Raw genomic sequence first — 55,177 nt, forward strand, 5'->3', positions numbered from 1 at the left:
CCGGCCTCGGCATAAGGCAACGGCCGCAGCTCGTAGAACGAGTTCAGATAGGTGCCCGGCAAGCCGTGCGGCTCGCCCTCGTCCAGGTTTCCGCGGATCCCGATATGCCCGTTGCTCAGCGCGAACACCGACTCGGACTGGGCCAGCAGATCCAGGTCGAGGCGAGTCTCCCGGATGTGCCAAGGGTCGACGGGATAAGCCCGTTCACGGATCACGGTGGTGCCTCTCGTACCTATGAGGAAGGAGAAAAGTCTTTATGGAGTACGTGCACTAACGCGTCAGGAGTTCGGACAGATCCGAAACCACAACGTCGGCCCCGTTGTCCAGAAGGGCCTGAGACTGACCCACACGGTCGACACCGATCACGATGCCGAAGGCTCCCGCGCGACCGGCGGCGACGCCGGCCAGGGCGTCCTCGTAGACGGCGCAGCTCTTCGGGTCGAGCCCGAGCTGCTCAGCCGCGTACAGGAAGGTGTCTGGCGCCGGCTTGCCCGGCAGCCCCTGCTCGCGGGCGGTTACCCCGTCCACGCGCACTTCAATCAGGTCGGCGATGCCCGCCGCCTCCAGGACGTCTTTGCAGTTGGCACTGGCCGACACCACGGCACGGCGCAGGCCGACCCGCTGGGCGGCCTTGAGGTACTCCACGGAGCCCTCGTAGACCTGGACGGCGCCCTCTTTGATCTTCTGGAGCACGAGGATGTTCTTCCGGTTGCCCAGGCCGTTCACGGTCAGCAGGTCGGGACCGTCGTCCGGGGTGCCCTCGGGCAGGGTGATGCCGCGGGACGCCAGGAACGTGCGGACGCCGTCGGCTCGTGGCCGGCCGTCGACGTACTGGTGATAGTCGGCGCCGGAGTCGAACGGCACGAATTCCTGATCGTGCTGCGCCGACCACGCCCTCAGAAAGGTGTCGAACGTCTGCTTCCACGCAGCATTGTGCACAAGAGCGGTCTGCGTGAGCACGCCGTCAAGATCGAAAAGGCATGCGGTTACGTGAGGAGGTAGTCCGAGCACCGGCCTAATGTAGTCGCACCGCGCGGCCCATGAGCCCGGAAGGGCACCTTCACATTCGTCCGGTGGTTTACACCCTGTTCAAAGTTCGATCCGGAGGCCGATCGTGGTACCGATCGGCCCGGTGGCCACCGTCACCTCGTCGCAGAGCTGGTAGGCCAGCCAGATGCCGCGTCCACCCACCTCATAGGTCTCGGGAACCTCGGGAGCGGACAGATATCTCGCCGGTATGCCGGGGCCGGAGTCGGTCACCGAGCACCAGGCCGAGCCGCCGGCCGTCCACAGCAGGAGGCGACCGTAACCGCCGGCGTGCAGCACCACGTTCGTGACGATCTCGTTGACGGCCAGGACGTACCCCTGAAGCCGGTCGCCGGCCAGACCCGCCCCACGCAACCGGGCGGTCACCTCGTGGCGCACGAGAGCGATCTCGTCACGGATGAAACGGCGATCGATCAGGTGAGCGGCGGCACCCGATGGAGGGACGGCTGTGCCCGGCGGCTCCACCCGCGGAGCCGAACGCACTCTCTGGCCTACTCTCTCCTCCACCGTGGTGCAGCCTACGCGGTGTGCCGCCCCAGTGGCACCACGCGCCCGCGAATCAACCCGGTAGGGCCGGCCGGCGTCCATGCGGCCACTAACGCCAGCCGACGTCGATGCGCGCGCCCCGGCCGTCGAAGAAGTGCAGGGCGTCCATCCGGACGGCGATGTTCAGCGGGTGGCCGGGCGAGATCGCCGGGTACGGCGCCAGCCGCACCGCCAGCTCGGCCGTCCGGCGGGAGTGGCGGCCCGGGTCGAGCACATTGTGCGACTCGGCCTCGCGGGTCTGCACCGCGGTGGCGCCGCCGCGCCCGCTGAGCCGGCGCTGGAGGGCCCCGCTGAGCTTCCGGAAGGGTCCGGGCTCCTCCACGTCCTTGGGCGCCGCCGGGCCCAGCTCGTCGATGACGATCGCGGTGGCGCCGATGTCGAGGTAGGCCAGCGACTCGTGGCCGTGGTGCTCCAGATAGCGGATGCGGCCGCGCAGCACGTCGCCCGGCGCGTCGGGCGCGACCGGGGTGAGCGCCTCGGCCCGCAGGCCGACCACGATCCGCTCGCCGTGGTAGTGGGACACGGCCCGGCTGCGGATGTCGTTCCAGGGCAGGTAGAGCGCCTGCTCGCCGAAGTTGAGCTCGATGTAGCGCTCGAGGTGGACGAAGACCGAGGCCTCGAGCAGGTTCATCCGCGGCGAGCCGAGGAACGCGGCGACGTAGAGGGTGGCCGGCCGCCCGTACACCTCGGTGGGTGTGCCGACGTCCTGGAGAACGCCCTTGCGCATGATCGCGACCCGGTCGGCCATCGTGAGCGCCTCGGCCTGGTCGTGCGTCACGTACATGGTGGTGACCCCGAGCTCGCGGGTCAGCCCGGTGATCTCGGCCCGCAGCTCGGCCCGGAGCCCGCTGTCGAGGTTGGACAGCGGCTCGTCCATGAGGAACAGGCCGGGACGGCGCACGATCGCGCGGCCCATGGCCACCCGCTGGCGCTGGCCGCCGGAGAGCTGACTCGGCTTGCGCTTCAGGACGTCGCCGATGCCGAGGGCCGACGCGACGTCGCCCACCCGCTCGCCGCGCGGCAGTTGCTCCACTCCGGACAATTTGAGTGGAAACCCGATATTGTCGCCAACAGTCATGTGCGGATAAAGCGCGAAATCCTGGAAAACCATGGCAATGCTGCGGTCGCGCGGCGCCAATTCGAGGACCGGGTCACCATTGAGAAGGATGTCCCCTTCGGACGGATCCTCCAGGCCGGCGATCATCCGAAGGACTGTGGACTTGCCGCAGCCCGACGGGCCGAGCATGACCAGGAATTCACCGTCGTCGACGTCGAGACTCAGGTTGTCGACGGCTACCGTGCCGTCGGGCCAGACCTTGGTGACGTCTTTGAGCGAGACGGTCGACACCGCCTACCTCCCCTACCGGGCGCAAAAGTGTGATCCCGGTCCCACTACGGTCCGCGACCCGCCCTATTCGACGAGGAGTATCGATGTCACGCCATCGGGTGAACGTGCCATTTGCTCAGGGTAACTACGCGATTACCGGTTTTCGTCCAGAAATACCCGGCGAACGACGCGTTCCGCCGCATGTCCGTCGTCCAGATAGGAGAAACGCGCGCGGAACGCCGCCCGCAGCGCGGCCGACGATTCGTCCGCATACGCCCCCGACCGGAAGAGATCGATAAGCGCCAGATAGTCCGTTGCCACCGCGCCCGGCGGCTCGGCCAGCAGATCGAAATAGGTGCCGCGCAGCTCGCGGTAGACCTGCCAGTCCGGCGCGTAGACGACCACCGGCCGGTCCAGGACGGCGAAGTCGAACATCGCCGACGAGTAGTCGGTGAGCAGCACGTCGGCCGCGAGGTAGAGATCCTCGACCACCGGATGGCCGGAGACGTCCATGATGCGACCGCCGCTCGACGGCGTCTGCCCGCTCATCTCGGCCGGCACGTGGAAGTAGTGCTCCCGCACGAGCAGCACGGTGTCCGGCCCCAGGGCGGCGGCCAGCCGCTCGACCTCGAGCACGTGGCTGCCGGCGGGCAGCCACTCCCGGTGCGTCGGCATGTAGAGCACGACCCGGCGGCCGGGCGCGATGCCGAGCCGCTCACGCATCGCCGCCGACTCGGCCGGGGTCGCCCGGGCCAGCCGGTCGTTGCGCGGATAGCCCACCTCGAGCGTCTCGAAGTCACACGGATAGGCCGAGTCCCAAGCGATCGTGGTGTGCGCGTTGGCGGTGACGCTGAAGTCCCAGCGGTCGGCCCGGCGCATCTGGCCGGCGAAGTCGTGGTCGGTCACCGCGGCCGGATGGTCGAGCTGGTCCATCCCCATCATCTTCAGCGGGGTGCCGTGGTGGGTCATCACGTGCGTGGTGCCGCGCCGCTTCACCATGCGGTGCGGCCAGTTCACGTTGTTGACCAGATAGCGCGCCCGGGCCAGCGCCTTGTAGTACGGCAGCGTGCCGGCCACCACGTGCGGCGTGCCGGGCGGCAGCGCGCCCTCACGGGCCGGGCCGACCACCCAGAGCTGACGCAGGTGCGGGGCGAGCACGGCCGCCTCGGCGGCGATCGCGGCCGGGTTGCAGCTGACCCCGCGGAACCAGTACGCGGCGTACAGCGAAAGCGATTGATCCACCGGCAGCCGCAGTTGCAGCTGGTAGTAGAGGTGCCCGAACGCCTGCCGCGACCGGCGCTTGACATGACCGGCCGAGCGGCGGACCAGGCGCAGGCCGCGGCGTGCCGCCTTCATCGAGGTGTCGACGAGCTTGAAGGTCCCGTACGAGCCGCGGGCGACCAGCTTGTAGCGGACGCCCTCGCCGCCGGACGGCATCGGATAGCCGGCGGGCGGCAGGTACTTGCGGTACATCTCGTTCATCCGGCCGAAGAAGCGCGCCCGTGAACCACCCGGCACCCGGGCGTCATGCCGCAGCACGGCCAGGAAGTGCCAGATCATCCGGCGGAAGAGCAGGCCGCGCACCTCGTCGCCGGGCGACGCGTAGCGGGCGGCCAGCTCCAGCGCGTGCTCCCAGTGGTCGAAGACCTCGAAATGCCGGTCGCCCTTGGTCCGGGTGATCGCCCCGGTGCGCCGCTGCCGGTAGTGCACGCACGTGCGGGGCAGCGTGCTGATCCGCGGGGCGGCCAGCATGACCGGGAAGCTGAACGACACGTCCTCGTACCAGCCGGCCTCGAAGACGAAGCCCAGCCGCAGCAGGAAGTCGCGCCGGACCACCTTGTTCCAGGCCACGTGCAGGATCTCGAGGACCTTGGGCCACTCCTCGACGGAGAAGACCTTGGGCGCGGCCGACAGCTTCTTCTTGGCCGAGCCGGTCTGCACGCGCCCGTCCCAGTAGACCCGGTCCCAGCCGACGAGCAGCACGTCGGCGTCGGTCGAGCGCAGGCGCGCGGCGACCGCGGACAGCGAGCCCATCGACAGCCAGTCGTCGGAGTCGACGAACCAGACGTACTCACCGGTGGCGTGCTCGAGGCCCAGGTTGCGGGCCCGGCCCAGGCCCAGGTTCTGCGGCGCGGTCACCATCCGCACGCGCGGGTCACGGGCCGCGTACTCGGCCAGGATGGCGCCGCTGTTGTCCGGCGAGCAGTCGTCGACCGCGACGATCTCGAAGTCGGTGAACGACTGGCTCAGCATGGAGTCGAGGCATTGCCGCAGGTAACCCTGCACCTTGTAGACCGGTACGACGATGCTCAGCAATGTCACGGGCGGGTGCCACCTGTCCGCCAGTCGGCGATCGCGTTGATCAGGAACGAGCCGCCGACCAGCGCGGCCAGCAGGGCGGCACCGGCGGTGCCGAGGCCGGACAACGCGGCGGCGGTCAGCAGCACGACACGACCGTCCCAGCCGAGCAGGGCGCCGCGAGCCTTGCCGGCGGGCGCGCCCTTCTCCATCCGGGCCACCAGGTCGTAGTGCCGCAGGGTCAGCATGAAGATCAGCAGGTAGGTGACCGGCGTGGGCACGTCACCGGCGATGCCGGCCGCGACCACCATCAGATATTCGGCGGCGCGCAGGCCGGCCGGGATCAGCCAGTCGAGCGGACCGCCGTGCCCTTTCCGGGCCGGCAGACCAGCGCTCAACACCAGCAGCGCGGCCACCACGAGCAGGGTCTTGGACGGATCACCCGCCAGGAAGACGACCACCGTGGCCAGCGCCACGACGGCGGCCAGCGCCGCGAAGATCAAAGGCGCGGGCAGCCCGGCCCGGCTGATCACCTCGCGGACGAGGAAACCGTCATCACGGAACCGGCCCGTGTCCACCTTGTCGAGCACGCCGACGCGCATGGAGAAGGCCCGCAAAGACCTCAAGGCCAGGGTGTACGCCAGGGCGAGCACCCCCCAGGCGAGCATGCCGGCCAGCGCGACCCGCCCGTTGGTGAAGATCGCCAGGACGGCCAGCAGCGCCCAGCGCTCGCCGATCGGGAAGACCACGATCCGCTTCAGCCAGTACGCCACGGAGCCGGTGTCACCCTGCACCTTGGTCGAGGCGGCGGTCAGCCGGGCCCCGACACCGCTCGCGGCCTGCGGCTTCGGATGGGCGGCGGCCTCGTCGTGCAGGGCGCCGTACCAGGCGTCGGTCATGTGCCGGACGGTCTGCAGCACGATCGCGGCGATGGCCAGCGGCCAGGCGTACGGCAACCCGATCCGCTCGGCCCCGGCGGCGAGACCGGCGTAGGCGACGTACTCCTTGGCCCGGTCGGCCATGGTGTCGAGCCAGCCGCCGAACGCGCCGAACTGACGCGTGTACCGGGCGAGCTGACCGTCGACGCAGTCGAGCACGAAACTCAGATAGATCAGAATGCCGCCGGCGATCATCGCGGGCCGGGAGGCCTGCCAGAAGGCGAGCGCGGCGGCGACGGCCAGAAGCACGGAGAGCCCGGTGACGGCGCTCGGGGTGAGCTTGAGCCGCGCCGAGGCCTTGGTGACGATCGGCGACCATGTGCTGACCGCGTACGTGGTGAAGAAGTCGTCCTTCTCCTTGACCGCGAGCCGCAGGCGGGCCTTGTCCTCGTCGACGGCCGCGACGGCCGCCCGCGCCGCGGCGAGCTCGGCTTGGTCGTGCACGAGAGCGCCCCGCAGCAGCCGGACCGGGGTGGCTACCGGCACGAGACCGGCCTCGAGCAGCGCCGGGAGAAGATCGTCCCGATCCGCGACATCGGCGAGGACCGGCAAATCGGCCGGCGTCACACAGATCGCACCGAGATAGCGAACGGTGCCCGGCCCGTCACCGGCCGGCAACAGCTTGCCGCGGTCCTCCCGCAGATCTCCCGCCGGATCGGCGATCACCAGCGCGGTGGTCCGCTTGGCCGGCTCAGTGGCCAGCATCCAGAGCAGACTCGGATGCGCCACAAGATTGTCATCGCAGATCAGCACCGGCTCGTTGGCTTTCTCGGCGCGCCGCACGACCTCTCGGAGTTGCCCGCGCTCGACCTCGGTGGCGCCGGCGGCTCGCAGGGCGGCGGTCAGGTCGTCCGCCAGCCGGGCCGCGTCGGCCGGATCGAGGGCGTTGCCGGTGCTGGTGTGCAGGACAGCCAGCGTCACCGGAGCGTCACCGCTTGCCTCCTCGTCACGGCGTCACGTCCCCGGCGCAGGCCGGGCGCGACACATCGTCAAACCGGCACGCGGCATTGCGCCGAAGGCCGGAAATCGGCACCCAGGTTAACAGCGGGAGGCGCGAGGGTACGGGTCACCCTTACGGGAGCCGGGCCGCCCATCTCCACCTGCGGACCGAGGGCGCACGGTCACGGCGCCCCTACCGTCGAAGTACGGCCGCAGCACAACGCCGAGGCCGTCAGTCAAGGAGGAAGTCATCGTGACTCGCCGACTCGCCCGCCCCCGGAACGACCGCTGGATCGCCGGCGTCTGCTCCGGCCTGGCCCGCCGCTTCGGCCTCTCCGCCGGCGTGGTCCGCCTGATCTTCGTCATCTCCTGCCTGCTGCCCGGCCCGCAGTTCATCATCTACCTGGTCCTGTGGGCCCTGCTCCCCAACGAGTGACCCCGGCCCGCGCGGCCCGGGCCTCACCCGCGGGCCGCGCGGCTCTACTCGCCTGCGGGGCACACACGACAAAAGCGCGTAAATCGCGCGCCGCGCAACGGAAAAGGCCATGCGCGGCGTCTTCTGAGATGACCCCCGGCTCGCGGCAAGCTCAAGCCCTCACGAGGGCTCCCGCGATCCGATGACCGCCGGACGCCGTCGACCCCGCCCCCGGGTCGGCGGCGTCCGGTGTTTCCGGCCCGCCTGAGTCACGGGCTGTTGAAGGTCACCGTGACCGTTGAGTAGCCGAGGCGCGTGAAAAGGCTGCGGAGCATCTGTTCGGTGTTCTGTTTGGCTCGGTCGGACAGCCCGCTCGACTGGGCGGCCTCGGTGATGCGCTGCTGGGCCAGGGCGTACACCTTCTGCTGCTTGCCCGGATCGCTCTTGAAGGCGTCGCCGATGCGGTCGAGCAAGCCGCGCTGCTCGGCCACCACGTAGCTCTTCTGCATGTCGAGGGCGGCCGACCCCTGCTCCGGCGCCGGCAGCGTGATCGTGACCGTCTTCTTGTCGTTGTCGACGACCAGCGCCTCGTCGGCGAGCTTGCTGAAGTCGACGTATTGCTCGACCGTGCCCGAGCCGACGAACAGTGTGCGCCGGTTGACCAGGAAGTCGGGGATGTTCTCCTTGCTTTCCTGCAGGTCGACGATGACCTGGAAGGTGCCGTCGGCCGCGACGTAACGGCTCAGGTCGCGCATCGACTGCAGCAGCACCGGCTGGCTGCGGTCGGTGGTGCGGTCACTGAACGGGTTGTCGAAGCTGGGCAGCACGTTGATCGCGCGCAGCCCGAGGCAGGCCGCCACGAGCAGCGCGAAGACGAACCCGGTGAAGATGAGCAGGCGGGCGAACCCGCTCGGCCGAGAAGGCTGCTCCGGCGACGCAGGCGGAGTCGACTCCTCGGGGACGGGGGGATACTCACGGGTGGGTTCGGTGACACCCGGCGAGACGTCCGATGAGTTGGCCATACCCCTCACGGTACGAGCCGGGTACGACACTTGCAGTCAACGGTCAGGCGAAAGCGTTCAATCCGGTCAATTTCTGGCCGATGACCAGCTGGTGGATCTCGGAAGTGCCCTCGTAGGTGAGGACACTCTCCAAATTGTTCGCATGGCGCATCACCGGATATTCGCCGCTGATGCCGTTGCCGCCGAGGATGGTGCGGCAGGTGCGGGCGATCGCGATCGCCTCCCGCACGTTGTTGAGCTTGCCCACGCTGACCTGCTCGGGCCGCAGCGCGCCGGACGCGTCGCGCAGCCGGCCCAGGTGCAGCGCGAGCAGGTAGCCCTTCTGCAGCTCGAGCGCCATGTCGGCCAGTTTGGCCTGCGTCAGCTGGAAGCCGCCGATGGGCCGGCCGAACTGCTCGCGGGTGGTCGCGTAGTCGAGCGCCACCGTCAGGCAGTCGCGGGCGGCGCCCATCGCGCCCCAGATGATGCCGAAACGGGCTTCGGTCAGGCAGGAGAGCGGCGCTTTCAGGCCGCGCGCCTCGGGGAGGCGGGCGCTGTCCGGCAGCCGTACGCCATCAAGCGTTATCTCGCCCGTGCTGGAGGCACGCAGCGACATCTTGTGCTTGATCTCGCGGGCCGCGAATCCGGGCGTATCGGTCGGCACGGCGAAGCCGACCACGCCCTCCTCGGCACGAGCCCAGATCACCGCCACGTCGGCCACGGGCGCGTTGGTGATCCACATCTTGCCGCCGTCGAGGATCCAGTCGCCGCCGTCGCGCCGGGCCCGTGTCGCCATGGTGGCCGGGTCGGAGCCGTGGTCGGGCTCGGTGAGGCCGAAGCAGCCGATCAGCTCGCCGGCCGCCATGCCCGGCAGCCAGCGCTGTTTCTGATCTTCGGATCCGAAACGCCAGATCGCGTACATGGCCAGCGAACCTTGCACGCTGACCAGGGAGCGCACGCCCGAGTCGGCCGCCTCCAGCTCCATGCAGGCCAGGCCGTACGCCACGGCGGAGGAGCCGGCGCAGCCGTACCCCGTCAGGTGCATGCCGAGCAGCCCGAGCTTGCCGAATTCCTGCGCCAGCTCGCGGACGGGCACGGTGCCGTCCTCGTACCAGCCGGCGACGTGCGGGCGTACCCGGTCGTCGGCGACCCGGCGGCAGAGCGCGCGGATGTCGCGCTCCTCGTCGGAGAGGAGGGTATCGACGTCCAGGAGATCCAGAGGAGCCACCATGACCGTCAACCTAGCGGAAAGTCAGCCCTCGACGACCAGCACGCGAGCGTGGATCTGGTTGCGCTGCTGCAGAGCGGCCCGCAACGCGCGGTGCAGGCCGTCCTCGAGGTAGAGGGCGCCCTTGTATTCCACGACGTGCGGGAAGAGGTCGCCGTAGAACGTCGAGTCCTCGGCCAGCAACTTGTCCAGCGCCAGCTCGCGCTTGGTGGTGATGAGATCGGCCAGCCGGATCGGCCGTGGCGGGATCTCGGCCCACGCCTTGAGGGTCGTGTGGTGATCGGGATAGGGGGCACCGTCCCGGACCGCCTTGAAGATCACCCCGGAGCCCCCTCTCTCACCAACAACCTCAGCCTATCCCTACCGCATCACGCCCATCGGCCATGATGCACCACATCTTCCACCGGGCGGTGCCCGCGCTTGAGTGACGGAGACCTCTTGTCGGTTGCCCGATAGCCGACGGTGAGCGTACCGATCGGGGTGTACTCGTCCGGAACCCCGAACGCCTCCTTGACCGCCGGCACCTTGGGCACCGGCACGCCGAAGAAGCAGGAGCCGAGCTCCTCGTTGACCGCGCTGAGGTGCATGAGCAGGGCGGCGAAGCCGGTGTCGATGTCCCAGTAGGGCACCGGCCAGTGCTCCTCGCTGCGGTCCGTCCAGCCCTTGTCGGCCTGCGCGTACCGGTCGAGGTAGACCGACTTGTTGGAGAAACAGACGATGATCACCGGCGCCGTGCGCATGCGGGTCAGCCAGTCGCCCTTCCACGCCTCGTCGGCCGCGGCGTCGCCGAGGTCACCCTCGGTCGTCGACGACCAGTAGAGGTCGCGGTCCTTCTGCTCGGTGAGGACCAGGAAGCCCCAGCCCTGCGAGAAGCCGGCGCTGGGCGCGCGCAGACCGTGCTTGACGATCTTGTCGACGATCTCGGGCGCGACCGGCCGGTCGGGGTCGTAGCTGCGCACCATCCGCCGCTTGCGGAGGACGTCTTCGAAATCCATCAGGCCCGGATCCCCCACGAGGCGGTCCACCGCTCGCCCGGCGCCAGCACGATCAGGTCGCGGCCGGTGCGGAACGAGTCGGGCGGGCAGGTCATCGGCTCGATCGCCACCGAGCGGCGGAACCGCTCGCCGTGCAGGGTGTCGCCGGTGAAGACCTGCCAGTACTTGAACTTGCCGTCGGCCCAGACCACGACCTTGGCGTCCGAGTTCGGGTCGGCGATGGTCACCTCGGTGATGCCGTCGCCGTCGTGCTCGATGTCGCCGAACGTGGTGTCGAGGATCAGGTCACCGATGCGCCGGGGCTCGTTGAAGTCGTACTCGGTGCCGGCCACCGGGTTGGCGCCGATCGGCAGCAGCCGGCCGTCGGCCACGACGCGGGTCTTGCCCGGCACGTGCAGCAGGATGTCGTCGACGGCGACGCCGGGCAGCTCCAGGTAGGGGTGCACGGAGTATCCCCAGGGCGCGTTCGCGTCGCTGTTGTTGACGACCTCCTGGTCGCAGCGCAGCCCGTCGGCCGAGACCGTCCAGGTCGTGCGCAGCGTCAGCCACCACGGATATCCGATCTGGGCCGGCAGCTCGAACTGGAGCGTGACCGACGCGTCCGTGCGCGAGACCTCGGTCCAGCGGGCCCAGTTGACCAGGCCGTGGATGGCGTTGTGCCGGGCCGGCTCGGTCAGCGGGAGCTGGTAGGACTGCTCCTCGAACGTGTACTTGCCGTCGCGGATCCGGTTGGGCCACGGTGCCAGGATCTGACCGGCCGAGGCCGGGGAGAGCTCGTCCGCCTCGAAGCCGTCCAGCACCTTGACGCCGTTCACGGAGAAGCCGCGCAGCACGCCGCCGACCTCCACCACGACGGCGCTGTGCCCGTCCGCCTCGATGGACCACTGGGTGCCGGATTTCGCGGCTACGACGCTTGTCATGGCTTGGACATTATCGGTTCGCGCTCGTCTCGGTGCCGGCCGGCGGCTTGTAACGAATCAGAGCGGGGAAGACCAGGGCCAATACGACCGTCAGGCCGGCCGCCAGGAAGCCGCCGCCGGCCCATGACGTGGTGGTCGACGTGAGGTCGGCGGTGGCGCCCGCGCGCAGGTCGCCGAGGCGCGGGCCGCCGGCCACGACGACCGTGAAGACGCCCTGCAGCCGCCCGCGGAGCCGGTCGGGCGCGTAGACCTGCAGGATCGACTGCCGGTAGACGGCGCTGACCAGGTCGGCCGCACCGCCCACGGCAAGAAGCAGCAGGATCAGCCACAGGCTGTGGGCGAGGCCGGCGAAGCCGATCGCGAGGCCCCAGGCGACCACGGCGGCGACCAGGGCGACGCCCTGCCGCTTGACCCGCCCGATCCATCCGGAGAACAGGCCGGCCACCACCGAGCCGATGGCGATCGCGCTGAACAGCCAGCCCACCGCCTGGTCGCCGCCGAACCGGTCGGCCGCCACCTCGGGGAACAGGGCCCGCGGCATGGCGAAGACCATGGCGATGATGTCGACCGCGAACGAGAGCAGCAGCACCGGCTGGGTGACCAGGAACTTCAGGCCGACCAGGACGCCGCGCAGGCCGGCGCTGGGCCGCTCCTCGGTCAGGTCGTGCTCGACCGGCGGGATCGACGGCAACCGCCAGGTCGCCCAGAACGAGACCGTGAACAGCACCGCGTCGACCAGGTAGGCGGCGATGATGCCGCTGTCGGTCGAGGCCGCCGCGAAGATCACACCGGCCGCGAGCGGGCCGAGCACGCCGCCGGCGGTGGTGGTCGTGTAGGCCAGCGTGTTGGCCGCCGGCACCAGACCACCGGGCACGATCCGCGGGATGATCGCCTGCCGGGCCGGCGAGCTGATCGCGAAGCCGGCCGATTGCAGCGCGACCAGCGCCAGCAGCAGGTAACCGCTGTTCACGTGCAGCAGAGCCTGCGCCAGCAGGCCGAGCGTGGAGATCCAGGCGAGCGTGGAGCTGGCCAGCAGCAGCTTGCGCCGGTCGACCACGTCGGCCGCGGCGCCGCCCCACAGTCCGAAGATCAGCAACGGCACCAGGCCGGCCAGGCCGAGCAGGCCCACCCAGGCCGAGGAGTGCGTGATGGCGTACATCTCGATCGGCACCGCGACCGAGGTGAACTGGAAACCGAAGAACGAGACCCCGTTTCCGATCCACATCCGCCGATACGCGACGACGCGCAGCGGCCTGAGATCGATGAACCAGGACTTCCGTTCGCGCTCCTCGACGACCTCCGCGGCCGCTTCGACAGCGTCCTGGCTCAAGGTGCCAACCTTTCCAAAACCCAAGGGCCTTCTTCGGTACGCCGGTAGCGCAGTCGATCGTGAAGGCGGCTGCTCCGGCCCTGCCAGAACTCGACCGTCTCCGGCACCACGCGGAAACCGCCCCAGTGCGGCGGCGCCGGCACCGGCCCGTCACCGAATCGCTCCTGGGCTTGCCGGAAAGCCGCGTCGACCGCTTCCCGATCCGGCACGATCGTCGACTGCGGGCTCGCCCAGGCCCCCAACTGGGAACCGCGCGGCCGCGACGAAAAGTACTCCTCGGTCTCGGCCCGGCTCACCCGCTCCACCGCGCCGACCACGATGACCTGCCGCTGCATGGGAAACCAGGGGAAGACCAGGCTGGCGTACGGGTTGGCGGACAGCTCCGAGCCCTTGCGCGACTCGTAGTTGCTGAAGAAGACGAAACCGCGAGCGTCGTACTCCTTCAGCAGGACAGTACGCGCCGACGGGTGACCGGCCGGGGTGGCCGAGGCGACGATCATGGCGTTGGGCTCGGGCAGAGCGAACCCGGAAGCCTCGATGAACCAGGCGCCGAACTGTGTGGTCCAATCGGCGGCCATGCCGGGCTCGAGCAACGCCTCCCGCGCGGTGTAGTCGCGCCGCATGCTCGCAGGCGAGGGGGGTTCAAGGGTCACGCAACGACCGTAAGTCCCCTCGGCCGTCACGTCAGGTCGGTGAGGATGGGTGTCGCACAGAGCACATACAGAGCGCATCATGCGGTGTCGACCTGCCGTTACCCAGCGAGCAAGATGAAGCACCTACAGCGTCCGCCCCAGGGAGAGTCGTGGCCTTCGAGACCGAGATCGCCGAGCCTGATCGCGATGGTGGCGCGCTGCGGTACCGCGGCGTCGACATCGAGGACCTGATCGGCCAGGTCTCCTTCGGCGACGTCTGGGGGCTGCTGGTCGACGGCCGGTTCGGGCCGGGCCTGCCGCCGGCCGAGCCGTTCCCGGTGCCGGTGCACTCGGGCGACATCCGCGTCGACGTGCAGTCCGCGGTGGCCATGCTCGCGCCGTACTGGGGGCTCAGCCAGCTGCTCGACATCGACGACGACCAGGCCCGCCGCGACCTGGCCCGGGTGTCGGTGACCGCGCTCTCGTTCGTCGCCCAGGCCGCCCGCGGGCTCGGCCTGCCCGCCGTGCCGCAGAAAGACATCGACAAGGCCGGCACGATCGTCGAGCGCTTCATGCGGCGCTGGCGCGGTGAGCCCGACCCCAAGCACGTCAAGGCGGTCGACGCGTACTTCATCTCCGCCGCCGAGCACGGCCTGAGCCCCTCCACCTTCACCACCCGGGTGGTCGCCTCGACCGGGGCCGACGTGGCCGCCTGCATCTCCTCGGGCATCGGCGCGCTCTCCGGACCGCTCGACGGCGGGGCGCCGGCCCGCGTGCTGCACATGCTGGAGGAGGTCGAGCGCAGCGGTGACGCCGAGGCGTACGTCAAAGGCGTCCTTGATCGTGGTGAGCGCCTGATGGGCTTCGGCCATCAGGTCTACCGCGCCGAGGACCCCCGCGCCCGGGTGCTCAAGCGCACGGCCCGCGAGCTCGGCGCCCCGCGCTACGAGGTGGCCATCGCGCTCGAGCAGGCCGCCCTGGCCGAGCTCCAGGCCCGCAAGCCGGAGCGGCCGCTGCCGACGAACGTCGAGTTCTGGTCGGCCGTGATCCTCGACTTCGCCGAGGTGCCCGGCCACATGTTCAGCTCGATGTTCACCTGCGCCCGGGTCGCCGGCTGGAGCGCGCACATCCTGGAGCAGAAACGCCTGGGCCGCGTCGTCCACCCGCACGCTCACTATGTGGGACCACCGGTCCGCAAGCCGCAGCAGGTCGAGGGCTGGGACAAGCTCCGCGCATAATGTCTGCCGTGAGTGACATCCGGATTCCAGACGAGATCAAGCCGGTCGACGGGCGCTTCGGCTCCGGTCCGAGCAAGGTGCGCCCCGAGGGCGTCGAGTCGCTGTCCGCGGTGTCCCGCACGTTCCTCGGCACCTCCCACCGGCAGAAGACGGTCAAGGACCAGGTGGCCCGCCTGCGGCGTGGCCTCGGCGACTTCTTCGCGATGCCCGACGGGTACGAGGTGGTCATCGCCAACGGGGGCACGAGCGCGTTCTGGGAGGTCGCGACGTTCGGCCTGATCCGCGACCGGGCCCAGTTCGCCGAGTTCGGCGAGTTCGGGGCGAAATTCGCCAAGGCCGTTGCGGACGCGCCGTTCCTGAGCGAGCCCACGGTCCACCGGGCGCCGGGCGGCCAGGCGGCCTACCTGGCCGCCGAAAAGGGCGTCGACGCGTACGCCACGGTCCAGAACGAGACCTCGACCGGCGTGGCCGTCCCGGTCCGCCGCGTGGCCGGCTCCGACGAGGGCGCCCTGCTGCTCACCGACGCCACCTCGGGCGGCGGCAGCCTCGACGTCGACCTGCGCGAGACCGACGTCTACTACCTGGCCCCGCAGAAGGCCCTCGGCTCCGACGGCGGCCTGTGGATGGCCCTCATGTCGCCGGCCGCGATCGAGCGCGCCTTCGAGATCAAGGCCTCGGGCCGCTACATTCCGCAGTTCCTCGACCTGGTGACCGCCATCGAGCAGTCCCGCCTCGAGCAGACGTACAACACGCCGGCCCTGGCCACGGTCTTCCTGGCCGCCGAGCAGCTCGACTGGATGAACGCGCAGGGCGGCCTGGCCTGGGCGGTCAAGCGCAGCGCCGAGAGCGCCGCGGCCATCTACGGCTGGGCCGACAAGTCCTCGTTCGCGACGCCGTTCGTCACCGACCCGGCCCTGCGCTCGGCCGCGGTCGCCACGATCGACTTCGACGAGAGCATCGACGCCGCCCAGCTGGCCACGATCCTGCGGGCCAACGGCATCGTCGACACCGAGCCCTACCGCAAGCTGGGCCGCAACCAGCTGCGCATCGCGCTCTACCCGACGGTCGAGCCCTCCGACGTGACCGCCCTGACGGCCGCGATCGACTACGTCGCCGAGCGCCTCTCATAGCCGGGCCAGCGCCGCGCGGGCCTCGGGAGCGTGCCGGAACGAGAAGTGCGGGTTGAGGCGCAGCGCGGCGGTCAGGTCGGCGCGGGCGGCGTCGCGCCGGCCGAGGTCGGCCAGGATCAGGCCGCGGTGATAGTGGCTGAGCGCGCTGCGGGTGCCCAGCTTCAGCGCCTGGTCGGCGTAGCGCAGCGCCTCGGCCGGCCGGCCGGCGGCGCGTAACGCCCAGCCCAGCGCGTCGGCCCCGGCGATGCCGGGCTGCCGGGCGTAGAGGCGGCGGGCGGCGTCCAGCGCGACCGATCTCCCCTGGCCGGCTGCTTTCTGGCCGGCTTCTCCCTGGTCGACGGCGAACAGCACGGTGTCCGGGTCCGGTGGGGCGCCGCTGAGGGCCTCGCCCGCCCAGCCCTGACGGGCGCGGTCGTACTCCTTCGCGGCCTCGTCCCCTCGGCCGGCCGCGGTGAGCAGGTCGCCGAGCTCGGCGGCGTAGACGGGCCGGGGCGAAGCGGCCAGGACGGCCCGGAACTCGGCGATCGCGCCCGCGGTGTCGCCGCGCGCGGCGCGGATCCGGGCCAGGCCCAGGCGCAGCGGCGGGTGGCCGGGCAGCAGGCGCAGGCCCTCGGTGAACTCGGTGGCCGCGGTGTCCAGGTCGCCGTTGTCGGCGGCGAGCTGGCCCAGGTGCAGCCGCGCGAACGCGCCGTCGGCCGCGTTCGGGGCGGCGTCCAGGGCGCGGCGCATCGCGTCGGTGGCACGCCCGATGTCGCCGCGCAGCTCCCAGGCGTACGACGCCCGGGCATAGGACGAGGCGTCGGGGCGCAGATCCACCATCCGCTGGATCGCCGGGAAGGCCTCCTCGTAGCGGCCCAGCTCGATCAGGGCGTCGGCGACGACGCCGAGCGCGGCCGCCCGGTAGGGATCGACCGCGAGCGCGGCCCGGCCCTGCCGCAGCGCGGCCGGGAAGTCGTGGAGGGCGGCGGCGAGCGCGCCCTGGCCGGTCAACGCGATCGCGTTGTCCCGCGGGTGGATCTTCTGCGACCGGTCGAGGGCCACCCGGGCCCGTACGTAGTCGGCGGCCTCACCTGTCGTGCGCGCCCGCTCCACGTACGCCGTGCCCAGCTCGGCCCAGGTCTTCCAGTCGTCCGGCACCCGCTCGACCCGCCGTTCGGCGGCCGCGATCGGGCCGGTGTCGCGGGTCAGGGACGCCTGGCTCACCGGCGCCCGGTCCCAGGGTGCGAGCAGCGCTCCGGCCGTGACCACGAGCGCCAGGCCGAGCACCGAGACAGCGATGAGCACCACCACGCGGCGCATCCGGTCCCCCCTCCACAGAGCGATGTGTCGACAGGAGGATTCGCCGCCCGCGGCGATCCGGATGGCTCGATGTAACCAATGCGACTCGATTCATCCGCCCTGTCCGGCGAGGCGAATGACCCGCGACAGCATCGACCTCATCAAGGGGGATGTAATGTTCCGACCTCCACATCGCCGGCGCATGCTCGGCGTGGCCGCGGCGGTGACCGCCACGGCCTGCGTCGCCTCGCTGGCGCCGACGGTCACGCAGGCGTCCAGCCACCGGGAGGCGCCGCTGGTCGCCGGCGAGCCTCAGCTGGACAACACCGACGTGTACGCGTTCGTCAGCCCCGACTCGCCCAACACGGTCACGATGATCGGGAACTGGGTGCCGTTCGAGGAGCCCAACGGCGGGCCGAACTTCTACCCGTTCGCCTCCGACGCCGCGTACGACATCAACATCGACAACGACGGTGACGCCCGGGCCGACCTGATCTACCGCTGGACGTTCACCGACAACTACCGCAGCAAGAACACGTATCTCTACAACACCGGCGTGGTCACCTCGCTCGACGATCCCGATCTCAACTACCTGCAGACCTACAAGCTGGAGGCGATCACCGAGTCCGGCAGCCAGGTCCTGATCAACAACGGCCGGGTGGCGCCGTCCCGGGTCGGACCGGCGTCGATGCCCAACTACCAGCAGCTGGCGGATTCGGCGATCACTCCCCTGCCCGGCGGCGGCAAGACCTACGCCGGCCAGGCCGACGACCCGTTCTTCATCGACCTGCGCTTCTTCGACAACTACTTCGGCGGCAACCTGTCGGAGGTCGGCCAGGACACGGTCCGCGGCTACAACACCAACACGCTCGCCATCCAGGTGCCCAAGAGCGTGCTGGCGCTCAAGGGCGACGCCGCCCGCAACCCGGTCGTCGGCGTCTGGGCCACCACGTCGCGGCAGCGCATCGAGGTGGTCGACACGCTGAACAACCGGAACCGGTACGGCGGCTGGCAGCAGGTCTCCCGGCTCGGCATGCCACTGGTGAACGAGGTCGTCATCCCGGTCGGCCGCAAGGACGAGTTCAACGCGACCGCCCCGCGCAACGACGCCAAGTTCCTGCCGTTCGTGACCAGCCCCGAGGTGCCCCGCCGGATCGAGGCCCTCTACAAGATCCCGGCACCGGCCACGCCGCGCAACGACCTGGTCGAGGTGTTCCTGACCGGCGTCTGCAAGGCCTGCGGGCCGGTCGCGGTGGACCTCAACTCGCAGCGGCTCAACAAGGACGTCGACCCGGCCACGTTCGTGCCCAGCGAGCAGCTGCGGCTGAACATGTCGATCCCGCCGGCGGCGAGCCCCAACCGGCTCGGCGTGCTCGGCGGCGACAACGCCGGATTCCCCAACGGCCGCCGGCTGGCCGACGACGTCACCGACGTGACGGTGCGCGTGGCCGAAGGCGTGCTGCTGCCCAACCACCCGGCGGCGGTCGACGGTCTCGGTGACGCGGTCGACGCCAACGCGCTGCCGTTCCGGGCGACGTTCCCCTACGTCGCCACCTCGAACGTCGTCGCGGTGAACCAGAACTGACCGGAGTCCGGACTACCCGGGGCGCTGCACGGCAGCGCCCCGGGGAAGGAGCGCATCGTGAAGCGAGTTGTGGTCGTCGCGCTGGCGGCGACGGTCCTGCTCGGAGCCGCGGCCGTGGTCGTGCGGCGAGTCTGGCCGCCGGAGCAGCGGCTCGTCCTGCCGGCGGTGGAGCAGTTCACGCCGGGCCCCTGCCGGGACGCGGCCGGGGCGGTCCGCTCGCTGGCCCGGCTCACCCACGGCGACGACGTCACGGAACTGTCGTCCGCCGACCGGGCCGAGCTGCGCCGGGCGCAGGACCAGCTGGTCGCGCTCCGGCCCGCGGCTCGGCCGGAGGTCCGCGAGCCGATGGAAGCCGTGATCCTCTCCGTGGGCTACCTGCGGCTGCGGCTCGACAGCCGGACCGCCGAGCCGGGCTATCTGCGTGACGTGGAGACGGCCCGGGCCGCGCTGGAGAAGACATGCGTGAGCGCGCCGAGATGAGGCCGGCGTGGGGATGAGCGTCTTGCGACAGCAGCGTTCCACCGAGGCCGCCCGCGACGACGCGCGACTGCGGGACGAGCTCGCCTACGGCGACGAGGCGGCCTTCACCGACCTCCACGAGCGGTTCGCGCCGCTGGTCTACACGATCGCGGCCCGCATCACCCGGGACGGCCGGGCCGCCGAGGACGTCACCCAGGAGGTCTTCCTGGCCATCTGGCAGCGTCCCCTCGACTACGAGCCGGAGCGGGGCAGCCTGCGCGGCTGGCTGGCCATGATGGCCCACCGTCGCGCGGTCGACCTGGTGCGCCGGGAGGAGGCGCACCGCCGGCGGGCCCTGGACGGCGCCCTGTACGCCGGCGCGGTCAGCCGCGGCGACCCGGTCGGCGACCAGGTCTCGGACAGCGACGCGGCGGAACGGCTCGGCGCGGCGCTCAAGGCCCTGCCCGCGCACCTGAGCCGCGCGATCACCATGGCCTACCTGGAGGGCCGCACCTATCGGGAGGTCGCGGCCGAGCTGGGGGTGCCCGAGGGCACCGCCAAGTCCCGGATGCGCGAGGGTCTGCGCCGCCTCGGCCTGACCTTGCGGGATCAGAGATGAGCAGCATGGACATTCACTCGCTGATCGCGGCGTGGGCGCTGAACGCCTGCTCGCCCGCGGAAGCCGGCCTCGTCGAGGCGCACCTGCCCACCTGTCCGGACTGCGCGCGGGAGGCCCGCCGACTGGTCGAGGTCGTGGCCCGCCTGTCCGGTGCGGACCTGCGGCCGCCGGCCGGCTCGCTGGCCCGGACACGCTCGGCCGCCCGGCGCCGCCGTCCTCCGGCGACGGCGACCGCGGCGTACGCGGCGTCCTACGCGGCCCAGGTCGCGGCGCTGGACCTGCTGCTGACCGATCTCACGGCCGCCGACTGGCGCCGGATCGCCGCGTACGGCGAACTGAGCGTGCACGACCTGGTCGCGCACCTGGCCGCCACCGACGGGCTGATCGCCGGGGTGCTCGGGCTGCCCGTCGAGCCGCTGGGCGACGACCCGGCGACACGCACCGCGGCCGTGCTGGACCGGGAACGCCGGCGGAACCCGGAGCAGACCCGGCGGTCGTGGCGTGCGCAGGCCGACGCGATGTGCCGCTCGGCCCCGGCGAACCCGCCGCTGGGCGTGGCCACGACCGCTCTGGGGCCGCCGCTCTGCCTGCCGGACGCGCTGACCGCCCGGGCCTACGAGACCTGGATCCACCGGGAGGACATCACGGTCGCGACCGGGCGCCGGCCGCTGCCGCCACCACTTCCCGGGCACGTGCGCCTGATGGCCGAGCTGGCCGTCCGGTTCCTGCCCCAGGTCGTGTCCCGGACGGCCGGCCACGTGCGGCTGGAGCTCACCGGCGAGGGCGGCGGCACGTGGAGCGTGCCGCTCGGCCCCTCGCTCGCGGGCGTGTCCCGGCCGGCCGCGGTGGTGACGCTCGACGTGGTCGAGTTCTGCCGGCTGGCCGGTGACCGGCGTGATCCGGACGGCGTCGCCGCCGAGGTGGGCGGGGACACCGGTCTGGCCCGCGAGTTCCTGGCCGCGGTGCCCGCGCTGGCAGTCGTCCCGTGACCCGAAAAACGCAGTGGCGCGAAAGACGCGCTGCGGCCTCGAGTTGCAGCGGGGCCGCGCCGTGAGGCACGGTGGTGCGACAGTGCTGTTGGTCACTGGACGACGCGTACATCCATAGGTTTTTCATGATCATCGCAGCTCAGCGAAGTTGCCCGGCGTGGCTTACCCCCATCGGGTGACCGGGGAGCGTACCGTGTTCCGAAACGCGCCCGGGTGGCTGAGTCTCGGGAGCACGGGCCAAAGCCATTGCGACGGGACGGAGGCAACGCATGCGGCCGGTACGCTTCGTCGCCCTCTCCGAGGACGGTCAGGCCATGGTGCTCGCCGACGAGGTCGGCCGGCTCCTGGCTCTCCCCATCGACGACCGGGTCCACGGTGCGCTCACCCACGAGGGCCACGCCGCCCCCGCGGGCACGGCCGTGGCCGTCATGACGCCCGAGGCGCAGCAGGCCTCACTCTCGCCGCGTGACATCCAGGCGCGCATCCGTCAGGGCGAGTCCGCCGAGGATGTCGCGCGCATCGCCGGCGTCCCGGTCGACCGCGTCCTGCGCTATGCGGGCCCGGTGCTGCAGGAGCGCGCCATGCTGGCGCAGCACGCGCGCCGCACCCGTCTGAAGACGTCGGATTCCGGTGCCCCGCTGGCCGAGGTGGTCGACAGCCGCCTGGCCCAGCACGGCATCGACACCGAGAAGATCTCGTGGGACGCGTTCCGCCGCGAGGACGGCACGTGGCGCATCGTCGCCACCTGGCCGTCCGGCAAGGCCACGGCGCAGGCCATCTGGGACCTCGACAAGGGCCGCCAGGTCGTCTCGCCGCACGACGACATGGCGCAATACCTGTGCGCCGAGCGCCCCACCCAGATCCTGGGCCAGGAGCCCGCGCCCGAGCGCGCCTTCACCGAGCGGGGCGGCCACGGCCTGCCCGGCCCGGCCCGCTCCACCGAGCCCGCCCGCGGCGGCCACGGCCTGCCCGCGGCCGAGACGCCCGCGCAGCGCCCGGCCCGCGACCCGATCCGCGCCGGCCGCGACGCCCTGCTCGCCTCGCTCGACCGCCCGCTGGGCCAGACGCCCGGCCGCAGCCTCGACAGTGGCCCGGCCGAGCAGCGCCGCCCGGTCGCCGGTGGCGCCGCCGCCCTGCTCGGCGGCGGTTCCGGCTCGGCCTTCGACGAGGATTCCGACCTCCCCAAGGAGGTTCCGGCCGTCCCGTCGCTCGCCGTGCTGCGCCCGCGGCGCACGGTCGGCCAGCAGACCGGCGGCCAGCAGGCCTCCTCCGAGGCCGACGAGGCCAAGCCGCGCAAGCGCCTCCCGAGCTGGGACGACGTGCTCTTCGGCGGTGGGCCCGCGGCCCGCGAGTCGTCCTGAACCGTCTTTTCGTGGCGGTCTTCCCTCCGCCCGGCGAGATTCACGCCCTCCAGCGCGCCCTGCCGAGCGGCGGCCGCGTCTCGCCGACCGGGAAATGGCACGTCACCCTGGCCTTCCTGGGCGACGTGCCGTCACCGGAGCCGGTGGCCGCGGTCCTGGCCGCGGTGCGCTCCCCCGGCCCGTTCACGCTGCGCCTGGCCGGCGGCGGCCGCTTCGGCAAGGCCGAGTGGCTGGGCGTCGAGGGCGACCGGGAGCAGCTCACCGCGCTGCACACGCACATCCGCGACGACCTGGCCGCGGCCGGCTACCCACTCGAGGACCGTCCGTTCCACCCGCACCTGACCGTCTCGTACCACGCCGACGGCCGTCTGCGGAAAGCCCTGAGCAACTACGTGGGCTCGCCCTGGCCGGTGACCGAGTTTTCCCTGGTCCTGAGCCACAACGGCCAGTACGAGAAGATCAGCTCCTGGCCGCTGTAGCCCGGATGCCGTCGAGCAACAGCCGCAGGCCGTAGTCGAACTGCTCGGCCGAGCCGACCACCGGCGTCTCCCCTCGCAGCGCCTCGTTGACCTGATGCCAGCGGTCGTCCGGCGCCCCGGCCTCGACCGCCATCCGGAGACCGGCGGCCGAATAGGCGATCAGCGCCTGCGATGCCTTGACCACGTCGGCGGGGCCGAGACCGGCCTCGGCCAGGGCCGCCATGATGGCCGCGGCGAGCCTGCGCCCGGCCGGCCCGAGCGGCGGCCGCGAGGCGATGTGCTCGGCAACGCCCGGATGCCGCAGCGCGGCCTCGCGAACGCCGGTCAGCACGGCCCGGATGCGCTGGTCCCACGGTTCGCTCTCCGCGGGCACGGCGACCTCTTCGACGGCCGAGTCGGCGACCGCGTCGAGCAGAGCCCGCCGATTGGGATAGTGGCGATAGATCGCCATCGGATCGCAGGCCAGGGTGGCCGCGATGCGGCGCATGGACATCGCGCTCGCACCCTCGCGATCACCCAGGGCCAGGGTCGCCTGGGCTATCACCGCGGGAGTCAACGCCATGATCAGGAGTCTACGGTGTAGACAGCAGGGTCTACGCTGTAGACATGCGTCTCCTCAATGCGGGCCGCCTCGTCGCGGCCGTTCTCAGCCTCACGACGTTCGTCTACCTCTTCGTGCACGACTCCTGGAGGGCGGACAACCTCTTCCTCGTGCCCGATCTCATCCTGGTCGCCGCCCTGGCGGTGGCGGCGGCCCTGCCCGCCCGGCACGCCGCCGTCGCCCTTCCGGTGGCTTTCGCCTACGCCGGGGGCGTTCTGGCCACCTCGGTGGCGTCCTACGCCGTGCGGTCCGAACTGGGACTGCCGAGCCTGGCCGGCGCGGTCACGGCACTAGCGCTGGCCCGGACGAGAAGAACCGCCTAGCGGAGCTCCAGGCCGGCCGCTTCCAGCTCGCCCTCGACACGGACCCGCTCCAACTCGCGGTCGAATCCCTCCAAGGGGCGCAGATTTTCCCGTACGCCGAGGCACTCGCAGGCCATGCAGAGGCGCTCGTCGTACGCCGTCAACACCGCCGCCGTCCACTTCCGTGAACCCAGCGACAGGCCACCGCGCTGCTCGCGGTGCAGGCGGCGCAGGTCGAAGGCGAGCTGCTCGATCGGGGCCGGACCACGCCGGGCCAGCGCCGCGACGGGGTCGTTGCGCTGCAGGTGCCGGTCGAGAAGGTGCAGCTCACGGCCGTCGGGGGAGTTTCGGGCCGTGTCTGCCCGCCGGCGGGCCTCGTCGCGCCGGATCGCTGCCGCCACCGCGTACGGGACGGAGATCAGAACGACAAGGGCCGCCGTGAGCACAGCAATGTGCGCGAGGGCCACCAGAAGACGCTAAGTCGCAGGCGCCCCGAACTGGAATACCCGTTCGGCGGACTTCTCCTGCCAAATACCCGTCAGGCGGCTTTCGCGAGCTCCGGCTCCGAGCCCTCGGCCGACGGCACCAGGGCAAGACGCGGGCGGGGCCGCAGGGTCATCTCGAGCCGCTCCCCGCTGCTGCGCAGCTGCCAGACCAGGGCGACGGCCGAGGCCACGAAGCAGACGATGCCCGCCACCCAGATGCTCGACGCCACCCCGTACCGCTCGCCCCACCAGCCGGCCAGGGAGGCCCCGATCGGCGTGGTGCCGAGGAAGACCAGCACGTAGAGCGCCATGACCCGGCCCCGGAACTTGGGGTCGACGCCCATCTGGACGCGGTGGTTGGCCGCCTGGGCCAGGAAGATCGAGAAGAAGCCGGTCGGGAAGAGCACGATCATCGCGACCACGAAGTTGGGCGTGAAGCCCACCGCGAACTCGAGCACGCTGAAGATCAGCGCGGCGCCGATGACCAGGTAGACGCTGGGCCGCTTGCGGCGCGCGCTGCCGGCCAAGGCCCCGCAGAGCGATCCGGCCGCGAGCGCCGTGGTGAGCAGGCCGAACGACGACGCCCCGGCGTTGAAGTTGATTTTCGCCAGGGCGGCGAGGGTGACCGGGAAGTTGAAGCCGATCATGCCGATGACGGCCATCAGGCAGATCGGCACCATGAGGTCGGGGCGCCGGTAGGCGTACTTCAGCCCGTCCAGGATGCGGGTGTCCTTCTTGCCGGGCGGGGCCGATCGCAGCAGCTCGTGCGCGCGCATCGCGGTGTAGCTGAACACCGGCGCGATCGACAGCGCGGTCGCGATCAGGAAGACCGGACCGGTGCCGAAGAGGGCCAGGGCCACACCGGCCAGGGCCGGGCCGCCCACGCGGGCGGTGTTGAAGGTGGCCGCCGACAGCGCCAGCGCGTTCGGCAGCAGGGGCATCTCGACCAGCTCGGAGACGAACGACTGGCGGACCGGCGTCTCGATGGAGTTCGCGATGCCGAAAAGCCCGGCGAACAGGAACACGTGCCAGAGCACGACGTGCCCCGAGGCGACCAGGATCGCGAAGACGATCGCGGTGACCGCGAAGACGGCGTTCGCGGCGACCAGCAGCTTGCGCTTGTCGTAGCGGTCGGCGAGCTTGCCGCCCCACAGGGTGAGCAGGAGGACGGGCAGGAATTGGAGGGCGGTCACGGCCCCGAGGGCGCCCGGCGAGTTGTTCGACAGGTCGAGGACCAGCCAGTCCTGCGCGGTGAACATCATCCACACGCCGACGAGCTTGACGAGCTGGCCGACGGTGAACAGCCGGTAGTTGCGAACCTTCAGGGACCGGAAGGTGGTGTTGAGCACTGACCGCACTGGGTGGTGCCTCCTGTTCGGTCGTACGCGTCATCGTCACGTGACGAAGCAGCGCGCCGAACCGGACCGGTCAGGCTTGCGCGAGCCGTTGCAGGATCCGCGTGGCCTGCGCCAGCGTCTCCTGTTCCTCCTCGGTGAGCTCGGCCAGCTGCGACGCCAGCCACTCGTTCCGAGCCTTTTCGAACTGGGCGAAGACCGCCCGGCCCTGCTCCGTGGGGGCCAGGATCACCTGGCGCCCGTCGGTCGGGTGCGGGGAACGCACAACCAGACCCCGGTCCTCCAGCTTGCCGACGATCTTGGTCATCGTCGGCGGCTGGACCCGCTCGACATCGGCGAGCTCACGAGGAGTCAGCGCCCCGGCCAGCTGCAAGCTGGTCAGCGCGGACAACTGACTGGTCGTCAGGTCGCCGATCGGGCGGGCCTGCCGGACGCGCCGGCTCAGCCGCTGGATCGCCTCACGCAGCGTCTTGGCCAGCTCCTGCGCTGTGCCTTGATCAGCCGCCACCGGCCACTCCATCACGATTCTTAGCCTAGCTAATGAGCTTGGCTAACGACATTGATTTCGCGTGTAACCGCCGTTACAGGATCCAGCTCTCCAGCGGACCCCTCAAGAAGTACAGGACGAACAGGACCGCGACGCCATACAGGATCGGGTGGATCTCGCGGGCCCGGCCCGTCGCGATCTTGAGGACGGCGTACGTGATGACGCCCGCCCCGATGCCGTTCGAGATCGAGTACGTGAACGGCATGAAGGTGATCGTGAGGAAGGCCGGGATCGCGATCGTGTAGTCGGTCCAGTCGATCTGCCGGATCGACAGGATCATCAGGAAGCCGACCACCACCAGTGCGGTCGACGCCGCCTCGAACGGCACCACCGAGACCAGCGGCGACAGGAACATCGCGAGCAGGAAGAGCACGCCGGTGACCAGGTTGGCGGCGCCGGTGCGGGCGCCCTCGCCGACGCCGGCCGCGCTCTCGATGTATGAGGTGTTGCTGGACACGCTGGCCGCGCCACCGGCGGCCGCCGCCACCGAGTCGACGAGCAGGATCTCCCGCGTCCGCGGCGGGTTGCCGTCGGCGTCGAGCAGCTCACCCTCCTGGCCGACCGCGACCATGGTGCCCATCGTGTCGAAGAAGTCGGTGATCAGCAGGCTGAAGATGAACATGATCACGACCAGCCAGCCGGCCCGCGACCACGAGTCGAGCACGTTGAAGTGGCCGATCAGCGAGAAGTCGGGCGAGCTGACGATCTTCTCGGGCAGCTTCGGCACGTTCAGCGACCACGTCTTCGGGTGGGCGATCGCCTCCACGATGATCGCCAGGACGGTGCTGCCGAGGATGCCGATCAGGATGGCCCCGCGCACCTTGCGCACGAAGAGGATCAAGGTGAAGAGCAGGCCGACCACGAAGACGAAGGTGGGCCAGCCGGCCGGTTTGCCGCCGATGCCCAGCTCCACCGGCACCGTCGAGTTCGCCGCGTCCGGCACCCGGCGCACGAAGCCCGCGTCGACCAGGCCGACGATCATCAGGAACAGGCCGATGCCCACACCGATCGCCGTCTTGAGCTGCGTCGGCACCGCCCGGAAGACCAGCGTCCGCAGGCCGGTGAGCACCAGGATCGCGATCAGCACACCCTCGATGACGACCAGGCCCATCGCGTCGGCCCAGGTCATCTCGGGAGCGATCTCGTACGCCACCAGGGCGTTGACGCCGAGGCCGGCGGCCAGCGCCAGCGGGAACCGGGCGACCACACCCATCAGGATCGTCATCACGCCGGCGACCAGCGCCGTACCCGCGGCCAGGGCCGCGATCGGCAGCGTCTTGTTGTCGCCGTCGATGCCTCCGCCGAGGATCAGCGGGTTGAGCACCACGATGTAGGCCATCGTGAAGAAGGTGGCCAGGCCACCGCGGATCTCGCGCCCCAGCGTCGAACCCCGGGCCGAGATCTCGAAGAAGCGGTCGAACGCGGTGAGCATGCGCAACCTTCCCGATCATCAAATTGAGAATCATTCGCGACGGTGGAGACCATGCGACCGACCTACGGCTTGGCGGGGCTCGAGGTCGGTCGCGAATGATCCTCAATGTCGGAGGTCATGCTCTCAGCAACAATGACCAGCGCAAAAACGAAACGATGTCGGCCCGGTCACAAGACCCCACCGGTGATCTCCGCACACCTATCCTGGCGAAGTGACTGAACGCAAGCCCCCGGTCGAGCCGCTGGACCCACCCATGGTCCCCTTCGCGCTCGCCGGCCTGGCCGGTTTCGCCATCGCCGCCCTGATCGTGTGGCTGGCCGACGGACCGGACCGCTGGCTGGAGATCTGTATCGCGGGCTTCCTGGTCGGCATCCCCGGCCTGATCACGATGATCGTGCACGACCGGCACCGGAAGCGGCGCCGGTCGATCACCCACGCGGAGTTCACCGTGAACTAACTGTGGCCGAGCTCCTCGGCCGGCTCGCTGTCCTCGACCGAGCCGTGGCCGCGGCTCACCGCGACCGACTCGACCTCGCTGTCGTCGTAGACCGTCGGCAGCTCCTCGACCGGCTGCTCCGCCGTGCCGAGCAGGGCCTCCGAGTGGGCGCCGCAGCCGTGGTCGGAGCTGACCGCGCGGCCGTCGTCGGGCGCGTAGAGGTTGCCGCAGACGCCGAACATGGAGCGCAGGGACCCGGCCAGCGGCAGGTAGAAGCCGCAGGTGCCGCAGCGGGCGTTGCGCGGCGCGGCGACCGATATCGGCGCCTCCGGGCCGGACTCACCGTCGTACCACCGCTGTGCCGTCTCGATCCGCCCCTCGCGCGACATCACGCGGGACCGGCCGAGGCCGAGCTCCCAGCTGACCTCCTCGACCGCGGGGTCGTCGCTGAGCACATAGCCCTGAGCGAGCCGGTCGTCGTCGGGCGCGGTCGGCATGAGGTCGCCGACGCCGAGGTCGCCCGGCTGCACCCGCTCGTTCCACGGCACCCAGCCGGGGGCGAGCAGCGCGTCGGGGCCGGGCAGCAGCACGGTCTCGCAAACCGTGACATGCCGGCTGCGCGGCACGCGGGTCACCGTGACGGCCCAGCGCCAGCCGCGGTAGCCGGCCAGGTGGCTCTCGAAGAAATGGGTCACCACGCGGTCGCCCTCGGCGATCGCTTCCAGGTGCTCCCCGACATCCTCGGGATCCACCTCGGTGATTGCTCCGCGCGCCACACCGACCGCATCGGCGCAAACTTGGTCGAGTCGGGCGGCGCGTGTGGTGGTCCGAGTCGTCACGTATCCATTGTCCCCTACCGGTGCGGTTGATCCGCAACGACTCCCCCGGATTGCGCGCGCACGGAACGGGACAGCGCTGGCCCCGATCAGTCAGGATGGAGCCCATGGCTGTGCTTCCCTCTCTCGGGCGCGCCGTCGGCTCCGGCATCAAGGCCGCCCGCCTGATGGTGCGCGGCTCCGTGCGCGGCGGGGCATGGGCGACCAGGAGGGTCGGCACGGCCCGGGCCAAGGGCGCGGCCAACGAAGTCGGCATGATCCGCCTCTTCGACCTGCACGCGATCTCCTGCGCCGGCGACACCCTGATCGCGATCGGCCTGGCCGGCACGATCTTCTTCAACGTCCCGCTCGGCGAGGCCCGCAGCAACGTCGCCCTCTACCTGCTGATCACGATGGTCCCGTTCGCCCTGCTCGCGCCCGTGGTCGGCCCGCTGCTCGACCATTTCCGGCACGGCCGCCGCTACGCGCTCGCGGTCACCATGCTGGGCCGCGCCTTCCTGGCCTACGTGATCTCCGATCACCTTTTCGGCTGGGGCCTCTATCCTGCCGTCTTCGGGGTGCTCGCGCTTTCCCGGGCGTACGGCGTGGCCCGCTCGGCCGCCGTCCCCAGGCTCCTGCCCGAGGGCGTGGGACTGTCACAGGTCGGCGCCCGGGCCAGCGTCTACGGCACCTTCGCCGGGGCCGTGGTCGCCCCGCTCGGCCTGCTCGCCTTCAAGATCGGCCCGCAGTGGCCCCTGCGCGTGGCGGCCATCCTCTTCGTCGTCGGCATGGTCATCTCCCTGCGCCTGCCACCCCGCGCCGACTCCGACCCGCCCGAGGCCGTCCCCCGCCCCTGGCGGGCCATGCTGCGCCTGGGCCGCGGCGAGGACAGGCCGCTGGCCGGCCGGCTGGTGATCTCCACCCTGGTCGGCAGCGCCAGCCTGCGCCTGCTGTACGGCTTCACGCTGCTCTACCTGGCCTTCGTCATCATGGCGAACGACCTCGACACGACGGTCCTGGGCAACGACGTCGGCAACAAGGGCGCGGTCGGCGTGATCGGCGGCGCCCTGGCCATCGGCACGTTCCTGTCCACGGCCGTCGGCACCCGCCTGCGCATCCGCCGCCCCCTGGCCCTCCAGTCGGCCGGCCTGATGATCACCGCCGGCGCCGGCGTGCTGGCCACCCTCTTCTACAGCCTGGCCACGGTGACGCTGCTGGCCTTGACGGTCGCCATCTTCAGCGGCATCGCCAAGCTGGCCGTCGACGCCACCATCCAGGAGCGGGTCCCGGAGCGCCTGCGCGCGAGCGCCTTCTCCCACTCCGAAACCGTCCTGATGATCGCCTGGGTCATCGGCGGCGGCATAGGCCTGATCCCCCTGCCCGGCCGCGTCGGAGTGGCCTTGGCCACTCTCCTGGCCGTGGCCGCGGCCACCCGAGCCGCCTTCGTAGCGGCCCGCCTCCACAACGAACGCCTGAGCGGCCGAGCCGGCGACCCCTCCCCCGAGCCGGTCCCCGCGGCAGCCACGGGCCCCAGCGCTCCCCCATCCGCAGCCCCCGGCTCAGCCGCAACCGGCTCCGCAGCCCGAAACTCAGCCAGCGCCGGCTCCGCCGGCCGGGGCTCAGCCGGCGCGGCGGGCCCCAGCGCGGCCACTGCGGGCTTCGGGCCCTCCTCCGAGCCCACCGACCCGTGGCCGGACGCTCCCACCATCCCCGAGCACACCCGGCCGAACTCGCCGGCGGCCCCACGAGGCCACCAGGCCGACCCACCCACCCGCGTCGACCCCCTCACCAGGGTCGACCCGGACGCCGGCAAGAAGCGCTGGTTCGGCCGCGGCAAGGCCAAACCCACCCCGCCTCCGCCGCCCCCTACGCCCGCGCCCAGCCCCGAGCCGCCGGCGCCGCAGCCCGCGACCGCCCCACCCGGCTTCCACGTCTACCGCCCTTCTTCCGCCGACCACCCGACCAACGGCTCGGCCACAGCTGACGACGACTTCGACAACCGCTGACACAGGCCGAGCGCAAGGTTGTCCACAGTCGCCGGCTTGTCCACAGGCCGCCGCACGATCTTGGGCAAGCGCGGGAGAATGGCTGTGCGCCTGAGGTCGGCGAGAGGGAGACGGGTGTTCGAGGACTCACGCCGCTGGGTGGTCGCCGCTTAATGCGGCTGCGCCAGCCGCGGGCGTCGGCTGGTCCGCGCTGGCCGGCACACCCGCCGAGGGCGGCCACCGTGATCGGGTGCGTGACCACGACAATCACCGCATGAGTTATCCGCTGCTCGTGGTCACCGCGGTGGCCGCCGAGGCCGAGGCCGTTCGCGCTGGAGCCGACCCCGCCCACGTCGTGGTCGAGGCGGTCGGGGTGGGTCCCGCCGCGGCCGCCGCCGGCACGGCCCGGCTGCTGGCGACCGGCGACTACCGCGCCGTCATCTCGGCCGGGATCGCCGGCGGCTTCGCCGGGCGGGCCCCCGTCGGCGCGACTGTCATCGGTGTTCGGAGCATCTGCGCCGATCTGGGCGCCGAGTCGCCTGGCGGCTTCCTGCCCATCGAGGAGCTCGGCTTCGGCACCAGCCTCGTCTCCGCCGACCCCGGGCTGATCGAGGCGATGACCACAGCCCTGCCCCACGCGGTCACCGGCGACGTCCTCACGCTCAGCACGGTCACCGGCACCGCTGCCACCGCCGTTCGCCTCGCCGAAGCCTTCCCCGGCGCGGTGGCCGAGGCCATGGAGGGTTTCGGGGTTGCCATGGCGGCGGGCCGCACGCCTTTCGCCGAGCTGCGCACCATCTCCAACCCGGTCGGCCCCCGGGACCGGGCCGCCTGGCGGCTCAAGGAGGCCATCGCCGCGTTATCCACAGCTTCTGCCGCCTTGTGGACAACCTGTGGATAACGCTGTGGGCAACGATCTGTGACGCTTGCCGCTCGGGCCGCGAAGCGCGAGCGTGAGGGACATGTGGCGCTGAGTGTGGGATTGGGAACAGGCGTCGTACACCGCCGTCCACCGGTCCCGCGTTTAGCGTGGACGTCGTGGCGCTTTCACTCGCGGTTTCGCCGTGTCCCAATGACACGTTCGTCTTTCACGCCCTCGTGCACGGGCTCATCCCGGGCGCACCGGAGGTCGATCTGACCTTCGCCGACGTCGATGTGACAAACACGGCGGCCGAGCGGGGCGAGTTCGATCTGGTCAAGGTGAGCTACGCGGCCCTGCCGTGGCTGCTCGACGACTACGACCTGCTGCTCACCGGCGGCGCCCTCGGCCGCGGCTGCGGCCCGCTTGTGCTCAGCAAGAACGGCGAAGACGACCTCACCGGCAAGACCGTCGCCGTTCCCGGTGACCGCACCACCGCCTACCTGCTCTTCCGCCTGTGGGCGGCCGACCGGCAGCCGGGGAAGATCGAGGTGGTTCCGTTCCACCAGATCATGCCCGGGGTGGCCGACGGCACGTACGACGCCGGCCTGGTCATTCACGAGGCCCGCTTCACCTACCAGCGCTACGGCCTGACCTCGATCGTCGACCTCGGCGAGTGGTGGGAGCAGGACACCGGCCTGCCGATTCCGCTGGGCGCGATCCTCGCCAAGAAGGGCGCCGTCGACCCGGCCGAGGCCACCGAGTGGATCCGCAACTCGGTGAGCATGGCCTGGGCCAACCCCGACGCTAGCCGCGACTTCATCCTGCAGAACGCGCAGGAGATGGAGCCCGACGTCGTACAGCAGCACATCAATCTCTATGTGAACGAGTTCACGCTGGAGCTGGGCAAAGACGGACTCGCCGCCGCCGACGCCCTGTTGCAGCGTGCGGCGGCGGCGGGTTTGACGCCGGCCGTGAAGCCCTTTATCTAGGAATCAGACTTCGAACTCTTTGGCGACCGCGTGGACCAGCTGCGCGATCTTCTGCGCGGTGCGCTTGTCCGGGTACCGCCCGCGGCTCAGCCCGGGCTGTACCTGTGACTCCAGCACCTTGATCATGTCTTCGACCATGCTGTGCAGCTCCTCCGCCGGGCGGCGGCGGAGCTCGGACAGCGACGGCGGCGCGTCGATCAGTTTGACGCCCATCGCCTGCGGGCCGCGACGGCTGTCCACCAGGCCGAAGTCGACCCGCTGTCCCGTTTTCAACTCGGCCACACCGGCCGGCAGCGCGCCCTTGGGCAGGAACACGTCGCCGCCCTCATCGCTGGTGACGAAGCCGAATCCCTTCGCCGCGTCGTACCACTTCACTCGACCCGTGGGCACCGCTGACCTCAACTTCACTCAATGGAAACAACCGCTCGACGCAAGGCTACTTAAGCGGTGGGCCCGGACCCAACTGCAATCTCACGCAGGAGGGCCGGGAACCCATTGAGGTCCGGCAGAACGTACGCGGCGCCGGCCGCTTCCAACTCGGCGGGGGCACACGGTCCGCTGGCCACGCCGATGCCGGGCACGCCGGCGGTCCGGGCCGCGATCATGTCGCCGGTGTGATCGCCCACATACCAGCGCACGCCGTGCTCGGTCAGCGCGGCCGCCTTGCCCTCGGCGAACAGGTCACCGGCGAGTTCGTCGGCAGTCAGGCCGAGGTGAGCCAGGTGCAGCTCCGCCAGCTTCCCCAACTTCGAGGTCACCACGACAACCCGAAGACCGATTTCCCGTACGGCGTTCAGCGCCGCGACCGCGCCCGGCATGGGCACCGTCGGCGTGATCGCGTAGTCCGGGTAGAGCCCGCGATAGGTGGTGACCGCCTCCTCGACCTGGTCGGCCGGGAACCAGTTGGCGATCTCGGTGCGCAGCGGCGGGCCGAGCCGGGTGACGACCAGATCGGCGTCGACGTACACGCCGGTCAGCTCGGTCAGCGCCCGGTAGGCGGCACGGATCCCCGGCCGGGAGTCGATCAGGGTCATGTCCAGATCGAAACCGACCGCGGGCCTCACGCGGGGGTCGACGGGATGTACTTGAGGCGGCTCACCGGCAGCGGGAAGGTCTGGTCGTCACCGAACGGCGACGGCGCGGCGGCCCGGTCGGACAGGATCTCGGAGACGTCCATGTGGCCCTGGGGAGCGGCCGACTTGGTCTGGCGCGGACCGGCGCCACCCTCGACGGCGGTACCCGGCAACTTGTTCTGAGCGGCCACTGGATCTTCCCCTTACACGAAACAACGAGAGGTAGTGAGCCAGCCCGCCCGGGCTGGTCCCTTCAATATCGTCCCACGACGGCTAGCGTTGAACACGATGGCCACCACATTCGCCGATCAACTCCGGTCGCTCACCGACGAGGCGCTGAGCGCGCTCATTCAGCTGCGCCCCGACCTCGTCGTGCCCGTTCCCGCCGACGTCTCCGCCCTCGCCGTCCGCGCGCAGTCCCGCGGCTCGGTCGCCCGCTGCCTGGACGGCCTGGACGAGTTCACCCTCCAGATCCTCGACGCCGCCCGCCTGACCCGCTCGGCCGAGACCGCCCTGACCTCGGCCGGCGCCATCATCGAGCTGGCCGCCGGGGTGGCCGCCGACGACGTCCGCGTCGCGATCGACCGCCTCCGGGTCCGCTTCCTGCTGCACGGCCCCGAGGACGCGCTCGAGGTCACCGGCGCCGTGGACGAGGTCACCTCGCCCTACCCGGCCGGCCTGGGCCGCCCGGCCGACTTCCTCGACCCGAGGACGGCCGCGCTCTGCGCGGACAAGGCCAAATTGCGGCGTACGGTGCTGGCCGCCCCGCCCGCGGCGCGGGCCGTGCTCGACCGGCTGGCCGAGGGCCCCCCGATCGGCGCGCTGGGCCGCACGACGAAAGCCGAGCCGGTGCGATGGCTGGTCGATCAGCACATTCTGGTGCCGATCAGCGAGGCCGGTCGTTCCCCGCGCCCGGACGGCGAGCTGGTGGAGCTGCCCCGCGAGGTCGGCCTGCTGCTGCGCCGCGAGAGCGGGCCGCTCGGGCCGATGCGCCCGTTCCCACCGCTGCCCGAGGGCACGGCCCGCGATCCGAAGTCGGTCGACTCGGCCGGCGCGGGCCAGGTGATGGAGGCCGTTCGCAGCACCGAGGCGCTGCTGGAGGCGCTCGCGGCCGAGCCGGCTCCCGTTCTGCGGGCGGGCGGTCTCGGGGTGCGCGATCTGAAGCGTCTCGCGCGCGGGGCCGGCCTGGACGAGCCCGGCGCGGCGCTGCTGCTCGAGATCGCGTACGCGGCCGGGCTGCTCGGCGAGAGCGACGTCGCCGGTTCGGGCCGCTCGGTCACGGTCAGCCGCGCCGCCGGCCAGATCGACGAGATCTTCCTGCCCACCGGGGCGTACGACCTGTGGCGGGCGCTCAGCATCGCCCAGCGCTGGACCGCCCTGGCCCGCGCCTGGCTGATGATGACCCGCCAGCCGGGCCTGGTCGGGCAGCGCGACGAGCGGGACCGGCCGATCAACGCGCTGGCCCCGGACGCCGAGCGGGCCGGCGCCCCGCAGGCGCGCCGGGAGGCCCTGCTCGTGCTGACCGACCTCAAGCCGGGCACGGTGCCGGCCGTCGACGAGGTGCTCGGCCTGCTGGCCTGGCAGAGCCCGCGCCGGGCCCGGGGCCGTGAGGCGACCCACCGCGACGCGCTGAGCGGCGCCGCCCTGCTGGGGGTGACCGCGCTCGGCGCCATCACCTCGTACGGCCGCCTCCTGCTGGAAGATCCGGACATCGACGACAGTGATCCGCTCGGGGTGCGGCCGGCCAGCTCGGCCGAGGCGCCGGGTGACGGGGTTCGCGCGCTGGACGAGCTGCTGCCGGCCCCGGTCGACCATGTGCTGGTGCAGGCCGACCTGTCGGTGGTCGTGCCGGGTCCGCCCGAGCCCGAGCTGGCGGCCGAGCTCGACGTGGTCGCCGAGCCGGAGTCGGCCGGCGGCGCGAGCGTCTTCCGGGTGACCACGGCCAGCGTGCGGCGCGCCCTCGACGTCGGCTACACCGCCACCGACCTGCACACGCTGTTCCGGCGGCGGTCGCGGACGCCGGTGCCGCAGACGCTGACGTACATGATCGACGACGCCGCCCGCAAGCACGGCGGGCTGCGCGCCGGCTCCGCCGGGTCGTACCTGCGCAGCGACGACGAGGCGCTGATCGCCGAGGTGCTGACCGACAAGCGGCTGGCCTCGCTGGGCCTGCGCCAGATCGCGCCGACCGTGCTGGTCAGCCCGTTGCAGGTGGCGCGGCTGCTGGGCGGGCTGCGCGACGCCGGGTTCGCACCGGTGGCCGAGGACGCGGGCGGGGCGGCCGTGCTGTCGCGGCCGAAGGTCCGCCGGGCACCGACCCGCACCTCGGTGGCCGCGCGAGCGGCCGAGCACGCCGGGCCGCCGAGCCTGGCCGGGCCGCGCCTGGCCGGGGTGGTGGAACAGATCCGCCGGGGCGACATCGCGACGCGGGCCGCGCGGCGGGCGCCGGCCGGGGTGCGCGCGGCCAACGGCCAGGGCGCGCCGGGTCTGACTCCCGTCCAGCAGCACGGGCAGGCCATGGCGGTGCTGCAACAGGCCGTACGGGAAAAAGCACGGGTTTGGGTGGGTTATGTCGACTCGCATGGGGCGACGCTGTCGCGCTTGGTCAAGCCCGTGTCGCTGAGTGCCGGATATCTGCGGGCCGAGGACGAGCGGACCGAGACGCTGCACACCTTCGCGCTGCACCGGATAACCGCGGCCGTGCCCGAACAGGAGTAGCCGGAAGCGTGTCAGACTGGAGGGTCGTTGTTTGCTCTTCGGAGGGTGTGCACGTGAGCGGCGGACCGCTGATCGTTCAATCCGACAAGACACTTCTCCTCGAGGTCGACCACCCGGACGCGCAGGCGTGCCGGATGGCGATCGCCCCGTTCGCCGAGCTGGAGCGCTCGCCCGAGCACGTACACACGTACCGGCTGACGCCGCTCGGCCTGTGGAACGCCCGCGCCGCCGGTCACGACGCCGAGAGCGTGGTCGACTCGCTGATCAAGTTCTCGCGCTACCCGGTGCCGAACGCGCTGCTGGTCGACGTGGCCGAGACGATGGACCGCTACGGGCGCCTCCAGCTGGTCAACGACCCCAACAACGGGCTCGTCCTGCGCGGCCTCGACAAGATCGTGCTGATCGAGGTGGCCAAGTCGAAGAAGCTGGCCGGCATGCTCGGCGCGAAGATCGACGACGAGACCATCGTGGTCCACCCGTCCGAGCGCGGCCGGCTCAAGCAGGCGCTGCTCAAGCTCGGCTGGCCCGCGGAAGACCTGGCCGGCTATGTCGACGGCGAGGCCCACGAGATCAACCTGGCCGAGGACGGCTGGACGCTGCGGTCCTACCAGCAGGACGCGGTCGACGGCTTCTGGGCCGGCGGCTCCGGCGTCGTGGTGCTGCCCTGCGGGGCGGGCAAGACGCTGGTCGGCGCGGCCGCGATGGCCACGGCCAAGGCGACCACGCTGATCCTGGTCACCAACACGGTGGCCGGCCGGCAGTGGAAGCGTGAGCTGATCGCGCGGACGTCGCTGACCGAGGAGGAGATCGGCGAGTACAGCGGCGAGCGCAAGGAGATCCGCGCGGTCACCATCGCCACCTACCAGGTGCTGACCTCGCGCCGCGGCGGCGCCTTCACCCACCTCGACCTGTTCGGTGCCCGCGACTGGGGCCTGGTCATCTACGACGAGGTCCACCTGCTCCCGGCGCCCATCTTCCGCTTCACGGCCGACCTCCAGGCCCGCCGCCGTCTCGGTCTCACGGCCACGCTGGTCCGCGAGGACGGTCGCGAGGGCGACGTCTTCTCGCTGATCGGCCCCAAGCGCTACGACGCGCCCTGGAAGGACATCGAGTCGCAGGGCTGGATCGCGCCCGCCGAGTGCGTCGAGGTCCGGGTCACTCTCACCGAGGCCGAGAGGATGTCGTACGCGGTCACGGAGGCCGAGGAGCGCTACCGCGTGGCCGCCACGGCGCGCACCAAACTGCCGGTGGTGCGGGCTCTGGTCGACAAGCACGCCGACGAGCAGGTGCTGGTCATCGGCGCCTACATCGACCAGCTGCACGAGCTGGGCGAATACCTGGACGCGCCGATCGTGCAGGGCTCGACCACCAACAAGGAGCGCGAGCGTCTCTTCGACGCGTTCCGCGCCGGTGAGCTGCGCGCCCTGGTCCTCTCCAAGGTCGGCAACTTCTCCATCGACCTGCCCGAGGCGGCGGTGGCCATCCAGGTCTCGGGCACCTTCGGCTCCCGGCAGGAGGAGGCCCAGCGCCTGGGCCGGGTGCTGCGCCCCAAGGCCGACGGCCGCCAGGCCCACTTCTACTCGGTCGTCTCCCGCGACACCATCGACACCGAGTACGCGGCCCACCGCCAGCGCTTCCTGGCCGAGCAGGGCTACGCCTACACGATCGTCGACGCCGACGACGTCCTCGGCCCGCCGCTCCCCCAGATCGACTGATGGTGTTCTTGGGCTGAGCGGTCCTAGCGTGACCTCATGTGGGACGTCATCGTCGCCGAGCGCCTCGCCCTGGCCGACCTGCTCGACTCGCTCTCGCCCGAGGAGTGGGGCCGGCCGTCGCTGTGCCGGAGCTGGACGGTGCACGACGTCGCCGCACACATGACGATGCAGCAGCTGGGCCTCGCCGGCCTGGTCGGCGTGGCCATGCGGTGGCGGGGCAGCATGGCCCGCACCACCCGGGAGGCGGCCCGTCGCCGGGCCGCCGACCGGGCGCCGGCGCAGATCGTCGCCGAGATCAGGGAGACCGCGCCCCGTCACCGCCACACGGTCGGCGTCAGCCGGCTCGAGACGCTGACCGACCTGCTCGTGCACACTCAGGACATCGCGGTGCCGCTCGGGCGCCGGCACGACATGCCACCGAAAGCCGCGGCGGTGGCGGCGACCCGGATGTTGACGATGCGCTGGCCGCCCCCGTTGCCGTCGGCCCGCGCGGCGGCGGGTTTCCGGCTCACGGCCACCGACACCGACTGGACCTGGGGCTCCGGGCTCGGCGTCCAGGGCCCGATGTCGGCCCTCCTGCTGACCTGCTGCGGCCGCGACGTGGCCAGATCCGAGCTGTCCGGCCCCGGCGCCCCCGACCTGATCGCCCGCCTCAGCCGCTGACCGCGCCAGCCGGCCCTCCGACCTGTTCGCGCCCAGCCGGCCCTCCGACCTGTTCGCGCCCCAGCCGCTGACCGCGCCCAGCCGGCGCGCCCGATCTGGTCGCGCGAATCAGCCGGTGACCGTCGGCGTCGGCGGGTCCACCAGGTCGGCGGTGGCCGTCGGCGCCGGCGGGTAGACGTCCACGGCCGGCTCGGGCGCGCTTTCGCCGCCCCGGGCCAGCGCGAAAAAGCCGCACAGCACGAAGAGCACGACGATCGCGCCTCCGGCCACTAAACCGATCAGCGCCCAGTTGGTCGACCGCGGCCGGGCCGGCGGCACAGGCGGCGGATAGACGCCGGCCGACTGGGCCGTCGGCGGATAGAAGCCGGCCGGCTCGGACGGCGGCGCATAGGGGCCGCCCGGCTGGGACGGCGGTGCATAGAAGGCCTCTGGCCGGCGCGGCTGGGTGCCGGCCTCCTCGTGCGCGGCGGCGGCGATCGCCTCTGGGGTGCCGAGCCGCTCGAGCACCTCGATGACCTCGCCCTCGGAGGCCAGGTTGCGCTCGTCGCGCTCGGTGGCGATGTGCGCGGCCAGGTCGGCGAGCAGCTCGCGGCGCTGAAGCACCGGCAGCCCGGCCAGTCGCTGGTCGACCTCGCGCAGATATTCGGCGACGACGTCGGTCTGATTGGTCTTCATGCGGCCTCACCGGTTCCCACGAGTCGGTCCACGGTCTGTCGGAAGGAAACCCATTCGCTGCGGAAGTGCTCGAGCGCGGACCGGCCGGCCATGGTCAGCCCGTAGTAGCGCCGGGGCGGCCCGGACGGCGACTCGACCCACTTGCTCTCCAGCCAACCCGACCGGCGCAAGCGCGACAGCAACGGATAGATCGTCCCTTCGCCGGCGGCCAGGTTGGGCTCCTCACCGAGCCGCCGAACGATCTCGTTGCCGTACCGGTCCTCGAACTCCACCATCGCCAGGACACAGAACTCGAGCGTCCCCCGCCGCAGCCCGGTCGCCAACTGCGAGACATCTCCCATGCGCCACACAGTACCTGGCGACGCAAGGTAGAGCTATCCGACGGGTCTCGGGATCACCGCCGTGCCGTTGGAGCACCTGCCTGATCAGCGCGACACCGGCGTCGAGGTCGTCGAGGACACCGACGCTGAATCGGACGGCGGCCCCTCCACGTCCGGGCAACAGGGTGGCTCCGCTCGACTCGGCCCAGCCCAGGTCCGCCAGTGCGCCTGATCGTTCTGGGCAGCGGCATGCGCGGCAGCCTAGGGCAGGACGGGTCCCTTGCGCAGGAGGCCTTCGAGCAGGTCGCCGTGCTGCTCGACGCGTTCGAGCACCTCGTCCGCGCGGAACTGCCGCGGCTCCTCGTCGCCGGTGGCTATGGCCTCGACCTCCTCCCACAGCAGCGGGGTGGAGGCGGTCGGCTGCTCCTGGGCGCGCAGCGAATACGGGGTCACTGTGGTCTTCGCCGCGGCGTTCTGACTCCAGTCGATGAAGACCTTGCCGGGACGGATGGCTTTCGCCATCTTGGCGGTGATCGAGCCGGGGACCATCGCCGCCAGCTCTTCGGCGATTTTCTTGGTGTACGCCGACACGACCTCCGAGTCCTGCGTCCCCGAGATCGGGCAGCAGAGCTGCATGCCCTTCTTGCCCGACGTCTTGGGCCACGCCTCGACACCGTCCTCGGCGAGCCGGTCGCGCATCAGCACCGCCACCGCGCAGCACTCCCGCAGCGCGGCCGGCGCACCCGGGTCGAGGTCGACCACGAGCAGGTCCGGGTTCTCGCCGATCCGCCACTGCGGGGTGTGCAGTTCGAGCGCGGCCAGGTTGGCCAGCCAGACCAGTGTCGCCAGCTCGTCGACCACCACGAAGTCGATGGTCTCGCGGCTCTTCGTCGACCCGGGAACGGGCAGCGTTTCCAGGCGCACCCAATCGGGCGTACCCCCGGGCTTGTTCTTCTCGAAGAAGTGGACGCCGTCGACGCCGTTCGGGAAGCGGATCCGGGTGACCGCCCGCCCGGCCAGATGCGGGAGCATCACCGGCGCGATCCGCGAGTAGTAGTCGATGACCTCGCCCTTGGTGAACCCGGCGGCCGGGTACATCACCTTGTCCAGGTTGGAGAGTTCCAGGTCACGGCCGTCGATCGAGACCGGGAGCCGGTCACCGGCCATCCTCGTCCTCCTCCGCGCACTCCTGCGGCGTCTTGTCGTCACGCAACCGCAGGAACCGGGGGAAGCGCAAGCGCCCGTCCGGCGTCCGGTTGCCGTAGCGGATCTCCACCACCATCTCGGGTCGTACCCAGTGCGCCCCTCGCGAATCCTCGCGCGGCACCGCGCCGGCCACGAACGGCGAGCTTCCGGCGCTGAGCGGCTCCAGCCGGGACAGCAGCTCCTTCTCGGCGACCGCCCCGATGCCGCCGCCGACCCGGCCCCGAAAGGCGAGCCCGTCCGGTGTCGGCACGCCCACCAGCAGTCCCCCGAGCTTGCGGGCGCCCGCTCGCCACCCACCGATCACGTAGTCGCCCGTACGGTCAAATTTGACCTTGACCCAGTCCGGAGACCGCGTGCCGGGGAGATAGACCGAGTCGGCGCGCTTGGCGACCACGCCCTCGAGGCTGTTCTCCCGGGCGGCGGCCTCGGTCGCCGGTCCGTCGCCGAACGACGGCGGCACCATCCAGCGCGGCCCGGCCAGGCCGAGCTCTTCGAGCTTCTCGCGGCGGGCCAGATAGGGCAGGCCGGTGTAGTCCAGGCCGTCGTGATAGAGCAGATCGAAGATCATGTACGTGACGGGGGCAGTCACCGACAGCCGGGCCGCCTTGGAGCTGTCGCGGACGTGCATGCGCTCGGCCAGCGCGGTGAACGACGGCCGGCCCTTGGCGTCGAGCACCACCATCTCGCCGTCGAGCAGCGTGCCCTCGGGCAGGCTCAGGCCGGCGATCTCCGGATAGGCGGCGGTGACCACGGCGCCGGAGCGCGCGAACAGGGCGGGTGGACCCCCGGCGAAGAGCGCGAGAACGCGGACACCGTCCCACTTGAACTCGTAGCTCCACTCCGGCCCGGCCGGCAGCGCACCGGCGGTGGCGAGCATGGGAGACAGCGGCGCACCGGGCACCCGATCACCATAGGCAGAGCCGAACACCTTACGCAGGCGTCTCAGTGATGCCATTCTGATCAGGGGGTTCTCATGAGAGCGATCTGGAAGGGCGCCGTCTCCTTCGGCCTGGTGTCCATCGCCGTGAAGCTTTATTCGGCGACCGAGGAGAAGGACATCCGGTTCCACCAGGTGCATCGCACCGACGGGGGCCGGATCAAATATCAGCGCACCTGCTCGATCGACGGCGAGGTGGTCAGCTACGACGACATCGCCAAGGGCTACGACATCGGCGGCGGCGAGATGGTCATCCTGACCGACGAGGACTTCGCCGACCTGCCGCTGACCACGTCCCGGGCGATCGACGTGCTGGAGTTCGTTCCGGCCGAGCAGATCGACCCGATCCTGTTCGCCAAGACCTACTACCTCGAACCCGAGGGCCAGGCGGCGAAGCCGTACGTCCTGTTGCGTGACGCCCTGCAGGACGCCGACCGGGTCGCGGTCGTCAAGATCGCGCTGCGTCAGCGGGAACAGCTGGCCACCCTGCGCGTGCACGAGGGTGTGCTGGTGCTGAACACCATGCTCTGGCCCGACGAGGTGCGCACCCCCGACTTCGGCTTCCTCGACGAAGACATCGAGACCCGCCCGGCCGAGCTGGCCATGGCGTCGTCGCTGATCGACTCGATGGCCGGCAGCTTCAAGGCCGAGGAGTTCACCGACAACTACCGGGCCGCCCTCCAGGAGGTCATCGACGCCAAGGTCGAGGGCCGCGAGGTGGTCCAGCCGGAGGAGACCGAGGAGGCGCCGGCGGCCGCGGTCGATCTGATGGCCGCGCTGAAGGCCTCGGTCGAGCGGGCCAAGGCCGCGCGCGGTGAAAAGGAAGCCCCGGCTAAGAAAGCTGCGCCCGCACGGAAGAAGGCGACACCGGCGAAGAAGGCCACACCCGCGAAGAAGGCGGCCAAGAAGTCGGCATGATTAAAGTTGCCCCGTGGCACTGACGTGGGACGAGTCTTATCTGGGCAAGGTACGCGCGAGTGTCGGCGACACCGACACGATCCTGTTCGTGGGCGCGCGCGGCGTGATCATCGACGATCAGAACAGGCTGCTGCTCATCCAGCGGTCCGACAACCACCGCTGGGCCATTCCGGCCGGCGCGATGGAGCTCGGCGAGAGCATGCAGGAGTGCGCGATCCGCGAGGTGTGGGAGGAGACCGGCCTGCGGGCGACCTCGCTGACGCCCTTCGCGTTCTACACGGCGTACACGTACACGAACGACTACGGGCACACCTACCAGCAGATCCTCATGTCGTTCAAGATCGACACCTGGGAGGGTGAGCTGCTGCGCGAGACCGAGGAGTCGGTCGACGCCGGCTTCTTCGCGCTCGACGCGCTGCCCGGGCCCAAGTCCTTCGTGATCGACGAGACCCTGGCCGACCTGGCGTCGTTCCAGGCCACCGGCCGCCTCGTACTGAAATGAGTCGCGTCTAAGCCTTCCGGTCGGGCACGATCCGCAGGTGCTCGACCTCACGCCGCTGCGCACGTCCCGCGACTACCGCCTGGTCTTCGCGGGTGGAACCGTCTCCGGTTTCGGCTCTTTCATCACGTACGTCACCATCCCGTTCCAGGTCGCGCACCTCACGAACGACCCCCTGATGGTCGGCCTGCTGGGCGTGTGCGAGCTGGTCCCCTGCTGGTCATGGCGTTCGTGGGCGGGGCGCTGGCCGACTATCTGGACCGCCGCCTGCTGGTCCGGGGCGGCGAGTTCGCCCTGGCCGCGCTCACCGCCGTACTGCTGATCAACGCCCTTTCCTCATCGCCACATCTGTGGCTGCTCTATGTGGTGGCGGCGCTGACGGCCACGGTCGACGGCTTGCAGCGCCCGGCCTTGGAGGCGATGGTTCCCCGCCTGGTGCGCCCGGAGGAGCTGCCCGCCACCATGGCGCTCCAGTCGCTCGGCATGCAGATCGCCCAACTCGGCGGCCCGGCCCTGGCCGGCCTCCTGATCGCCACGATAGATCTTGCTTGGGTGTACGCCTTCGACCTGCTCACCTTCGCGGTCTCGCTCACCTGCCTGACGCTGGTGCGGGCCGTGCCGCCACCACCGGACGCCGACCGCCCGTCCCTGCGGGCGGTGGTCACGGGCCTGCGGTACGCCCGTTCCCGCCCCGAGTTGCTGGGCACCTACCTGGTCGACATCAACGCCATGTTCTTCGGCATGCCACAGGCCCTCTACCCGTTCCTGGCCACCCAGCTGGGCGGCCCGCGCGTGCTGGGCCTGCTCTACGCGGCTCCGGCGGTCGGCTCGCTGCTGGCCACGTTGGGCAGCCGCTGGACGGCACGGGTCCACCGCCACGGCCTGATGGTGGTGATAGCCGCCGCCCTGTGGGGCGTGGGCATCATCGGCGTGGGCCTCTCGAACACCCTCTGGCTCACCTTGTTCTGCCTGGCCTTCGCCGGCGCCGCCGACATGATCTCCGGCATCTTCCGCGCCATCATCTGGAGCCAGACCATCCCCGACCATTTGCGAGGCCGCCTGGCCGGCATAGAGATGCTGAGCTACACCACGGGCCCGTTGCTGGGCCAGTTGCGTTCCGGCGCGATGGCCCGAACCCGCCTGGGCGTGACCGGCTCCATCTGGCTGGGCGGCCTCCTGTGCGTGGCCGGAACAGCCGCCTTGGCCGTTGCCCTGCCCCGCTTCCTCCGCTACGACGGGAAAGACGGCATGGCCCTGAAGAAGGCCGCCGACGAGGCTTGGGCCGCCGCCGCAGCCGCCCGCGCCACCTCCTGACGGCGGCCGCGTGGGCCGACGGTCGATTTCCAGCTGACGCAGTTCCCGGCGAAGCGGGCGGAGCCCGCGAGCCCGGGAAGCCACGCAGGACAGCCCGGCAGCCGGGTGAGGAGGGCGAGTCGCACGGACCCGGCCCTAGCTCCCCGGCCACTCCTCGTGGATTCGTAGTTAATGGTCGTTTTTGTCGTCGGCCGAGCCCGGCAGAGGCTTGACCGCGCCGGCCAGCGTGATCGACACAATGAGTAGGACGGCCACCGCTACCAAGGCGTTCTTCACCGTGACGTGGTCGCCGAGGAAGCCGATCAAGGGCGGGCCGCCCAGGAACGCGCAGTAACCGATCGAGGCGACCACGCTGACGCGGGCGGCGGCGTGAGCCGGGTCGTCGGCGGCGGCGCTCATGCCGACCGGGAAACCGAGGGACGCGCCCAAGCCCCAGAACAGGGCGCCGACGAAGGCGACCGGCGTGTTCGGGCCCAGGATGTAGAGGGCCAGCCCGAGCAGGGAAATCACGGCTAGGACCCGGACCACCGGCACGCGGCCGTATCGGTCGAGCAGCGGCGGGCCGAACCAGCGGCCGGCGGTCATCGCGGCCAGGAACAACGCGAAGGCCAGCGTTCCGACCGCCGCCGAGGCGCCGTGGCTGTCGATCATCGAGACGCTGATCCAGTCGATGCCGGCACCCTCGGTGAAGGCGAACGCGAGGACGAAGACCCCGACCAGGATCGTCCGGGGCTCACGCCAGGTAGCCAGGGCGCGAGAGAGACGACTCTCCGTGGTGACAGTGACCGGCGCCGTCGATCCCACCATCGTCGGGTCGGAGGGAGTGACGGCCGGCGCCGGGCCGTCGTCGTCGGGGCCGAAGGCGCGGACCGACAGGACGACGACCACCGCGATGACGATCGCCGTGACCGCCAGATGCAGGGTGACCGAAATGTCCAGGGCGACGGCGGCCACACCGACCAGCGCGCCCGCCACCGTGCCGACGCTGAAGCCGGCGTGGAAGCGCGGCATGATCGCCTTGCCGAGGCGGCGTTCGACGATCGCGCCCTGCACGTTCATGCCCACGTCCCAGGCGCCGTTCGCGAAGCCGAAGACGAACAGCGAGGCGACCACCGCCCACACGCCGTGCAGATAGCCGAAGGAGACGCCGAACATCGCGACGCCGAGCACCGCACCCATCGCGCCGACCGTACGCCGGGAGCCGAAGTGCGACACGATCTGGCCCGCGAGCAGCAGCGACACGATCGAGCCGGCGGCCAGCGCGAGCAGTACGAGGCCCAGGCGGGACGGGCTGAGGCCCAGCTCGTCGCGGACCTGCGGGATCCGGGAGGCCCAGCTCGCGGCGGCCACGCCGGCGAAGATGAAGGCCAGGTAGACGGCGCGGGTCGCCGCCCGTACCTCCGTGGTGGCCGGCGTGGTGGTGGTCATTCAGCGACTCCGAGGAACCGGCGGACGATCGCGCGGGTCTCCGCCCGGTCGAAGGGTGCGGTGGACAGCGTGCGGTGCATGACGAGGCCCTCGATGAGCGCGTCGACACCGCGGGCCGTCACCGGGTCGATGAAACGCTCGAGCACGGCCCGTGACCGGCGCATCCACGACTCGGTCACGCTGCGCAGCGCCGGATCGCGCAGCGCGGCCAGATAGAGCTCGTACGAGACCACCCAGTCCCGCTCCGTGCCGCCGGCGTCGCCGTTGATCAGGTCGGCCACCGCGTCGGCGAAGCCCTCCAGGTCGCGCACGCCGGCGAAATGCGCCTCGTAGCGCGGCGACATCTGGTCGGACAGCCGGCGGAAGGCCTGCGCGAGCAGGTCGTCGATGCTGTCGAAGTGATAGGTGATCGAGCCCAGCGGCACGTCGGCGGCGGCCGCGATGCGGCGGCTGGTGGTGCCGGCGACGCCGTGGTCGGCCACCACCTCGAGCGTCGCGTCGATGATCCGGCTCTTGCGCTCGGGGTCGTAGCGGCGCGGCGAGCGCGCCGCGGGCACCGTGGTCACGGCTCCACCTCCCGGATGACGCGGGCCGGGTTGCCCACGGCGACCACGTTCGGTGGCAGGTCCTTGGTGACGATCGCTCCCGAGCCGACCACGGTGTTCTCGCCGATGGTGACGCCGGGCAGGACGATCACGCCGCCGCCGAGCCAGACGTTGTCGCCGATCACGATCGGTGTGGCCGCCTCCCACTTGTCGCGTCGCGGCCCGGCCGCGACGGGATGCCAGGCGGTCAGGAGCTGGACGTTCGGCCCCATCTGCACGTCGTCGCCGATCGTGATCGGGGCGACGTCGAGGCAGATCAGCCCGAAGTTGGCGAACGTGCGGGCCCCGACGAAGGTCTGGTAGCCGTAGTCGCAGCGGAACGGCGGGCGGATCTCGCTGTCCTCGCCGAACGATCCGAGCAGCTCGGTGAGCAGCTCACGGCGCAGCTCGCCGTCGGCCGGGTCGGCCTGGTTGAGGCGGTGGGTGAGGGAGGCCGCGCGGAGCATCTCGCGGGCCAGGTCGGGATCGTCGGCCTGGTAGAGCTCGCCGGCGAGCATCCGGTCGCGCATGGAAGCCATGCGTACGATCGTACATAGAACCCTGGATAGAATGCGGCCGTGATCGCGAAGCCGGCTTGGGATGTCGTGGTGGTCGGCGGCGGCCCGGCCGGTTTGTCGGCGGCGCACGCGGCCGCGACGGCCGGCGCGCGCACGATCGTGCTGGAGCGAGCCGAGCACCCCCGGTACAAGACCTGCGGCGGCGGCCTCCTCGGCAGCTCACTCGCCCTCGCGGCCCCGCTCGTCGACGTGCCGGGCCGGGACAGCATCGAGTCGATCACCTTCACCCGGGACGGCCGGCGTTCCTTCACCCGGCACGCGAGCGGCCGGCCGCTGCTCACCATGGTCCGCCGCGACGAATTCGACCTGGCCTGGTCCAAGGCGGCCGCCGCGGCGGGCGCGACCGTGCGGCAGAACAGCCAGGTCCGCGCGATCGACCAGGACGGCGACGCGGCCACCGTCACGCTGGCCGGCGGCGAGCAGGTCACCGGCCGGGTGGTGATCGGCGCCGACGGCTCGGCCGGCATCACCTCCCGCTACGTCGGCATCACCCTCGACCAGCAGGATCTCGGCCTCGAGGTGGAGCTCGCGGCGACCGAGGACGACCGGCGGCGGTGGCGTGGCCGGGTGCTTCTCGACTGGGGGCCGTTCCCCGGCTCCTACGGCTGGGTCTTCCCGAAGGACGACGAGCTCACGGTCGGCGTGATCATGGCGAAGGGCAACGGCACCGAGACCAAGCGCTACCTGGGCACCTTCGTCCAGCGGCTGGGCCTGAGCAGCCGCGAGGTCGTTCGCGACTCGGGCCACCTCACCCGCTGCCGCAAGCCCGACTCCCCGCTGCGCCGCGGCCGGGTCATGGTCGCCGGCGACGCGGCCGGCCTGCTGGAGCCGTGGACCCGCGAGGGCATCAGCTACGCGCTGCGCTCCGGCGCCTGGGCGGGCGCGGCCGCGGCCGGCGGCGATCTCGGCGCCTACGAGCGGCGGGTCGCGAGCGAGCTCGAGCCGGAGATGGCCGCGGGCCGACGCCTGCTCGGCGCTTTCTCCCGGCACCCCGCGGTGGCCCACCTGGCGATGGGCACGCCGCTGGGCTGGCGGGCGTTCGAGACGTTCTGCCGTGGCGATCTCTCGATGGCGCGGGTGCTCGAGCGGCGAGGCGTCCGAGCGATCCTCAGTCTCTTCCGCTCTTAATCAGAACCGCCGCGCGTGGGCCAGGGCGCCCACAACACCGGCGCGGCGAAGCCACCGCGGCGCGCGTCACGGGCGTCCCGGCGGGTCAGCGGCCCCTCGCGACGGCCGTTGACGCCGACGCCGATCAGCCTCGTCTCGAACCAGGAGCCACCCACACCGCGGCGCACCCGCTCCCACAGACCACCCTCGACCAGGGCGAACGCCTGTTTACGGAGCACGTCGACGAGCTGGGCCGGGTCTTCCGCGCAGACCTCGCACCCACAGGCGGGCAGCGCCTCGGCCCACCACCGGCCCAGGCGAACGGTGAGGCCCGGAAAATCGGTGAAGGCTATGGCGAGGGGAGCTGCGGCGGGCGTACGCGGCATGAGCCGCTCCATCCGCACCAGGGCCTCGGCCGGCCCCAGCTGCTCCTTGGTCTCCCTGCGGTCGACCACATAACGCTGGTCCAGCTCGTCGAGCAGCGCCTCAGCCGCGTCGTGCAGGACAGCGAAGCGGTTGGCGCCGGTAATGTGCGGGTCGGCCCTCACTCGCGCAGTATGCCGCTCTCGGCCAGCGGCAGACCAGCGGTTCGGCCGGATCCCGCCTCATTCGAAGGAGAACTCGTCCTGCTTGACACCCTCCACGAACGCCCTCCACTCCGAGGGGTCGAAACAGAGGACAGCTCCCCCGGGGTTTTTCGAGTCGCGGACGAGAATGTTGCCGTCCGCCTGGGCGACTTCGACGCATGTGCCGCCGGAGCATCGTCTCGCGCGGCGCCATCGTAGTTCGTCGGTCCGGTAGTTCATTTGCACACCTCCGTGCCGGTTCCCGAAGTCCACGTTAAGGGACCGTTTCGGGGTGCGGCAGGAGTGAATGCCGACGTACGGGGAATTTATGCGCTTATATGTGGCTCAGGCCGTTTTACGGTGCACGGTCGAGTCGGCTAGCCGACAGTTCTAAGTACCGCCCTGCGTAAGAGCGTACGCAGGGCGGCGGGTGGTGCAGGCCGATCAGAACGCGAAGTCGCCGGCCTTCACGCCAGCCGCGAACGCGAGCCACTCGTCCTCGGTGAACGAGTGCGGGGGCAGCTGCGGGTTCTTGCTGTCACGGATCAGGTACTGCCCATCCACCTTGGCAACTTCGACGCAGTTACCCGCAGCGCACCGGCTGCTCCGGCGCCACTCCAACTCGCGCATCTCTCTACTCCTGTGGTTTTCAAGGAACATTATATAAATTTCAACTTTTAACGTCGTGAGGGTTGGCCTCAAGCTCGTCTATACGCTTCTGCACGTAGGCGGTCGTGTCGCCCTCGTTGTCCGCGGCTTTCCAAAGTTGATCAAAACGCTTGCGGTGCCGCGCGGTGTCGGCACGAGTCTCGACGATCTCGTCGGTCACGCCGTTTTCGCGGTACATGACCTGATTGTTCTCCCGCGCGCCGCCCACCGTGGCCAATTCGAAACTGCCGTTGTTGGCGATCGCGATCTCCAGGCTGAACGGCAGCATGCGCAGCTTGTACAGCCCGCTCTTGGAGAGCTCGATGAGCAGACGGAGCTGCTCGACGAAGGCGGTCCGGCCCCCGAACGACCTCAGCAGCACCGACTGATCAAGCAGGACAAGGTATTCCAGCGCGTCGCCGCGGTTGATCAGCGCTTCCCGCCTGTGAGCGCGCGCCTCGACCAGAGCGTCGACTTTGTCCTGAGAGAAGTCGGCCTCGTCCATCCACGTGCCGGTCAACGCCGTCCCGTACTCGGGGGTCTGCAGCGGACCGGGGATGTAGAAGATGTTGAACGAGCGCAACTGCGAGGCCTCGGCCTCGTACTCCACGAACTTGCGGAAGCTCTCCGACATCTGGTCGCGGAAGCGACCCTCCTGCCACCACACCGACTCGGGCTTCTGCCTCGTCCGGGCGATCCGCGCGTCGGCCAGCAGGGAGTTGATCTTAGTTTTGTCGCGGACCCCGAGCAGCCCGAGCAGGCCGCGCAGGTCGTTGATCGAGACGGTGACGTCGCCCTTCTCGATGCGGATCACCTTGCTGTTCGACCACTCCATCTCCTCAGCCACCTGCAACTGAGTCAGACCGGCCGCCTCGCGAGCCTCGCGTAGCGCAACGCGAACGCGCAGGCGTGCAATCGTCGGCGAATCGCCCTCGGCCATGAGTCCTTCATCGTTGAAGCAGCGGCGTGGATGGGTCGGTGCAGGATGCTACCTCGCTGATTGCCTACTGGCCATCAGCGAGGCAGCTTATTCTTACGTCCTACCAGAACGACGCGGGCGCCGTGCGGTTTTGATTGAAACGTCCCCGTCACTCCGCCGGGTTTGTCACGCGGCGGCGAACCGAAGATCCCCCGCAGGTGGCCGAGCATCCTCCATTGCTCTTCGCAGAGCACGCTTGACCTGGTTGAACTGCCTTTCGTCAGCACACGAGTAGAGGACCACCTCGACACCGCGGTAGCCCGCGTGCAATTCCCACGCGCGGCCACCCTTACGGCGGAACATGGACGGCAGAGCACAAGCCACGGGAACCGTCACGGCAACCAGGCCGATGGCATACGCGTGCGGTGGCTCGAGCACCGTCCAGCCCGCGCCGATCGCCCCGACCGTCAGGGCGGCGGCCACAGAGACCCGTACGGGTGACGCCGGCTCGGCTACCGCTCGCAGCTGGCCGACATTGCGGAGATCGCGGACCACGTAGCTCCTGACGGGCGTGGTCCTCCAGACGAAGTAATCGTCGGTTACCACGGCGTCCGGCCCACGGTAGTAGGTACGTTTGCTCATGGCGCACTCCTCTCAACTGCAGCTTGCGAGGAGAGGAAATTGGGGCCACGATGGCTGAAGCGATAGACAGACCCTCGCGCCGATGATCCTTTCCACGCTGTTGATTGGACGCAGCAAGGCGCAGAGGCAGGAACGGCACCCGGTTGCCGCCGGGTGCCGTTTGTTGCAACTCCTTCTCTTCCGTCTCCGCCCTTGTTGCTCTACTAGCAGTAGAGCACGCCACACGGCTGTCCGCTACACATCAATCTGCCATGTTGCAGATTGCGTACAAGCCGACTGCCATGGAGAGGCCCGTCACTCCGGCCGGCCGACAGCGTTTCATTGACGAACAGGCCGGGTAGGCCACCGAGGGATGCCACTGTCGATCCTGTAAAAGCGCAGGTGGAAGGGCGATGAACCCGCATGGAGAGCCGACTCAAGATCGCGGGCCAGGCGGTGCAACCCATCCTGGTGATGTTTCCCCTCGGCCTGTTCGCGATGGCCCTCATCTTCGATACGGCGAATCAACTGGGCGGCCCTAGCATTCTGGGAACCCTGGCCTACTGGAACATCGTGGCCGGCCTGGTCGCCGGAGTTCTCGCCGCCACCGCCGGCGCCATTGATCTCGCTTTCGTCCGCCGCGCCGACACGAAGCGGCTCGGCGTGCTCCGCACCTTGATGAACATGGGTGTCCTGTTCCTGTTCGCCGTCATTCTCATGGTCCGCGTCGGCAGTCCCGATCGTGCCGCCGGTACCGGCCTTTATCTTCTCGAGATCATCGCGCTCGCCATCTGCGGATTCGGCGCCTGGTTCACCGGACAGGTGGCCAACGGCCGTACGCCGGCGTTTGCCCGGGCTGCTCTGGGGAATCGCGGTTACTGATCTCTTTGTCAACGAAAGGGGCAACCGATGACCACCACGATTCAGGGCAAGCGCGTTGCCTTCCTGGCGACCGACGGCGTCGAGGAAGTCGAGTACACGGAGCCGCGCAAGGCCGTGGAATCGGCCGGCGGCACCGCTGAGCTGGTCTCCATCAAGGACGGCGAGATCCAGGCCGTCAACCACATGGACAAGGCGGGCACGTACCGGGTGGAGAAGTCGGTGAAGGACGCCGACGTCTCCGACTACGACGCGCTAGTCCTCCCCGGCGGCGTCGCGAACCCCGACTTCCTGCGCGCCGACAATGACGCCGTTCGATTCGTTCGCGATTTCATGGCCTCCGGCAAGCCGGTCGCCGCCATCTGCCACGGCCCGTGGACCCTGGTCGAGGCGGGCGCGGTCAGCGGCCGCACCATGACCAGCTGGCCCAGCCTGCGCACCGACCTCGCCAACGCCGGCGCCACGTGGGTCGACGAGGAGGTCTTCGTCGACGACCGCCTCATCACGAGCCGCAAGCCCGACGACCTGCCGGCTTTCTGCGGCGAGCTGCTCTCGTCGATCGCCAAGGCCTCATAGGTCACCATGAGCAAAATCAAAGGCCCAGGTCTGATGACCTGGGCCTTTCGGAAACCACATCGCGGCTTGTCGTTCGCCCCATCGAGTGATGGCCAGCGGTTCTTGTCATACGGTGCCCTTAGCGTCACGCCATGAGCTATAACCCTCACCGCCAAGCCGCTCTGGCAGTAGCGGACCGATGGATGGCCGATCCAGAACTTCGAGAGCACATCGCCTACGCATACCAACTCACACGCGATCAAGACCCAGATTGCGCACCGGTGATCGACATCTTTGGGCAGCCGCATCGCGGATGGGACGTAGGGCAACTATTCGCTCTTGCCTGCCTCGATCACCTACTTGTCTCCGGCAGACTCTACGTCGCGGAACACCCGCTCGGGACTGCTCCGAAACGCGACAAGCATCGCGAGGCGAATCAGGCGGCTCTAGCGACATACCTCGATCCCGACTCACGCGCCGCTGTAGACCTCATGCAACGGGGCGCAGAGTGCGACGGGCTGTTGACGTGGAAGACGCCGATACCGGCTTCCGGAGCGTCAGGAGTCATCGAGATCCCTCCCGGGTCTGCTCCGCTGGAGATCGGCGCAACCGATGCAACCACCACGTGCCTACACCTTTGCCGTCGCGGAGCCGTTGCACGCTGGCCGTATGGACACAAAACGCTCTGGACAATCGGACTCCGCGACCGGGGAGAGATCCAATCTGTGAGGACGGGCATCGCAGACACGGACGACGACTTCATAGGCGGTCTAGCAGAGTTCATGAACAACGTCTGGTGGGGATGGCACAACAGGGGGCCGGCAACTCTGATGCGCGGCCTACCGGTGGGCGCCCCGTCAACGTGATCCTTGGCGGCTCCACCATCATGGCCTCAGTGGCGCAGCGCGACGATGGGCATCGGCCGGTTCACCAGCCAGGACGACGACCAGCTCCGCGACAAGGAGACCGGAGATCCGGTGCGGCTTGTCCGCCTGCTCGACCTCGACCTGGACGCGGGCGGGCTCGACCAGGTCGCTCGGCAGCGTGCGGACTATTTGCGGACCAGGACCACCCCACACACCGTCGTGGAGCTGTTCAAAAGAAGAAGCCCAGGCCGATGACCTGGGCTTTCACTCTGAGCCGCCTGACGGAATCGAACCGTCGACCTACGCATTACGAGTGCGTCGCTCTAGCCGACTGAGCTAAGGCGGCAACGATGACCAATGGTACGCCATCGGCCCGGGGGCGGTGCGGCGGGTCCGGTGTAAACGCGGGAGCGAATCTGTCGTACGACGGGACTACTGTGCCTGACGTGACCGTCGATCACCCGCAGCCGGCCCCGCAGGGGCAGGTCGTGCCGCGCCGGCCGACCAGCATGGATCCTCGCGAGCTGGGCTTCGAGCCGAAACGCCCGGTCGGCTGGCTTGCGCCGTTGCTGCTGCTCAGCACCGGTCTGCGGGCCCTGCTGGCGATCCTGTTCGGTGCCTACCTGGACAAGCGCGAGCTGCAGAACTCGCTCGACGGCGGCTGGTTCGACCACTCCAAGACGGCCGACGGCGAGCTCTGGCTCGACTACGTGGCCGACCTCGGCGACGGCTTCCACGCCACCTATTCGGTGGCCTGGCTTCTCGCCCAGCCCACCCTCCAGGTGGGTGACACGACGCTGCCGCGCGGGCGGCTGCTGCTCATGGGCGGCGACCAGGTCTACCCGCTGGCCAGTGGCGACGGCTACGAGAGCCGGATGAAAGGCCCCTACCGGGCGGCGCTGCCCGAGGCGCCCGCCGAGGGGCACCGGCCGACGCTGTTCGCCCTGCCCGGCAACCACGACTGGTACGACGGTCTGACCGCCTTCCTGCGGCTGTTCGCGCGGCGCAAGGACGGGCACATCGGCGGGTGGCGCACCGAGCAGCGGCGGTCGTATTTCGCGGTCAAGCTGCCGTCGGACTGGTGGCTGTTCGCCATCGACGAGCAGTTCGGGGCGTACATCGACGATCCGCAGTTGCTCTACTTCGAAAAGGCGGCGCGTGACCTCGGCCCGGAGGACAGGGTCATCCTCATGACGCCGTCGCCGAAGTGGGTCAAGGCGGCCGACGACCCCAAGGACTACGACGCGATCGACTATTTCGTACGGACGATCATCGCGCCGCGCAAGGCGACGGTCCGGGTGATGGTCTCCGGCGACCTGCACCACTACGCGCGCTACGGCGACGACGACCGGCAGCTGATCACCTGCGGCGGCGGGGGCGCCTACCTGCTCGGCACGGCCCAGCTGCCCGGCGAGATCGTGGTGCCGCCCGAGGGCACGCTGACCCGCAACCGCAGCGTGAGCCACACCTACCCGTTCCAGAAGTCCTTTCCCGACGCGGCCTCGTCCCGGCGGATGGGCTGGGGCGTCTTCCACCGGGTGCCGACCCGCAACCCGGGCTTCGCCACCATGCTCGGCATCATCAACACGCTGACCATGCTGGCCATGGCGGGCGCGGTCGCGCAGGCCGACATCTTCAAGCGGCTGTTCAGCATCCCGCTGGTCTTCATGCTCGCGGTGATCCTGGCCGGCACGGTGCTGTTCGCCCAGCCGCCCGGCGCCGACAAGCCGAAACACGCACGGCACTGGATCCTGGGCCTGCTGCACGGCTTCGCCCAGATCGCGCTGGCCGCCGGCGGCACGTGGCTGTGGCTACGGTTGCCGTT

The 55,177-nt window shown here is 70.5% G+C and carries 62 protein-coding genes and 1 tRNA gene (1 of these 63 cut by a window edge); 27 read left to right on the forward strand and 36 right to left on the reverse strand.

All coding sequences use genetic code 11. From position 1 onward, the window contains the following. The 6 genes from CRP55_RS45930 to CRP55_RS45955 form a co-directional block, all read right to left on the reverse strand. On the reverse strand, positions 1-215 hold a 215-nt coding region (locus CRP55_RS45930), incomplete at its 3' end, for a hypothetical protein (RefSeq protein WP_143234491.1). Between the two features lie 55 nt (positions 216-270). Further along, positions 271-1,011: a beta-phosphoglucomutase family hydrolase gene (locus CRP55_RS45935; RefSeq protein WP_097328410.1), complete on the reverse strand. Its 741-nt coding sequence runs from the start codon at positions 1,009-1,011 to the stop codon at positions 271-273. 78 nt (positions 1,012-1,089) lie between these two features. After that, entirely contained in the window at positions 1,090-1,425 is a 336-nt protein-coding gene (locus tag CRP55_RS45940) for an ATP-binding protein (protein ID WP_245923779.1), read from the reverse strand. Positions 1,426-1,642: 217 nt separating this feature from the next. Beyond that, a complete protein-coding gene (locus CRP55_RS45945) occupies positions 1,643-2,941 on the reverse strand; it encodes an ABC transporter ATP-binding protein (RefSeq protein ID WP_097328412.1) in 1,299 nt (432 codons plus the stop codon). Between the two features lie 132 nt (positions 2,942-3,073). Next, positions 3,074-5,242 (reverse strand): bifunctional glycosyltransferase/CDP-glycerol:glycerophosphate glycerophosphotransferase, encoded by a 2,169-nt coding sequence (locus CRP55_RS45950; RefSeq protein ID WP_097328413.1) that lies wholly within the window; start codon positions 5,240-5,242, stop codon positions 3,074-3,076. Further along, positions 5,239-7,077: a DUF5941 domain-containing protein gene (locus tag CRP55_RS45955; RefSeq protein ID WP_097328414.1), complete on the reverse strand. Its 1,839-nt coding sequence runs from the start codon at positions 7,075-7,077 to the stop codon at positions 5,239-5,241. Before CRP55_RS45955 ends, CRP55_RS45950 begins: the two co-directional genes overlap by 4 nt. A 271-nt stretch (positions 7,078-7,348) precedes the next feature. Between CRP55_RS45955 and CRP55_RS45960 the strand changes: the two genes are divergently transcribed. After that, positions 7,349-7,531, forward strand: coding sequence for a PspC domain-containing protein (locus CRP55_RS45960; RefSeq protein ID WP_218855038.1), 183 nt, complete (start codon positions 7,349-7,351; stop codon positions 7,529-7,531). A 248-nt stretch (positions 7,532-7,779) separates the two neighbouring features. Here the strand turns inward: CRP55_RS45960 and CRP55_RS45965 are convergent, their stop codons facing one another. The 7 genes from CRP55_RS45965 to pdxH are packed head-to-tail and all read right to left on the reverse strand — an operon-like array spanning position 7,780 to position 13,637. Then, positions 7,780-8,532: a DUF4230 domain-containing protein gene (locus CRP55_RS45965; RefSeq protein WP_097328416.1), complete on the reverse strand. Its 753-nt coding sequence runs from the start codon at positions 8,530-8,532 to the stop codon at positions 7,780-7,782. A 43-nt stretch (positions 8,533-8,575) separates the two neighbouring features. Continuing rightward, a complete protein-coding gene (locus tag CRP55_RS45970) occupies positions 8,576-9,739 on the reverse strand; it encodes an acyl-CoA dehydrogenase family protein (RefSeq protein ID WP_097328490.1) in 1,164 nt (387 codons plus the stop codon). A gap of 24 nt (positions 9,740-9,763) precedes the next feature. Continuing rightward, positions 9,764-10,060, reverse strand: a complete 297-nt coding sequence (locus CRP55_RS45975; protein ID WP_089296050.1) for a type II toxin-antitoxin system VapB family antitoxin — start codon at positions 10,058-10,060, stop codon at positions 9,764-9,766. A gap of 47 nt (positions 10,061-10,107) precedes the next feature. Further along, positions 10,108-10,734 carry a nitroreductase family protein gene (locus CRP55_RS45980; RefSeq protein ID WP_097328491.1) on the reverse strand — a complete coding sequence of 209 codons (627 nt, stop codon included), beginning with the start codon at positions 10,732-10,734 and terminating at the stop codon, positions 10,108-10,110. Beyond that, entirely contained in the window at positions 10,734-11,654 is a 921-nt protein-coding gene (locus CRP55_RS45985; RefSeq protein WP_097328417.1) for an aldose 1-epimerase family protein, read from the reverse strand. The genes CRP55_RS45980 and CRP55_RS45985 overlap by 1 nt, the downstream gene beginning before the upstream one ends. 10 nt (positions 11,655-11,664) lie before the next feature. Then, on the reverse strand, positions 11,665-12,984 hold the full coding sequence (locus CRP55_RS45990; protein ID WP_097328418.1) for an MFS transporter: 1,320 nt from the start codon (positions 12,982-12,984) through the stop codon (positions 11,665-11,667). After that, on the reverse strand, positions 12,981-13,637 hold the full coding sequence (gene pdxH, locus CRP55_RS45995) for a pyridoxamine 5'-phosphate oxidase (RefSeq protein ID WP_097328492.1): 657 nt from the start codon (positions 13,635-13,637) through the stop codon (positions 12,981-12,983). The genes CRP55_RS45990 and pdxH overlap by 4 nt, the downstream gene beginning before the upstream one ends. A gap of 92 nt (positions 13,638-13,729) precedes the next feature. Here pdxH and CRP55_RS46000 point away from each other — a divergent pair, with 92 nt between their 5' ends. Both CRP55_RS46000 and serC read left to right on the forward strand, forming a co-directional pair. Next, on the forward strand, positions 13,730-14,854 hold the full coding sequence (locus tag CRP55_RS46000) for a citrate synthase 2 (protein ID WP_097328493.1): 1,125 nt from the start codon (positions 13,730-13,732) through the stop codon (positions 14,852-14,854). Continuing rightward, entirely contained in the window at positions 14,854-15,984 is a 1,131-nt protein-coding gene (serC, locus tag CRP55_RS46005; RefSeq protein WP_097328419.1) for a phosphoserine transaminase, read from the forward strand. The genes CRP55_RS46000 and serC overlap by 1 nt, the downstream gene beginning before the upstream one ends. Here serC and CRP55_RS46010 read toward each other — a convergent pair. Beyond that, positions 15,979-17,283 (reverse strand): tetratricopeptide repeat protein, encoded by a 1,305-nt coding sequence (locus tag CRP55_RS46010; protein ID WP_097328420.1) that lies wholly within the window; start codon positions 17,281-17,283, stop codon positions 15,979-15,981. The two genes, serC and CRP55_RS46010, sit on opposite strands and share 6 nt — an antisense overlap. Before the next feature lie 154 nt (positions 17,284-17,437). Here CRP55_RS46010 and CRP55_RS46015 point away from each other — a divergent pair, with 154 nt between their 5' ends. The 6 genes from CRP55_RS46015 (at position 17,438) to thpR (ending at position 22,754) form a co-directional block, all read left to right on the forward strand. Continuing rightward, positions 17,438-18,847, forward strand: coding sequence for a DUF4331 domain-containing protein (locus CRP55_RS46015; RefSeq protein WP_218855040.1), 1,410 nt, complete (start codon positions 17,438-17,440; stop codon positions 18,845-18,847). Positions 18,848-18,904: 57 nt separating this feature from the next. Next, entirely contained in the window at positions 18,905-19,327 is a 423-nt protein-coding gene (locus CRP55_RS46020; RefSeq protein ID WP_143235416.1) for a hypothetical protein, read from the forward strand. A 13-nt stretch (positions 19,328-19,340) separates the two neighbouring features. Next, a complete protein-coding gene (locus CRP55_RS46025) occupies positions 19,341-19,925 on the forward strand; it encodes a sigma-70 family RNA polymerase sigma factor (RefSeq protein ID WP_097328423.1) in 585 nt (194 codons plus the stop codon). Positions 19,926-19,930: 5 nt separating this feature from the next. Next, a complete protein-coding gene (locus tag CRP55_RS46030) occupies positions 19,931-20,914 on the forward strand; it encodes a maleylpyruvate isomerase family mycothiol-dependent enzyme (RefSeq protein WP_179855641.1) in 984 nt (327 codons plus the stop codon). Between the two features lie 269 nt (positions 20,915-21,183). Beyond that, complete coding sequence (gene sepH / locus CRP55_RS46035; RefSeq protein ID WP_097328424.1) at positions 21,184-22,275, forward strand: septation protein SepH; 1,092 nt, start codon at positions 21,184-21,186, stop codon at positions 22,273-22,275. 11 nt (positions 22,276-22,286) lie between these two features. Continuing rightward, a complete protein-coding gene (gene thpR, locus CRP55_RS46040; protein WP_179855642.1) occupies positions 22,287-22,754 on the forward strand; it encodes an RNA 2',3'-cyclic phosphodiesterase in 468 nt (155 codons plus the stop codon). Here thpR and CRP55_RS46045 read toward each other — a convergent pair. Continuing rightward, positions 22,735-23,316, reverse strand: coding sequence for a TetR/AcrR family transcriptional regulator (locus CRP55_RS46045; protein WP_097328425.1), 582 nt, complete (start codon positions 23,314-23,316; stop codon positions 22,735-22,737). The genes thpR and CRP55_RS46045 overlap by 20 nt on opposite strands. Before the next feature lie 44 nt (positions 23,317-23,360). On the opposite strand from CRP55_RS46045, the gene CRP55_RS46050 reads away from it, so the two are divergent. Next, on the forward strand, positions 23,361-23,678 hold the full coding sequence (locus tag CRP55_RS46050; RefSeq protein ID WP_097328426.1) for a hypothetical protein: 318 nt from the start codon (positions 23,361-23,363) through the stop codon (positions 23,676-23,678). On the opposite strand, the gene CRP55_RS46055 is transcribed toward CRP55_RS46050, so the two are convergent. The 4 genes from CRP55_RS46055 to CRP55_RS46070 form a co-directional block, all read right to left on the reverse strand. Next, complete coding sequence (locus tag CRP55_RS46055) at positions 23,675-24,124, reverse strand: hypothetical protein (RefSeq protein ID WP_097328427.1); 450 nt, start codon at positions 24,122-24,124, stop codon at positions 23,675-23,677. The two genes, CRP55_RS46050 and CRP55_RS46055, sit on opposite strands and share 4 nt — an antisense overlap. A 71-nt stretch (positions 24,125-24,195) precedes the next feature. Further along, complete coding sequence (locus tag CRP55_RS46060) at positions 24,196-25,500, reverse strand: MFS transporter (RefSeq protein ID WP_097328428.1); 1,305 nt, start codon at positions 25,498-25,500, stop codon at positions 24,196-24,198. 70 nt (positions 25,501-25,570) lie between these two features. Further along, positions 25,571-26,017 carry a MarR family winged helix-turn-helix transcriptional regulator gene (locus CRP55_RS46065; protein ID WP_097328429.1) on the reverse strand — a complete coding sequence of 149 codons (447 nt, stop codon included), beginning with the start codon at positions 26,015-26,017 and terminating at the stop codon, positions 25,571-25,573. A 61-nt stretch (positions 26,018-26,078) separates the two neighbouring features. After that, positions 26,079-27,476: an NCS2 family permease gene (locus CRP55_RS46070; RefSeq protein WP_097328430.1), complete on the reverse strand. Its 1,398-nt coding sequence runs from the start codon at positions 27,474-27,476 to the stop codon at positions 26,079-26,081. A 211-nt stretch (positions 27,477-27,687) separates the two neighbouring features. On the opposite strand from CRP55_RS46070, the gene CRP55_RS46075 reads away from it, so the two are divergent. Next, positions 27,688-27,933: a DUF2530 domain-containing protein gene (locus tag CRP55_RS46075; protein WP_097328431.1), complete on the forward strand. Its 246-nt coding sequence runs from the start codon at positions 27,688-27,690 to the stop codon at positions 27,931-27,933. On the opposite strand, the gene CRP55_RS46080 is transcribed toward CRP55_RS46075, so the two are convergent. After that, on the reverse strand, positions 27,930-28,751 hold the full coding sequence (locus CRP55_RS46080) for a DUF3027 domain-containing protein (RefSeq protein WP_179855643.1): 822 nt from the start codon (positions 28,749-28,751) through the stop codon (positions 27,930-27,932). The genes CRP55_RS46075 and CRP55_RS46080 overlap by 4 nt on opposite strands. A gap of 104 nt (positions 28,752-28,855) precedes the next feature. Between CRP55_RS46080 and CRP55_RS46085 the strand changes: the two genes are divergently transcribed. From CRP55_RS46085 to CRP55_RS46095, 3 genes are all read left to right on the forward strand, one after another. Beyond that, positions 28,856-30,733 carry an MFS transporter gene (locus tag CRP55_RS46085; protein ID WP_097328433.1) on the forward strand — a complete coding sequence of 626 codons (1,878 nt, stop codon included), beginning with the start codon at positions 28,856-28,858 and terminating at the stop codon, positions 30,731-30,733. A 253-nt stretch (positions 30,734-30,986) separates the two neighbouring features. Then, positions 30,987-31,613: a futalosine hydrolase gene (locus CRP55_RS46090; RefSeq protein ID WP_097328434.1), complete on the forward strand. Its 627-nt coding sequence runs from the start codon at positions 30,987-30,989 to the stop codon at positions 31,611-31,613. 137 nt (positions 31,614-31,750) lie between these two features. Further along, entirely contained in the window at positions 31,751-32,563 is an 813-nt protein-coding gene (locus CRP55_RS46095; RefSeq protein ID WP_097328496.1) for a 1,4-dihydroxy-6-naphtoate synthase, read from the forward strand. A gap of 3 nt (positions 32,564-32,566) precedes the next feature. Here CRP55_RS46095 and CRP55_RS46100 read toward each other — a convergent pair whose 3' ends face one another. The 3 genes from CRP55_RS46100 to CRP55_RS46110 are packed head-to-tail and all read right to left on the reverse strand — an operon-like array spanning position 32,567 to position 33,827. Next, positions 32,567-32,953 (reverse strand): cold-shock protein, encoded by a 387-nt coding sequence (locus CRP55_RS46100; RefSeq protein WP_097328435.1) that lies wholly within the window; start codon positions 32,951-32,953, stop codon positions 32,567-32,569. A 50-nt stretch (positions 32,954-33,003) separates the two neighbouring features. Continuing rightward, a complete protein-coding gene (locus CRP55_RS46105; protein WP_281260860.1) occupies positions 33,004-33,627 on the reverse strand; it encodes an HAD family hydrolase in 624 nt (207 codons plus the stop codon). After that, positions 33,624-33,827: a hypothetical protein gene (locus CRP55_RS46110; RefSeq protein ID WP_097328436.1), complete on the reverse strand. Its 204-nt coding sequence runs from the start codon at positions 33,825-33,827 to the stop codon at positions 33,624-33,626. Before CRP55_RS46110 ends, CRP55_RS46105 begins: the two co-directional genes overlap by 4 nt. A 97-nt stretch (positions 33,828-33,924) precedes the next feature. Between CRP55_RS46110 and CRP55_RS46115 the strand changes: the two genes are divergently transcribed. The 3 genes from CRP55_RS46115 to CRP55_RS46125 are packed head-to-tail and all read left to right on the forward strand — an operon-like array spanning position 33,925 to position 38,732. Then, a complete protein-coding gene (locus tag CRP55_RS46115) occupies positions 33,925-36,354 on the forward strand; it encodes a helicase-associated domain-containing protein (RefSeq protein WP_097328498.1) in 2,430 nt (809 codons plus the stop codon). Positions 36,355-36,407: 53 nt separating this feature from the next. After that, positions 36,408-38,069, forward strand: coding sequence for a DNA repair helicase XPB (locus tag CRP55_RS46120; protein ID WP_097328499.1), 1,662 nt, complete (start codon positions 36,408-36,410; stop codon positions 38,067-38,069). A gap of 36 nt (positions 38,070-38,105) precedes the next feature. Next, complete coding sequence (locus CRP55_RS46125; protein WP_097328437.1) at positions 38,106-38,732, forward strand: maleylpyruvate isomerase family mycothiol-dependent enzyme; 627 nt, start codon at positions 38,106-38,108, stop codon at positions 38,730-38,732. A gap of 108 nt (positions 38,733-38,840) precedes the next feature. Here CRP55_RS46125 and CRP55_RS46130 read toward each other — a convergent pair whose 3' ends face one another. Together CRP55_RS46130 and CRP55_RS46135 are read right to left on the reverse strand one after the other, a co-directional pair. After that, on the reverse strand, positions 38,841-39,407 hold the full coding sequence (locus CRP55_RS46130; protein ID WP_097328438.1) for an HAAS signaling domain-containing protein: 567 nt from the start codon (positions 39,405-39,407) through the stop codon (positions 38,841-38,843). After that, the gene (locus CRP55_RS46135; protein ID WP_097328439.1) at positions 39,404-39,748 is read right to left on the reverse strand and encodes a PadR family transcriptional regulator; all 345 of its coding nucleotides are present in this window, start codon (positions 39,746-39,748) and stop codon (positions 39,404-39,406) included. The genes CRP55_RS46130 and CRP55_RS46135 overlap by 4 nt, the downstream gene beginning before the upstream one ends. 61 nt (positions 39,749-39,809) lie before the next feature. On the opposite strand from CRP55_RS46135, the gene CRP55_RS53685 reads away from it, so the two are divergent. Further along, positions 39,810-39,959 (forward strand): hypothetical protein, encoded by a 150-nt coding sequence (locus tag CRP55_RS53685; RefSeq protein ID WP_179855644.1) that lies wholly within the window; start codon positions 39,810-39,812, stop codon positions 39,957-39,959. 29 nt (positions 39,960-39,988) lie between these two features. Here the strand turns inward: CRP55_RS53685 and ligD (CRP55_RS46140) are convergent, their stop codons facing one another. Further along, entirely contained in the window at positions 39,989-40,894 is a 906-nt protein-coding gene (ligD, locus tag CRP55_RS46140) for a non-homologous end-joining DNA ligase (RefSeq protein ID WP_097328440.1), read from the reverse strand. Further along, on the reverse strand, positions 40,884-41,834 hold the full coding sequence (gene ligD / locus CRP55_RS46145; RefSeq protein ID WP_097328441.1) for a non-homologous end-joining DNA ligase: 951 nt from the start codon (positions 41,832-41,834) through the stop codon (positions 40,884-40,886). Before ligD (CRP55_RS46145) ends, ligD (CRP55_RS46140) begins: the two co-directional genes overlap by 11 nt. A gap of 72 nt (positions 41,835-41,906) precedes the next feature. Between ligD (CRP55_RS46145) and ku the strand changes: the two genes are divergently transcribed. From ku to CRP55_RS46160, 4 genes are read left to right on the forward strand one after another with little or no spacing between them, the layout of a single operon-like run. Further along, positions 41,907-42,788, forward strand: a complete 882-nt coding sequence (ku, locus tag CRP55_RS46150; RefSeq protein ID WP_097328442.1) for a non-homologous end joining protein Ku — start codon at positions 41,907-41,909, stop codon at positions 42,786-42,788. A gap of 13 nt (positions 42,789-42,801) precedes the next feature. Then, the gene (locus tag CRP55_RS46155; RefSeq protein WP_097328443.1) at positions 42,802-43,290 is read left to right on the forward strand and encodes an NUDIX domain-containing protein; all 489 of its coding nucleotides are present in this window, start codon (positions 42,802-42,804) and stop codon (positions 43,288-43,290) included. Positions 43,291-43,327: 37 nt separating this feature from the next. Next, a complete protein-coding gene (locus tag CRP55_RS55390; protein WP_245923780.1) occupies positions 43,328-43,609 on the forward strand; it encodes a hypothetical protein in 282 nt (93 codons plus the stop codon). Then, positions 43,510-44,601 carry an MFS transporter gene (locus CRP55_RS46160; RefSeq protein WP_245923781.1) on the forward strand — a complete coding sequence of 364 codons (1,092 nt, stop codon included), beginning with the start codon at positions 43,510-43,512 and terminating at the stop codon, positions 44,599-44,601. The genes CRP55_RS55390 and CRP55_RS46160 overlap by 100 nt, the downstream gene beginning before the upstream one ends. Before the next feature lie 168 nt (positions 44,602-44,769). On the opposite strand, the gene CRP55_RS46165 is transcribed toward CRP55_RS46160, so the two are convergent. From CRP55_RS46165 to CRP55_RS46175, 3 genes are read right to left on the reverse strand one after another with little or no spacing between them, the layout of a single operon-like run. Next, positions 44,770-46,029 (reverse strand): MFS transporter, encoded by a 1,260-nt coding sequence (locus CRP55_RS46165; RefSeq protein WP_097328444.1) that lies wholly within the window; start codon positions 46,027-46,029, stop codon positions 44,770-44,772. Next, the gene (locus CRP55_RS46170; RefSeq protein ID WP_097328445.1) at positions 46,026-46,595 is read right to left on the reverse strand and encodes a TetR/AcrR family transcriptional regulator; all 570 of its coding nucleotides are present in this window, start codon (positions 46,593-46,595) and stop codon (positions 46,026-46,028) included. Before CRP55_RS46170 ends, CRP55_RS46165 begins: the two co-directional genes overlap by 4 nt. After that, on the reverse strand, positions 46,592-47,152 hold the full coding sequence (locus CRP55_RS46175; RefSeq protein ID WP_097328446.1) for a sugar O-acetyltransferase: 561 nt from the start codon (positions 47,150-47,152) through the stop codon (positions 46,592-46,594). The genes CRP55_RS46170 and CRP55_RS46175 overlap by 4 nt, the downstream gene beginning before the upstream one ends. A 39-nt stretch (positions 47,153-47,191) precedes the next feature. Between CRP55_RS46175 and CRP55_RS46180 the strand changes: the two genes are divergently transcribed. Further along, complete coding sequence (locus CRP55_RS46180) at positions 47,192-48,319, forward strand: geranylgeranyl reductase family protein (RefSeq protein WP_245923782.1); 1,128 nt, start codon at positions 47,192-47,194, stop codon at positions 48,317-48,319. On the opposite strand, the gene CRP55_RS46185 is transcribed toward CRP55_RS46180, so the two are convergent. The 5 genes from CRP55_RS46185 to CRP55_RS46205 all read right to left on the reverse strand — a co-directional run bounded on the left by CRP55_RS46185 (position 48,316) and on the right by CRP55_RS46205 (position 51,073). Continuing rightward, positions 48,316-48,846, reverse strand: coding sequence for a DUF6226 family protein (locus tag CRP55_RS46185; RefSeq protein ID WP_097328447.1), 531 nt, complete (start codon positions 48,844-48,846; stop codon positions 48,316-48,318). The genes CRP55_RS46180 and CRP55_RS46185 overlap by 4 nt on opposite strands. Positions 48,847-48,903: 57 nt before the next feature. Next, on the reverse strand, positions 48,904-49,104 hold the full coding sequence (locus CRP55_RS46190) for a DUF397 domain-containing protein (RefSeq protein ID WP_097328448.1): 201 nt from the start codon (positions 49,102-49,104) through the stop codon (positions 48,904-48,906). 204 nt (positions 49,105-49,308) lie between these two features. Further along, complete coding sequence (locus CRP55_RS46195; protein ID WP_342751621.1) at positions 49,309-49,524, reverse strand: DUF397 domain-containing protein; 216 nt, start codon at positions 49,522-49,524, stop codon at positions 49,309-49,311. Positions 49,525-49,534: 10 nt separating this feature from the next. Then, on the reverse strand, positions 49,535-50,452 hold the full coding sequence (locus tag CRP55_RS46200; protein WP_097328449.1) for a helix-turn-helix domain-containing protein: 918 nt from the start codon (positions 50,450-50,452) through the stop codon (positions 49,535-49,537). A 165-nt stretch (positions 50,453-50,617) separates the two neighbouring features. Continuing rightward, entirely contained in the window at positions 50,618-51,073 is a 456-nt protein-coding gene (locus CRP55_RS46205; RefSeq protein WP_097328450.1) for a DUF6232 family protein, read from the reverse strand. A gap of 402 nt (positions 51,074-51,475) precedes the next feature. Here CRP55_RS46205 and CRP55_RS46210 point away from each other — a divergent pair, with 402 nt between their 5' ends. The 3 genes from CRP55_RS46210 (at position 51,476) to CRP55_RS46220 (ending at position 53,607) form a co-directional block, all read left to right on the forward strand. Next, positions 51,476-51,934 (forward strand): DUF2231 domain-containing protein, encoded by a 459-nt coding sequence (locus tag CRP55_RS46210; RefSeq protein ID WP_097328451.1) that lies wholly within the window; start codon positions 51,476-51,478, stop codon positions 51,932-51,934. Between the two features lie 27 nt (positions 51,935-51,961). Further along, entirely contained in the window at positions 51,962-52,507 is a 546-nt protein-coding gene (locus tag CRP55_RS46215; RefSeq protein ID WP_097328452.1) for a type 1 glutamine amidotransferase domain-containing protein, read from the forward strand. Between the two features lie 890 nt (positions 52,508-53,397). After that, positions 53,398-53,607, forward strand: a complete 210-nt coding sequence (locus CRP55_RS46220; protein ID WP_097328453.1) for a hypothetical protein — start codon at positions 53,398-53,400, stop codon at positions 53,605-53,607. A 17-nt stretch (positions 53,608-53,624) separates the two neighbouring features. Here the strand turns inward: CRP55_RS46220 and CRP55_RS46225 are convergent. Then, positions 53,625-53,698 (reverse strand) — tRNA-Thr (locus CRP55_RS46225). A gap of 100 nt (positions 53,699-53,798) precedes the next feature. Here CRP55_RS46225 and CRP55_RS46230 point away from each other — a divergent pair. Further along, a protein-coding gene (locus CRP55_RS46230; RefSeq protein WP_097328454.1) for a metallophosphoesterase crosses the window boundary here: on the forward strand, positions 53,799-55,177 show its 5' portion. It continues 343 nt past the right edge of the window; the window shows 1,379 of its 1,722 coding nt (coding positions 1-1,379); the start codon lies at positions 53,799-53,801; its stop codon lies off the right edge, out of view.

Source organism: Paractinoplanes atraurantiacus (assembly GCF_900215205.1).
GTDB classification, from domain to species: Bacteria; Actinomycetota; Actinomycetes; order Mycobacteriales; family Micromonosporaceae; genus Actinoplanes; species Actinoplanes atraurantiacus.

Bases quoted from the DNA above. Each gene is read 5' to 3' on its own strand.
- CRP55_RS45965 (WP_097328416.1), bottom strand. From the start codon at position 8,532: ATGGCCAACTCATCGGACGTCTCGCCGGGTGTCACCGAACCCACCCGT.
- CRP55_RS45980 (WP_097328491.1), bottom strand. From the start codon at position 10,734: ATGGATTTCGAAGACGTCCTCCGCAAGCGGCGGATGGTGCGCAGCTAC.
- CRP55_RS45985 (WP_097328417.1), bottom strand. From the start codon at position 11,654: ATGACAAGCGTCGTAGCCGCGAAATCCGGCACCCAGTGGTCCATCGAG.
- serC (WP_097328419.1), top strand. From the start codon at position 14,854: ATGTCTGCCGTGAGTGACATCCGGATTCCAGACGAGATCAAGCCGGTC.
- CRP55_RS46010 (WP_097328420.1), bottom strand. From the start codon at position 17,283: ATGCGCCGCGTGGTGGTGCTCATCGCTGTCTCGGTGCTCGGCCTGGCG.
- CRP55_RS46015 (WP_218855040.1), top strand. From the start codon at position 17,438: ATGTTCCGACCTCCACATCGCCGGCGCATGCTCGGCGTGGCCGCGGCG.
- CRP55_RS46025 (WP_097328423.1), top strand. From the start codon at position 19,341: ATGAGCGTCTTGCGACAGCAGCGTTCCACCGAGGCCGCCCGCGACGAC.
- CRP55_RS46030 (WP_179855641.1), top strand. From the start codon at position 19,931: ATGGACATTCACTCGCTGATCGCGGCGTGGGCGCTGAACGCCTGCTCG.
- sepH (WP_097328424.1), top strand. From the start codon at position 21,184: ATGCGGCCGGTACGCTTCGTCGCCCTCTCCGAGGACGGTCAGGCCATG.
- CRP55_RS46045 (WP_097328425.1), bottom strand. From the start codon at position 23,316: ATGGCGTTGACTCCCGCGGTGATAGCCCAGGCGACCCTGGCCCTGGGT.
- CRP55_RS46050 (WP_097328426.1), top strand. From the start codon at position 23,361: ATGCGTCTCCTCAATGCGGGCCGCCTCGTCGCGGCCGTTCTCAGCCTC.
- CRP55_RS46065 (WP_097328429.1), bottom strand. From the start codon at position 26,017: ATGGAGTGGCCGGTGGCGGCTGATCAAGGCACAGCGCAGGAGCTGGCC.
- CRP55_RS46070 (WP_097328430.1), bottom strand. From the start codon at position 27,476: ATGCTCACCGCGTTCGACCGCTTCTTCGAGATCTCGGCCCGGGGTTCG.
- CRP55_RS46085 (WP_097328433.1), top strand. From the start codon at position 28,856: ATGGCTGTGCTTCCCTCTCTCGGGCGCGCCGTCGGCTCCGGCATCAAG.
- CRP55_RS46090 (WP_097328434.1), top strand. From the start codon at position 30,987: ATGAGTTATCCGCTGCTCGTGGTCACCGCGGTGGCCGCCGAGGCCGAG.
- CRP55_RS46115 (WP_097328498.1), top strand. From the start codon at position 33,925: ATGGCCACCACATTCGCCGATCAACTCCGGTCGCTCACCGACGAGGCG.
- CRP55_RS46125 (WP_097328437.1), top strand. From the start codon at position 38,106: ATGTGGGACGTCATCGTCGCCGAGCGCCTCGCCCTGGCCGACCTGCTC.
- CRP55_RS46130 (WP_097328438.1), bottom strand. From the start codon at position 39,407: ATGAAGACCAATCAGACCGACGTCGTCGCCGAATATCTGCGCGAGGTC.
- CRP55_RS46135 (WP_097328439.1), bottom strand. From the start codon at position 39,748: ATGGGAGATGTCTCGCAGTTGGCGACCGGGCTGCGGCGGGGGACGCTC.
- ligD (WP_097328440.1), bottom strand. From the start codon at position 40,894: ATGGCCGGTGACCGGCTCCCGGTCTCGATCGACGGCCGTGACCTGGAA.
- ku (WP_097328442.1), top strand. From the start codon at position 41,907: ATGAGAGCGATCTGGAAGGGCGCCGTCTCCTTCGGCCTGGTGTCCATC.
- CRP55_RS46160 (WP_245923781.1), top strand. From the start codon at position 43,510: ATGGCGTTCGTGGGCGGGGCGCTGGCCGACTATCTGGACCGCCGCCTG.
- CRP55_RS46165 (WP_097328444.1), bottom strand. From the start codon at position 46,029: ATGACCACCACCACGCCGGCCACCACGGAGGTACGGGCGGCGACCCGC.
- CRP55_RS46175 (WP_097328446.1), bottom strand. From the start codon at position 47,152: ATGGCTTCCATGCGCGACCGGATGCTCGCCGGCGAGCTCTACCAGGCC.
- CRP55_RS46190 (WP_097328448.1), bottom strand. From the start codon at position 49,104: ATGAACTACCGGACCGACGAACTACGATGGCGCCGCGCGAGACGATGC.
- CRP55_RS46195 (WP_342751621.1), bottom strand. From the start codon at position 49,524: ATGTTCCTTGAAAACCACAGGAGTAGAGAGATGCGCGAGTTGGAGTGG.
- CRP55_RS46200 (WP_097328449.1), bottom strand. From the start codon at position 50,452: ATGGCCGAGGGCGATTCGCCGACGATTGCACGCCTGCGCGTTCGCGTT.
- CRP55_RS46205 (WP_097328450.1), bottom strand. From the start codon at position 51,073: ATGAGCAAACGTACCTACTACCGTGGGCCGGACGCCGTGGTAACCGAC.
- CRP55_RS46210 (WP_097328451.1), top strand. From the start codon at position 51,476: ATGGAGAGCCGACTCAAGATCGCGGGCCAGGCGGTGCAACCCATCCTG.
- CRP55_RS46215 (WP_097328452.1), top strand. From the start codon at position 51,962: ATGACCACCACGATTCAGGGCAAGCGCGTTGCCTTCCTGGCGACCGAC.
- CRP55_RS46220 (WP_097328453.1), top strand. From the start codon at position 53,398: ATGGGCATCGGCCGGTTCACCAGCCAGGACGACGACCAGCTCCGCGAC.